Annotated in this window: 44 protein-coding genes and 1 pseudogene (2 of these 45 running past the window's edge); 18 read left to right on the forward strand and 27 right to left on the reverse strand. The window is 41.8% G+C overall.

What is annotated here, in order from left to right:
• The 5 genes in view from csm5 to cas10 are tightly spaced (at most 4 nt apart) and all read right to left on the reverse strand, a layout consistent with a single transcriptional unit that may run on beyond the window.
• Window positions 1–799 carry the 5' portion of a type III-A CRISPR-associated RAMP protein Csm5 gene (gene csm5 / locus ACYRY3_RS35165; RefSeq protein WP_460206313.1) on the reverse strand. The gene continues 500 nt to the left of window position 1, outside the view, so only the first 799 of its 1,299 coding nucleotides appear in the window; it begins with the start codon at window positions 797–799; its stop codon lies beyond the left edge, outside the window.
• A 4-nt stretch (window positions 800–803) separates the two neighbouring features.
• Window positions 804–1,865: a type III-A CRISPR-associated RAMP protein Csm4 gene (gene csm4, locus ACYRY3_RS35170; protein WP_460206315.1), complete on the reverse strand. Its 1,062-nt coding sequence runs from the start codon at window positions 1,863–1,865 to the stop codon at window positions 804–806.
• A gap of 2 nt (window positions 1,866–1,867) precedes the next feature.
• Window positions 1,868–2,926, reverse strand: a complete 1,059-nt coding sequence (csm3, locus tag ACYRY3_RS35175) for a type III-A CRISPR-associated RAMP protein Csm3 (protein WP_460206317.1) — start codon at window positions 2,924–2,926, stop codon at window positions 1,868–1,870.
• Window positions 2,923–3,387: a type III-A CRISPR-associated protein Csm2 gene (gene csm2 / locus ACYRY3_RS35180; RefSeq protein WP_460206318.1), complete on the reverse strand. Its 465-nt coding sequence runs from the start codon at window positions 3,385–3,387 to the stop codon at window positions 2,923–2,925. The genes csm3 and csm2 overlap by 4 nt, the downstream gene beginning before the upstream one ends.
• Complete coding sequence (gene cas10 / locus ACYRY3_RS35185) at window positions 3,356–5,698, reverse strand: type III-A CRISPR-associated protein Cas10/Csm1 (RefSeq protein WP_460206319.1); 2,343 nt, start codon at window positions 5,696–5,698, stop codon at window positions 3,356–3,358. Before cas10 ends, csm2 begins: the two co-directional genes overlap by 32 nt.
• A 649-nt stretch (window positions 5,699–6,347) precedes the next feature.
• On the opposite strand from cas10, the gene ACYRY3_RS35190 reads away from it, so the two are divergent.
• Together ACYRY3_RS35190 and ACYRY3_RS35195 are read left to right on the forward strand one after the other, a co-directional pair.
• A complete protein-coding gene (locus tag ACYRY3_RS35190; protein WP_460206320.1) occupies window positions 6,348–7,172 on the forward strand; it encodes a hypothetical protein in 825 nt (274 codons plus the stop codon).
• 30 nt (window positions 7,173–7,202) lie between these two features.
• Window positions 7,203–8,249 (forward strand): hypothetical protein, encoded by a 1,047-nt coding sequence (locus tag ACYRY3_RS35195; protein ID WP_460206321.1) that lies wholly within the window; start codon window positions 7,203–7,205, stop codon window positions 8,247–8,249.
• A 660-nt stretch (window positions 8,250–8,909) separates the two neighbouring features.
• Here the strand turns inward: ACYRY3_RS35195 and ACYRY3_RS35200 are convergent.
• Together ACYRY3_RS35200 and ACYRY3_RS35205 are read right to left on the reverse strand one after the other, a co-directional pair.
• On the reverse strand, window positions 8,910–9,386 hold the full coding sequence (locus tag ACYRY3_RS35200) for a Panacea domain-containing protein (protein ID WP_460206322.1): 477 nt from the start codon (window positions 9,384–9,386) through the stop codon (window positions 8,910–8,912).
• A 300-nt stretch (window positions 9,387–9,686) separates the two neighbouring features.
• Window positions 9,687–9,941 (reverse strand): type II toxin -antitoxin system TacA 1-like antitoxin, encoded by a 255-nt coding sequence (locus tag ACYRY3_RS35205; RefSeq protein ID WP_460206390.1) that lies wholly within the window; start codon window positions 9,939–9,941, stop codon window positions 9,687–9,689.
• Between the two features lie 320 nt (window positions 9,942–10,261).
• Between ACYRY3_RS35205 and ACYRY3_RS35210 the strand changes: the two genes are divergently transcribed.
• The gene (locus ACYRY3_RS35210; protein ID WP_460206323.1) at window positions 10,262–10,504 is read left to right on the forward strand and encodes a hypothetical protein; all 243 of its coding nucleotides are present in this window, start codon (window positions 10,262–10,264) and stop codon (window positions 10,502–10,504) included.
• A gap of 173 nt (window positions 10,505–10,677) precedes the next feature.
• Here ACYRY3_RS35210 and ACYRY3_RS35215 read toward each other — a convergent pair whose 3' ends face one another.
• The 8 genes from ACYRY3_RS35215 to ACYRY3_RS35250 all read right to left on the reverse strand — a co-directional run bounded on the left by ACYRY3_RS35215 (window position 10,678) and on the right by ACYRY3_RS35250 (window position 17,043).
• Window positions 10,678–11,295 carry a hypothetical protein gene (locus ACYRY3_RS35215; RefSeq protein ID WP_460206324.1) on the reverse strand — a complete coding sequence of 206 codons (618 nt, stop codon included), beginning with the start codon at window positions 11,293–11,295 and terminating at the stop codon, window positions 10,678–10,680.
• Complete coding sequence (locus tag ACYRY3_RS35220) at window positions 11,296–12,363, reverse strand: RAMP superfamily CRISPR-associated protein (protein WP_460206325.1); 1,068 nt, start codon at window positions 12,361–12,363, stop codon at window positions 11,296–11,298. It abuts the gene before it with no gap.
• Between the two features lie 264 nt (window positions 12,364–12,627).
• Window positions 12,628–13,056 (reverse strand): hypothetical protein, encoded by a 429-nt coding sequence (locus tag ACYRY3_RS35225; protein WP_460206326.1) that lies wholly within the window; start codon window positions 13,054–13,056, stop codon window positions 12,628–12,630.
• The gene (locus ACYRY3_RS35230; RefSeq protein ID WP_460206328.1) at window positions 13,053–14,000 is read right to left on the reverse strand and encodes an RAMP superfamily CRISPR-associated protein; all 948 of its coding nucleotides are present in this window, start codon (window positions 13,998–14,000) and stop codon (window positions 13,053–13,055) included. Before ACYRY3_RS35230 ends, ACYRY3_RS35225 begins: the two co-directional genes overlap by 4 nt.
• 279 nt (window positions 14,001–14,279) lie before the next feature.
• Window positions 14,280–15,119 (reverse strand): type III CRISPR-associated RAMP protein Csx7, encoded by an 840-nt coding sequence (gene csx7, locus ACYRY3_RS35235; protein ID WP_460206391.1) that lies wholly within the window; start codon window positions 15,117–15,119, stop codon window positions 14,280–14,282.
• A 110-nt stretch (window positions 15,120–15,229) separates the two neighbouring features.
• Window positions 15,230–16,093 carry a formylglycine-generating enzyme family protein gene (locus ACYRY3_RS35240; RefSeq protein WP_460206329.1) on the reverse strand — a complete coding sequence of 288 codons (864 nt, stop codon included), beginning with the start codon at window positions 16,091–16,093 and terminating at the stop codon, window positions 15,230–15,232.
• A gap of 157 nt (window positions 16,094–16,250) precedes the next feature.
• Window positions 16,251–16,676 (reverse strand): HNH endonuclease, encoded by a 426-nt coding sequence (locus ACYRY3_RS35245; RefSeq protein ID WP_460206330.1) that lies wholly within the window; start codon window positions 16,674–16,676, stop codon window positions 16,251–16,253.
• The gene (locus ACYRY3_RS35250; protein WP_460206331.1) at window positions 16,669–17,043 is read right to left on the reverse strand and encodes an STAS/SEC14 domain-containing protein; all 375 of its coding nucleotides are present in this window, start codon (window positions 17,041–17,043) and stop codon (window positions 16,669–16,671) included. The genes ACYRY3_RS35245 and ACYRY3_RS35250 overlap by 8 nt, the downstream gene beginning before the upstream one ends.
• Before the next feature lie 177 nt (window positions 17,044–17,220).
• Here ACYRY3_RS35250 and ACYRY3_RS35255 point away from each other — a divergent pair, with 177 nt between their 5' ends.
• The 3 genes from ACYRY3_RS35255 (at window position 17,221) to ACYRY3_RS35265 (ending at window position 21,543) form a co-directional block, all read left to right on the forward strand.
• On the forward strand, window positions 17,221–17,964 hold the full coding sequence (locus ACYRY3_RS35255; RefSeq protein WP_460206332.1) for a CHAT domain-containing protein: 744 nt from the start codon (window positions 17,221–17,223) through the stop codon (window positions 17,962–17,964).
• A 9-nt stretch (window positions 17,965–17,973) separates the two neighbouring features.
• Window positions 17,974–20,679, forward strand: a complete 2,706-nt coding sequence (locus ACYRY3_RS35260; protein WP_460206333.1) for an NB-ARC domain-containing protein — start codon at window positions 17,974–17,976, stop codon at window positions 20,677–20,679.
• Window positions 20,680–20,922: 243 nt separating this feature from the next.
• The gene (locus ACYRY3_RS35265; protein WP_460206334.1) at window positions 20,923–21,543 is read left to right on the forward strand and encodes a Uma2 family endonuclease; all 621 of its coding nucleotides are present in this window, start codon (window positions 20,923–20,925) and stop codon (window positions 21,541–21,543) included.
• Window positions 21,544–21,643: 100 nt separating this feature from the next.
• Here the strand turns inward: ACYRY3_RS35265 and ACYRY3_RS35270 are convergent, their stop codons facing one another.
• Both ACYRY3_RS35270 and ACYRY3_RS35275 read right to left on the reverse strand, forming a co-directional pair.
• Window positions 21,644–23,278 carry a mucoidy inhibitor MuiA family protein gene (locus tag ACYRY3_RS35270; RefSeq protein ID WP_460206335.1) on the reverse strand — a complete coding sequence of 545 codons (1,635 nt, stop codon included), beginning with the start codon at window positions 23,276–23,278 and terminating at the stop codon, window positions 21,644–21,646.
• Window positions 23,256–25,628: a mucoidy inhibitor MuiA family protein gene (locus tag ACYRY3_RS35275; protein WP_460206336.1), complete on the reverse strand. Its 2,373-nt coding sequence runs from the start codon at window positions 25,626–25,628 to the stop codon at window positions 23,256–23,258. The genes ACYRY3_RS35270 and ACYRY3_RS35275 overlap by 23 nt, the downstream gene beginning before the upstream one ends.
• A 398-nt stretch (window positions 25,629–26,026) precedes the next feature.
• Here ACYRY3_RS35275 and ACYRY3_RS35280 point away from each other — a divergent pair, with 398 nt between their 5' ends.
• From ACYRY3_RS35280 to ACYRY3_RS35295, 4 genes are all read left to right on the forward strand, one after another.
• Entirely contained in the window at window positions 26,027–28,585 is a 2,559-nt protein-coding gene (locus ACYRY3_RS35280) for a vWA domain-containing protein (RefSeq protein ID WP_460206337.1), read from the forward strand.
• A gap of 383 nt (window positions 28,586–28,968) precedes the next feature.
• Window positions 28,969–32,721, forward strand: coding sequence for a response regulator (locus ACYRY3_RS35285; protein ID WP_460206338.1), 3,753 nt, complete (start codon window positions 28,969–28,971; stop codon window positions 32,719–32,721).
• Window positions 32,722–32,753: 32 nt separating this feature from the next.
• Window positions 32,754–33,983: a murein transglycosylase A gene (gene mltA, locus ACYRY3_RS35290; RefSeq protein ID WP_460206339.1), complete on the forward strand. Its 1,230-nt coding sequence runs from the start codon at window positions 32,754–32,756 to the stop codon at window positions 33,981–33,983.
• A 381-nt stretch (window positions 33,984–34,364) separates the two neighbouring features.
• Complete coding sequence (locus ACYRY3_RS35295; RefSeq protein WP_460206340.1) at window positions 34,365–36,797, forward strand: sensor domain-containing diguanylate cyclase; 2,433 nt, start codon at window positions 34,365–34,367, stop codon at window positions 36,795–36,797.
• Between the two features lie 123 nt (window positions 36,798–36,920).
• Here the strand turns inward: ACYRY3_RS35295 and ACYRY3_RS35300 are convergent, their stop codons facing one another.
• The 4 genes from ACYRY3_RS35300 to ACYRY3_RS35315 all read right to left on the reverse strand — a co-directional run bounded on the left by ACYRY3_RS35300 (window position 36,921) and on the right by ACYRY3_RS35315 (window position 42,559).
• Window positions 36,921–38,063 (reverse strand): SpoIID/LytB domain-containing protein, encoded by a 1,143-nt coding sequence (locus ACYRY3_RS35300; protein ID WP_460206341.1) that lies wholly within the window; start codon window positions 38,061–38,063, stop codon window positions 36,921–36,923.
• Between the two features lie 123 nt (window positions 38,064–38,186).
• The gene (locus ACYRY3_RS35305; protein WP_460206342.1) at window positions 38,187–39,053 is read right to left on the reverse strand and encodes a DUF928 domain-containing protein; all 867 of its coding nucleotides are present in this window, start codon (window positions 39,051–39,053) and stop codon (window positions 38,187–38,189) included.
• Window positions 39,054–39,182: 129 nt separating this feature from the next.
• On the reverse strand, window positions 39,183–41,498 hold the full coding sequence (locus tag ACYRY3_RS35310) for a CHASE2 domain-containing protein (protein ID WP_460206343.1): 2,316 nt from the start codon (window positions 41,496–41,498) through the stop codon (window positions 39,183–39,185).
• Window positions 41,499–41,596: 98 nt separating this feature from the next.
• Window positions 41,597–42,559: a DUF1822 family protein gene (locus ACYRY3_RS35315; RefSeq protein WP_460206344.1), complete on the reverse strand. Its 963-nt coding sequence runs from the start codon at window positions 42,557–42,559 to the stop codon at window positions 41,597–41,599.
• Between the two features lie 137 nt (window positions 42,560–42,696).
• Between ACYRY3_RS35315 and ACYRY3_RS35320 the strand changes: the two genes are divergently transcribed.
• The 5 genes from ACYRY3_RS35320 (at window position 42,697) to ACYRY3_RS35340 (ending at window position 47,480) form a co-directional block, all read left to right on the forward strand.
• Window positions 42,697–43,974: an ankyrin repeat domain-containing protein gene (locus tag ACYRY3_RS35320; protein WP_460206345.1), complete on the forward strand. Its 1,278-nt coding sequence runs from the start codon at window positions 42,697–42,699 to the stop codon at window positions 43,972–43,974.
• Window positions 43,975–44,025: 51 nt separating this feature from the next.
• Window positions 44,026–44,370, forward strand: a complete 345-nt coding sequence (locus ACYRY3_RS35325; protein WP_460206346.1) for a hypothetical protein — start codon at window positions 44,026–44,028, stop codon at window positions 44,368–44,370.
• Window positions 44,367–44,792, forward strand: a complete 426-nt coding sequence (locus ACYRY3_RS35330; RefSeq protein ID WP_460206347.1) for an HNH endonuclease — start codon at window positions 44,367–44,369, stop codon at window positions 44,790–44,792. Before ACYRY3_RS35325 ends, ACYRY3_RS35330 begins: the two co-directional genes overlap by 4 nt.
• 217 nt (window positions 44,793–45,009) lie before the next feature.
• A complete protein-coding gene (locus ACYRY3_RS35335) occupies window positions 45,010–45,606 on the forward strand; it encodes a hypothetical protein (protein ID WP_460206348.1) in 597 nt (198 codons plus the stop codon).
• Window positions 45,607–46,061: 455 nt separating this feature from the next.
• On the forward strand, window positions 46,062–47,480 hold the full coding sequence (locus ACYRY3_RS35340; protein WP_460206349.1) for a S1C family serine protease: 1,419 nt from the start codon (window positions 46,062–46,064) through the stop codon (window positions 47,478–47,480).
• Window positions 47,481–47,729: 249 nt separating this feature from the next.
• Here ACYRY3_RS35340 and ACYRY3_RS35345 read toward each other — a convergent pair whose 3' ends face one another.
• Window positions 47,730–48,308: a Uma2 family endonuclease gene (locus ACYRY3_RS35345; protein WP_460206350.1), complete on the reverse strand. Its 579-nt coding sequence runs from the start codon at window positions 48,306–48,308 to the stop codon at window positions 47,730–47,732.
• Window positions 48,309–48,553: 245 nt separating this feature from the next.
• On the opposite strand from ACYRY3_RS35345, the gene cobJ reads away from it, so the two are divergent.
• On the forward strand, window positions 48,554–50,416 hold the full coding sequence (gene cobJ, locus ACYRY3_RS35350) for a precorrin-3B C(17)-methyltransferase (protein ID WP_460206351.1): 1,863 nt from the start codon (window positions 48,554–48,556) through the stop codon (window positions 50,414–50,416).
• Here the strand turns inward: cobJ and ACYRY3_RS35355 are convergent.
• Window positions 50,409–50,609 carry a hypothetical protein gene (locus ACYRY3_RS35355; protein ID WP_460206352.1) on the reverse strand — a complete coding sequence of 67 codons (201 nt, stop codon included), beginning with the start codon at window positions 50,607–50,609 and terminating at the stop codon, window positions 50,409–50,411. The genes cobJ and ACYRY3_RS35355 overlap by 8 nt on opposite strands.
• A gap of 341 nt (window positions 50,610–50,950) precedes the next feature.
• Between ACYRY3_RS35355 and ACYRY3_RS35360 the strand changes: the two are divergent.
• Window positions 50,951–51,205: pseudogene (locus ACYRY3_RS35360) on the forward strand (Uma2 family endonuclease); the annotation flags it as partial.
• Between the two features lie 33 nt (window positions 51,206–51,238).
• On the opposite strand, the gene ACYRY3_RS35365 reads toward ACYRY3_RS35360, so the two are convergent.
• Window positions 51,239–51,592 carry a phage holin family protein gene (locus tag ACYRY3_RS35365; protein WP_460206353.1) on the reverse strand — a complete coding sequence of 118 codons (354 nt, stop codon included), beginning with the start codon at window positions 51,590–51,592 and terminating at the stop codon, window positions 51,239–51,241.
• Between the two features lie 428 nt (window positions 51,593–52,020).
• On the opposite strand from ACYRY3_RS35365, the gene ACYRY3_RS35370 reads away from it, so the two are divergent.
• Entirely contained in the window at window positions 52,021–52,860 is an 840-nt protein-coding gene (locus ACYRY3_RS35370) for a metallophosphoesterase (protein WP_460206354.1), read from the forward strand.
• A 531-nt stretch (window positions 52,861–53,391) separates the two neighbouring features.
• Here the strand turns inward: ACYRY3_RS35370 and ACYRY3_RS35375 are convergent.
• From ACYRY3_RS35375 to ACYRY3_RS35385, 3 genes are all read right to left on the reverse strand, one after another.
• Entirely contained in the window at window positions 53,392–55,413 is a 2,022-nt protein-coding gene (locus tag ACYRY3_RS35375; protein ID WP_460206355.1) for a WD40 repeat domain-containing protein, read from the reverse strand.
• 167 nt (window positions 55,414–55,580) lie between these two features.
• A complete protein-coding gene (locus ACYRY3_RS35380; RefSeq protein WP_460206356.1) occupies window positions 55,581–56,210 on the reverse strand; it encodes a J domain-containing protein in 630 nt (209 codons plus the stop codon).
• Between the two features lie 72 nt (window positions 56,211–56,282).
• On the reverse strand, window positions 56,283–57,671 hold the 3' portion of the coding sequence (locus ACYRY3_RS35385) for a WD40 domain-containing protein (RefSeq protein ID WP_460206357.1). 48 nt of this gene lie beyond the right edge of the window; the window shows 1,389 of its 1,437 coding nt (coding positions 49–1,437); the start codon falls outside the window, past its right edge — the gene reads right to left on this strand; it ends in the stop codon at window positions 56,283–56,285.

The raw sequence follows: 57,671 nt of genomic DNA on the forward strand, positions 1-57,671 counted from the left end.
TGGCTAAGTTATCTGGAAATTTGCTGGAAACTATCACCTCAGGGACAACAGGAAAATTGATAGGTATTTTCCCTTTCTTAGTTGCGATCTGTGATTCCACAAGCCCTTCAGAGTCTGTAACTTTTAGACAGCGCAAAAAATCTGTATTCTGACTTTTTCCTGAAAAAGTTCTATTTTGATAACTGAGATTAAAGTCAGAAAAGAAACTGTCCATGAACAAATTATCATCAACAAATTTTTGTCGATATTTATCACTCAGTTCTCCGAGCTTTTGTCTTAAAGTTTTCTCTATTTCACTGACCCGCTTTGTTGGGGGGACTCCATAACGGTCTGGGTATTTGAAAAAATGATAAGCTATGGCAGTTCTAATGGCTCCTTTAATGGAAGAACCAGGAATGAATAATTGTCCCATGCCATTGCGAATCATTGGACGCAAATCGCTAATTGTCTCATCTGTGAGTTTTTGAGAAATCGCGCCCTTAGGAAAAATAGCGTCCCCTTGTGCATCGGTAACGTTCCACCATTCTGCACCAAAGGCATCTTGTAACAGTTTGCTAATATATCGACGCTCTTCAATTGCTTGAATGTAGTCATTAAGAAATTTTCCTCCCCTTTGTTGCAATGCTTTTGCCAATGCTTCTTGATTGGGGAGATAAACTTTTTTAGCTGTCTGCACGTATTCAAAGGGACTCAATTTAGATACGGCTGACCCAATATGTAAAATGGGACTGGTCAACTGTATCTTTATTGATTCATAAACTTCAGGTTTCTTGAGAGCAGATTCAGGAGAAACCACCATACCTTTATTCTTCCTGTACTTTAATGGGCAGACTTAGACTAATACCACTGCGGTAGATGGAATGTGTACTAAAGCCTTGTGGGGTGACATCCACAAGCTTTCCTTGGGGAGTTCCCAAGAAAACTGAACCTTCAGCAAACATCCGCACAAATTTACGGCGCTTTTGGCGACCGGAGAAGGGAGAAGCAATCCAACCACCCCGTTCTTGAATTTCATAGCTGCTGTTGTTTGCGATTAATTGTTGTAGGTTGGAGCCTTCATCCCAAAATAGACTCATTAAGCAGTGATAACCGGGTTTGTCGGAGAAATCAACGACTTCTTGCCAAGTTTTAGGTAATGCCTTCCAATCTACTTCAAATCTCCCCGCACCGCTGGAACGTTCTCCGCCCAATCCTTCTTCTCCCAGGAATTTTAAAGCCGCATGAAGGTCGTTTTCTAACTGGGGATTATTTTGGGAAAAGTAGAGCAAGAAGTACAGCCCAGAATGGCTATTTCCTGTCTCGAATTGTACGAAGCCGGTGTGATAAAAGTTGGTTGCTCTGGTAACCCGGTCTACTGCAACTTTAGGTTGATGACCTATTTTGTAGGTCTGTTTGTAGTCAAATGTTCCAAGGTTTCGCAGCTGTCCCTGGGATTTTCCTTCGGTTTCGGCAATTAACTCTTTGCGATCGCTCGTTGTAAATCCCCCTCCCTGATACCATCGCTTCCACACTTCCAGAGGCAAGTACTGAAGCTTTTTGTAGGTTTTGAAAAATGCTAAGTCATCGCCTTGAGGGTAGTTGGTGGGAAATTTGAGGGGACGGGGAAGATAATAGATTTTGTTCTCCCCTTTTTCCCTATAGATGAAAGTGGAACTCATTCGCACAGGGGGAGATGGGTTAAGAAATTGCCGCAACAATTCCTCAACCCCATCCTTACCAAACAATCTAGCGTAGGCACTGACCCAGGCACTAAATAATGTGTCCGATCGCACCCGTTCGCTGGTTTCTTCAATACCAATTCCCAATTCTCCAAAATGGGCTGGGGATTGTCCAAAGTTGAGTTTGACTAATTTCCAGGTACTCATGGTCAATTTCCAGGTTGTAACCGCCGTTGGATATCGTCGCGCAAACGTCCGAAGTTATCTAGGAGTGCTTGGGTGTTGGGGACGGGTTCAATAGGTTGTAAATTCGAGGTTCCTGGGGGTGTGCTGGTAATCTGACGGTATTGATTTAAGTCCCGATAGGAAAACTCGAAGTTCTGAAATCTCACTTTGCCGTAGCCTCTAGAACCATGCCCGCCTAGGGCATCATCTTCTAGAATGGCAAGGGCGATAAAAATATTTTGCAAGTCTTCTATGGCTTGAGTTTCATCTTCTACTGTGTAAACCAATTCAAACTGGAATTGTGTACCCGCAGGCACACGTTCTACTTGTCGAGGGTTTGCTGCCGCTGTTACTCTGTCAATACCATTCTCAAACTTCCACTCAGTCATGTATAAACCAGTATCAACTCTTTCCAGCAATTTAATTGACTGCTCGGTTAAATGACAATCTCTCACTATTAAACGAGCTGGTGCGTTTCGTCCTTTAACCTTTATATGTTGCTCTCGGATTTCTCTGGGTTCAATTTCTTCAGTTTGTGTCCCAAAGCGTGCCAATCTATGTTCGTCACTATTAGGTCTTATAACTATTCGTTGTTCGACATTAGGTACTCGCTCTAATCTTTCACGATTAACTACATCGCTTTTTATCCAGCAATTGACACCAGTTGAACCAAAAATTCTTGAAAGTTGACAGTCTCTAGCACCATCAAAACGAAGCAAAATAGGTGAATTATCTACTTTTATTTCTGTATATCCCTCCACCAAATCATCACTTTCATAACGAAAAGTACCACTACCACCTGGCCGATTTAACGGTTTATTCAATAAACGTTCTAGGATTGAGCGCATCTTACCTTTTATAGATGAACCTGGTAGATAAGGATGGCGAGTCAAAGGGTTACGAATAACAGGTTTATCGAGTCCACCAATATCTAACCTTTCACCGCCGCCTCCGATATGAATACCAGTTTTAACGAGAATTGTACTGCTAACTTGAAGCTTACCCAATAATGGTTTTTGTTCAAAATTTGTGAATTCAGTCATTGGTCTTTTCCTCCTGCTGCTTTATGATAGGCAATTACTGCTTCAACCAGTTGAACAAATCGCTCAAAATCATCTGTAGTTTTAACTTTTTTAATTGCAGCGTCTAAAACTTTTTTGAAAGGAGCAACTGATCCTAAATCTTTATTATCTTTTTGTTGTCTAGCTGCTGCATAAGCCAACTTAGGACGGAGGAAAATCAATTCGTTTTTGATGGAATCAAAATTCTTATTTTCGTCTTTAGCTAGGATAGCTTTGAGGCGATTAATAGCATCTAGGAACTTGCGTATTTGATTTGTTTTGAGTTGTTGGCGTACAAGCTCCTTACCAAGCTTTTCAGTATCTTCTACTAACTCACAAATTTTATATTTCTTTAATCCTGGCTCTAGGTTAGTAATCTTTTCAAACATTACTGTAACTATATCTTCTTCATTATCTGGTTGGTTTTGTTTGTGTTGTATCATATTTTTTTGTGCGATTAAGTAATTCAATCCAAGTAGCAACAGATCGAAAATAGGGTGCGTTACACGGATTCATTAACGATCTACGAATTGGCAAAAAATTGCTATTATTGCTGACATTTTCTGGCAGCTTTGCCAGAGTGTATGCTATCTTAGGCAGATGCAGATAATAGCGAATATCTTTGTGTTGATTTTCATACTGTTGTTTTCGTTTATCTTCTATTTCCTTAATTAGTTGGTCTTGCACTTGAGCAGTATCCAAAAGATTACGAATAAAACTGCGAGCATAATTTACTTCTATGTGTTGCTCGTTCAGTTTTTTTACTAAAGGCAGAATACCAAATAAGTCAAGCTCTATATTGGAATCTAAATACCTTTTTGTCTCTTCATCTAACACTGCAATATTTGACACCTTAATGTTTTCGGCTCCCAACCATTCATCCCACTTAAAAACTTGATTAAATAAGCCTAGGCTGTCTTTGCCGTTTCCTTTAGCAGCGCCTTCAGCATCTCCTGATTCCTCAGCCGCTTGATACAGGGGAAATTTAGGATCTGCTATGCTGATTCCACCTGATAGAGTAATGTCTGGATTGTACCCTGTATAAGCACGGAAGCATTGGTAGACATCAAAGGCAAATTCTACAACTTCATTCCAAGCACCACTGATAAATAAATCATCACCACCTGCATAAATGAACAAGAGATTTTGTCGAGGTTCTAGAGTCAAGGTTTTAATTTTTTCATTCTGCTTTGGTAAGTTTTCCAAGCGGTTTTCTGCCAAACTATTAAGGTACACCTTGAAGAAATAACTCATCTTTCGGGAAAGACCAGATATTCTTGGTAAAGTTTTCTCCTTCAATCCCTGAGCAAAGATTCGCCCTAGCCTATCTACATCCATCCGAAGATAACCAACTCTAGCAATACCTTTAGCTTTTCTAGCTATCTCCTCAGCCCGCATGATACTACCTGGTTCGTCTTCACTTTCCCGAGCATAGTTACCTAATAACAAGGGAACAGGTTTACGAAAATGGCGAAATTGATAATGTTCTACCGTCCAGTCATTTACTAACAGAACTGTATCAGAGTCGAGAACTATTGGTTTCCAGGTGGAAAAGAGATGGTAATCAACATTTACAGCTGGACGTTGTGCAGTAGCAGGAAGTTTAAACGACAGCGTATGTGGCTTACGTTCTGTATTTTCCCTTTGCGATCGCACAATTGCCTCCACCCGCAACAACTGTCTTCCCAAGTCAAACATCCTGCAGCAAGTTTCACACGCATCTACAGAATCTGGGTCTTTATTGTTGAGTGGTTTCAATATTTCTACATCATCTCTATGACAAACACGACACGGTTCATGACTCTCACGCGGTTTGATAACATTGTTAATTTGTTTAGCAAATTTACGAAATTTGAGCTGAGATAGTTTTTGCGTTACATCTGACCAATGCTTAGCAAATTTTACAGTTGCAATTTCTTCAATGGGAAAGGTTAAACAATCGGCAGAGAGAAAGACTTTTCCTTGAAACTCTCCTAAAAGCCATTCATTAAACTGCTGGCATACTTGCTCGACAGTCTGGTTTACACCCTCAGCTGCTAAAAGATAAAACTTACCACCGCCAGTATAAATGACGCTAGTGCGTGGAAGCTTTAATGCTTCAAGCAGTTGCTGCACGACTTCTTCTGTGACTAATTCCAAATAGAAACTACGTGCGCGGAGAGATTTGAGCGCACCATTAGAAGAGATAGTGTAGATAAAATTTTGAATACCTGATAAGTCACCTGCTACTAAACTTAGTTTCTTGTTACCCTGATTGTTAGTAATGGCAGCAGCGATAGCAGCAGTGGATTTCGCCATGTCTACAAAAGAAACATCAGATTTGTAAAAGCTTATAAAAGAGCCAAATTTTTCCAGAATTAAAGTTAGTAAAGAGAGGTTTTTCCAGTCGTCACTCTCCAGCTGAGTCAATGCTTCTTGGAGTTTTTGCTTCAGTTTGCTGAAGTCATTAGTTACTGGCTTTTCCGCTCTTGGATAGGGAATGGATGGATGACGATCTGCAATTTCTGTTGGTTGCAAATAATACCGTTGATTTTGACCTTGGGATAGTTTTACTAAGTCAAACAACAGTTGTAGCGGTTTCGGGTTGCGATCTCCAGACCAAGAAAAGAATGTCTTCGCTTGCCTGACAGCTTCCTTCTCTTTTGAGGTTGAAAACTTTTCGGCTAACTCAGGAGCAGCCCACTTTACTAGTACGGTAACGGCTTGTTGGATAACTTGCAAGGCAGCATCATATGCATCATTTGAGTGAGCCATGAAATATCGATACTCTATTGGTTTAAGGATTTGAGACTACGTTGTGCATAATTATTACACATGGCTGGAAGAGGGCTTTTCCAAGCCAAGATTACCTGGTTACCTTCTTCCCTGCCTTTTTCCAGAAAGCTAATAAAGCTATCATTAACGTGAATAGTGTAATCACGCCCTTATCAACTTGAGTAGAGGTTTGGGAACACATCCCATTTATCGGCACATACACTATTCACTATCTATATAAGATTGTCACTTGTAATCATTTTATACATCAGCAATAATACTGGTAATTACTACATTGACTATTGCCACAATCTAACTATGGAGCTTGCACCACCGTCTCCCAAGGGAAAATCATAGGCTAAAAAGCTTATCCCGATCGTAGGTAGGTCTATGCCGCACTTCCCCTCCTACTCGAAGGTGCAAGATGTCAGACATAGATATTATGATTGTTATGATTGTTTCGGTGTTGGACAAGGACGGTGTGAAAAGCTCACACCAATGCAACAAAAGCGCATAGTACAAAGAGTAACTCATACTCCAATTAAGCAACGCCATTGTTTTTTAAGGGGGAAAATTTTCTTAATCCATTAATATTACCTTCTTAGGTTTACCATCTTTCTACAGTTGTATAATTTCTAAAAAGTATCTTATGGAATGGCTGCCCTCAATTGATTTATCTCACCTATGGGATCTAGTGATTGCCCAAACTCCTACTCCTACCCCAACGTCTTCACCTATACCAACACCTGCAAGAAATCTTAATGATATTGAACTACTGAAAAGCCAGTTAGAATTTCTCAAAGCTACGAATGCCCAATTAGGTGAAAGTTTCAACAGATTTATTGGGGCAATGCAATTTACCTTAGTCGTATTTGCCTTTTTGGGTGGATTTTTAGCTTACGTATTTGGAAAAAATTTAGAGGATGCCAAAAAGGTGGCAAGTCAAGTTATTCGCCAGGAGATTGATAACCATATTGCCGATTTGGTGAAATCAGAAGTTGCAAGTGTCAAGCGTAGTTTAGAAAGAGAACGGGTTATTAACTCAACAGTTATAGATTATTATCTGCCCAGTCAAGATTCAGAACCAAATGATTGCAAATTGTTGCGACAAAGGGGTTTTCAAAAAGTGAGATTTTGGAATCAAAGAAAACAACCCAAAAAACCTATTGGCGATGTTATTGTACTAGATTTAATAAATTCTAACATCCTTTCAGGACAAGAATTTACTAGGCTTACAAAAGATGAGGCAACCAACAAACGTGAGGAGACCGTTAAAGCACAAATTGATTTGGTATTAAACTGGATGGAAAAGACTACTGTTCTTGTTATTTATGTTAAGGGTCGATTTATAGAAATTGATAATTTAGCAACTCGTGTTGATTATTACTATGTTTCTGCAAATGCACCAGTAAGTTTAATGGGAATTATTGCAGATTCTGCTTACGTCGCCTATGCTGAAAAAAATGAGGGATAGTTTTACTTAAAGGAATAGTAAGTATTTAATATGTTTCGAGCTTTGCAAACTTCTGTCATAATATTTTTCTATCTTATTGTATTGGAGGTAAAACCTGTTTATTCGGAAAATTTAAAATTGCAACTAACTCAAACGTCACTAACAGGTACTCCTCAAATCATGAAAGCAATAGAAAGTAAAAATCTTCTGAGTCAAGAAGATTTTGAAGCACGTATTCGACAAGAGATTTCTAATGAAGTGTCTAAGCTGAATGATAAAATTAATACAGAATGTAATAAAGAATTTGCTTGGAAAGAACATTCCATACAACATTTTAATACCATTAAACATATTTTTGATGAAACTCGAAACTCAATAGAGACAATAGTCAAATATTCTTTATTAATCATATCTGTAGTGTTAGCAATTTTCGCTATTCTCATTGGAAAAGAATATAAAGATTTCAAACAAATACAGGAAGATTTTAAAAAAACGAATGAAGATGTTAAAATTAAAATTGATGAATTAAATAAACAATCTCAAGAATTACGATCTTTAAAAGAGCAAGCTCAAAAAATTCAAGAAGATGTGGAAAAAGAATTAGAGAAAACCATTAGGCTAAAAGAAGATTTTCAAAAAAAAGATAAAGAAGTATACGAAATATTAGAACTAAGAAAGTCTATTAAAGAAACAAAAATTGTCTGGGCTTTTGAATCTGAAGAGACAAGTGATGATAGGATAGCTATAAAAGAATTAAAAGATAATGGTTTCAAAAATATATATGAATGGAAAGTTTATGATGAAGTAGAAATTCCCAGCCAACAGGAATGTGATTTTATGATATACTCATATATTAACTCAGCTAATTCATTGGAAAAATTGAAGAAAGTAATTGCATTTTTGAACTCAACGGGAAGAAAAATCCCATTAATTGTTTATACATATAATAATGGAAGAAGATTAACTATGCCTGATGAGGAAGTTGATATATTAAACACCTATAGAAATTACTCTCTTTCAACAACGCCTGGGAACTTCAAATCTCTATTTAACGGTTTAATTATAGGGAAAGGAGGGATTGTACTGCCTACGGATTAAAAGTGTTATTTCTAAGTGAATGGCTCAACGGGCCCTTTATCGCGCAAGCGATAAATGAAAATCGGGTGAATTGCCGGAAAATCTGAGGGACAGACAATCGGCAGCCAAGGTCAAGATGGCGGATAAGGATAAATATTCTCTTATCCAAGGGTTTGACAAGGTTCAGAGACTAGGAGCCGAGCGAAAGCAGTAATGCTCCCATGAGTGCCCGACATCTCCAGATATAGAGATGATGAGATAGTCCGTACTACCGTTATAATCCCATAACTATGAAACGGTAGAAGCAAAGGATAAAGAGCCTTTGCGATAACAAAGTACACATTAAGATTGTGGCTAAGCTCTTCACGCGAAATAGCAATCATGCTTATGTGCTCACATAGCCTAGTAAAAATTTTCCCTCTCTCCTATCTAGTTATTATTGGCGGTGCTACTTATTTCAATGGCTTTTTAGCGGGACGTTCCTACGGTTTTGGATTTTCTGATACCTGCGTCCGTTCTGGTCTGAGTTAATGGGCGTCAGTTACGATCTTTTCCCCCAAAGGTAAGAAAAAACTGCCTACTTGATACAGTTATCTTTCGAGGTTTTGACCGTATCAATTATTAAACCTTCTAGAGTTGAGTTTGACTGCTGAACACGTTTTTCAGATAGTTTTCCGAATATTAGTCTTCTTCGGCAAGAGCTTTGTAATACTCCCTCATTGATTCTTTAGAAATAACCTCATTACAAGAAGCATCTGGTGGTAGAGACTTTCTTGCTATCAACCAAGGGTCTTCTTGATGAGTCATAAGCTCTAATTCATAAGCATCACAAACAAAATAAACCTCAGCTACTTCATTCAGAAAATTTCTGATGCTTTCACTAAGTTCAGGTTGTTGTACTTCCTGAAATATAGGTCGCCAACTAAATTTTTTATATTCTCCATAAAGTTTGGGAATGACGGGACCATGAACCCATGCCTCAAAGTCTTCTTCAAACAAAGGTTCATTATAAAGGGCTAAATGCCAAGCTTGAGCGTAATAAACCAGCTTTTGCAGTTTCAGGTTACTAATATACGATCCAGTCGAGTTTGCAAGATGGATAAAGAATTGTGCTATATCAAAACAAGTAAGCATATCTTCTCTCCCCTTTTTTTTCAATTACTATATGCTCCAGTGAATTTACTAACATATAGAGCGTAAATAAGTATTTTACCCGTGTCTATCTATGGAGATTTCTACTATGAGTAACACAAACCAAGACATTATACCGCAATCAGAATTCACACATTTTAGTAAAGAACGCGTATTGCTTCAAATAGTTATTAAGCTGGATATCTCCTTTGTCTGCTCCGCAGTTAAATAATATTCTTTTTAAACTGCTACGAGTATGTCCAGTACAATTTAAGGGACTAACGATCCAAGACCCAATTTTGTTATGAATTCTACAAGTTAACAATTTTACTTAAAAATAGACAATAAAGCGTCGGATGGTTCTGGAGGATTGTTCATAATCTCTAGAAAACGCATAGAATCTCTTTCAGATAGAACTAGAGTATTATTCTTATATTGTGTTGCTGAATTATCAACCAGTTCAGAAATCTCCTTATTAATGAGATTTTCACGATTTTTTAATTCTTCCTTAGTTAGAACAGAATTAATTGACTTTTCTAACTTTAAAAAAGCAGATTGATAATTTTCAAAATATTGTTTAATCTTTTGAAAAGAATTAGACGAAAAGTCAGCATTTTTTTGACTTGATGTCTTCTAATTTTTCGACTATATTGGGTCTAGTCCTAAATTTTTCCTAGTCGTTCTGTGAATTTATGGTACGGGCATTTTTTATTACCTTGCCTTATCCGTACTCAGGCGCAACTGAACCTCGAAAAGTAAATAGCGTCTAAGTTTCCCAGACATAGGGTTAGTTACCACCTTCTCCCCGTAAGGGGACGGAAACCGCTTGTCTTGACGTTCGCGCTCTTTCAATCCGTAACCTGTCAGTTACCACCTTCTCCCCGTAAGGGGACGGAAACTGTATGTCTTCAACAATGGCTACAGCCTTACAAGTTTGTGTTTTTGTCGTCAGTGCTGACATTTTCCCCGCAAGGGGACGGAAACGCATAGGTGGAATTTTCGTCAAAATTTGGCAAATGCTTGTGAAGTCAGTGATGACCATTTCCCCGCGAGGGGACGAAAAATTTGCCTACTTGATAAAGTTATCTTTAGAGGCTTTGACTGTATCAATTACTAAAGTTTCTAGAGTTGAGTTTGACTGCTGAACACGTTTTTCAGATTGGCAGCAGCCTGCTAGGGGAAGGTGAAGGACAAGGGACTAAGTAGGTTGGCGGAAAGAAAAGCAGCTTTGTTAAGGAATATCAGCATGGCTATAATCCTTACAAATGACGAATGACTTTTGACAAAGGACGACCTTAAAGGTCTAAGTTGAATGGATTTAATCCATTAACAGTAGCTTCTTCGGTCTACCATCGTCTCGAACTTCTACAATTTTGACTTTTACCACTTGCCCTACAGACAAAGAATTTACTTTTTTATGCTCTTTTTGTGTTAAAGATATTGCATTGGAAAGCTTGTATGTTACCTCCACATTTTTTTTATTAGCGATCGCTGCTTCTACAATATCACCCAGTTTAAATTCTTGAGATGGGACTTTTGTTATTGTGTTGGGCTTTGCTGCCTCTGTCTCTAATTTAACAAAATCCGTTGACCCTCCCGATTTGTAATACCGCATGATTCGCGCTACCCAGCCTAATATTTGCAACATGGCTGGGACATCGTTTTGGTACTTCAATAAATGTTGCTTGCAGGCTTTCTCAATACTTTGATAAAAGTCAAATGTTCTACCACTATGCCCTATAGATTTGCCATTTTTTACTAAAATACTTAGATATTGAAAAAAGTTCTTACCTCCATTCTCTACATGACCGTAAGCCCTGAGATAGGCGATGATTTTGCCAACTTCATTCACATCTGTCTGCTCGTTTGATAGCATTTGCGCGATCGCATAAACAGTTTTCCATTGGTCTTCTGTGAGAGTTTCTGTTGCTAGCATTTAATACATTCCTTCAGGTGGTTCTCTATCGGTGGGAAATTGCAAGACTTCTCTTAATTGTTGCATTTGTTGCGATCGCACGAGGGTTTTGTGTGCTGAGGCAATTGCTTGTTTGAGAAAATCCTGCAATTTATTACCCGTCAAACTTTGCAATTCTTGTTCGTAGTTGCAATAGCGTTTTTTCCAATCTTGCTGGTTTTGCAGTAACTCTAACTCTTGAATATTTTCCACCACCATAGTCCCCATGCCAATGGGCTTACCCCCTCCCACCTTTAAGGCAATGGTATTATTAGGTTTATCTTGCCCCAACACAATCAATAAAGTTCCCAACTCAGCTAAAGTCAAATTCATAAAACGTAACTGAGTCGTAAAAATAAACTCGCTTCCCGCCTGCTGTACTGCGATTCCTTTTTGTGAACCTTTGTCAACAGCTTTGATGGTATGGTAATAAAACTTCCTTCCCGCGACTTTACCGTTTCTTAAGTAGTAAGCTGCACGTTTGGGGCGAGGCGCGTACAAAGAGGGTATAAATCCTACACTTGATTTCCTTTCCGTCGTCACAGCATCGGGAAAGCGAACCAATCCCTGCCAACCCATTGCACCAAATACCTGACAAGCAGGACACAGATTATTTTTGTTTCGACATTCACCATATCCGTCAGGAATTTTTGTTCTGTCTACTGTGGTTTTGCACAAGCAACTCGTCGTGATTGCTTCATAAATGGAACGCACCACTCCTTTTAAAGAACTCCCAGGAATCAGCAGTCCTTGGTTTCGCAAGACAGAGGTTTTGATTAAAGGAATATTGCGGGTTTGATTGGATATATCGCTGCCCATTGCCACTACCCCAGAGGCGACAAAGGCTGTGGTTTTGACTGTTAATCGTAGGGGAATTTTACCACTGATGCGATCGCTTCTAAATTGTTTTTGCCCAGCAGGTTCAGCGCGTTGAGGTGCGACATCTGGCAGAGAAACCAATTCATAAGGTTTAGAGACAGAATCGTTAACTGGTAAGGGTCTGTTGGGTGTTGGCTTGCGCGGGCTTGGGATAGGTTTATCAATAGTCATAATTATTTAAGTTGGTAAGGGTTGTCATTTGTTATTTGTCATTTGTCATTGGTTAGGGTTTTCAGGGTATTTATATTTTGTAAACAGTTCTGTTTATTCCCCTGACTTTTCACGGTATCTGGAAAACCCCTCTCCAACCTCTCCCCTACAAGGAGAGAGGCTTTGATTTCTCTCCCTTCCCTTGTAGGGAAGGGGGCTGGGGGGGTTAGCTGCGCTTTTTAGCTTTTCCACATGACGTGAAAAGTCAGGTTTATTTCCGTCCATTTATTTACTCACAGTGAGAGCTACAAAACGTACAGTTGCTGTATCCTTATCCATAAAGTAGCGTTGGGCAATTTTGATATCTTGATGAGAAAAACCTTTGGGAAATCTCGTTTCGGTTTCCGGATAGAAATGGGCATCACGGTCAACAATTTGCCAACTTTTCCCAATAGGCTTAAATCCCAGTTTTGCATCAGTTTCAACTTGACTCAGAAGCAACACTTCATAGCCTAAACCTCGTTGTTGCCAACGCAATTCCATTTTGCTGTTAAACATTTGCCCTTCGGGGCTGAATTCATTTAACTCAGAGGAAATCCCGCTCACTTTATCCACCCAACGCAGAAAGTAGTAACTTGGTTCGGATGGTTTTTCCAACAGTTGTTTGAGTTCCTCTTGGGAAGAGATTTGCTTAACTCCTACAAAAGGTTTCATGCTGCTTTTACCTCCAACAATTTGCACCAAGATTTCACAGTTCTTCTGAACAAATCCCGTACTTGTTCCTCACCCTCCCAACGCATTTCTACACCAAAACCTAACTCCATTGGTTGAGCAGCTACTGGTGTTTCTTGGGTATCATTTTCAGGAAAACCGTAGTCTTTGCCTTCCTCTTGTGAGAGAAAAACACCAGCCCCCAATAATTGCTGTCGATCCCATTTTTGTTTGGTTCCAATTTGGACGATTTGTTGATTTTCTAGAATGCAACCGGGATATTGCACAACCGCTGATTTCAACTTGGCTGCAACCAATCCCATACCGCGAGACTTAGCAAAACCCAAACCAAACCAACCGTCATTTAAATCCCGCAGCACTAAACCAATTAAACCGAGTTGTGCTAAGGAAAAGTTTTTGAGATGAATTTTGGTGTTAAATTCTCCTTCGGTACACACTTGATAGTTAAATGGTCCTACCGCAACAGAACCAAAGACTCTATCAATAGCCACACCGTTACGTTCTTCAATTTTTAATGCTGTGGATTTGTCGGGGTAAGCATCTTCTACTCTCACCCGGCTGGCTATGTATGTATTGCCAAACATTTGGTCGGTGAAGGAAGAAAGATGGTAAATTTCAGGTGGAGTGCGATCGCTTAGGTATTTATAATCATCATTTAAAGGGTCATTTGCCCAAACTTCCTTGGGATTGTTGGGACGGGTTGTTTTTCCCACTGTTCTGACAATTCTCTCAGCATGGGCGCGGATAGCACCTTTGAGGGAACTTCCGGGTAAATAGATAGAACGTCCTCCTGCATGATAGGTTTCCACAAATTCCATATCTGGTTTTGTCGGGTCAGCACCCTCTTTACCGGATTTAATTAATATCGGGCCGTCGGGATGTATACTGAGGGCGATGGTGCAATGGTTGACGAATCGTTTGTGCATGGTTTTTGGTTGGTGGGGTGTGTTTTGTAGATGAGTAATGGATTTGAATGCGCTTTACGATAGCAGTCCTAATTTGAGTTGTAAAAATTATGAACCGCGAAGACGCAAAGGGCGCAAAGAAAAGAGAGGAGAGAGGATTTTACACGTGATTTAGGATTGCTGTGAGTGTAGGGGAAACGGAGAGAAGAGTTATGTGGTGTTTGGGTAAGGGCTTATACTACGTTTGTCGTTGTGATGCATGCGCTAAAGCGCTACTACGAACCCATTAATTTTTGCGGTTTAAGAAGTAATCTTCGGGCTGGACAGTTCGTCTGTGAGATGATCGATTAACGCCTGCGTCCATTTTTGTTTGTAAGGTTTGGCGTCTTCATAGGCTGTTTTGTCATCTTTGACGAGTTTTTGCAGGTAGTTGAGTAACTGTTGTGGGTTGTCTTCCGTGTCAAACCACTGCATTGCTTCAATGTCTAGTTTCACCACTCCCAAACCGCGAGACCGTCCACCACCCAAAGGAATTTGTTCGGTTTCAAATTGGTGGATACCAACCATTAACAAACCCAGTTCCCAGTTTTCGGCATTTTCTACCACAGCGCGAAACTCAAAAGATGTTCCGGCTGGTACAACTTGGTAATCATACAGTTTGCCTTCCGCTGCGGTTTCCGTGTCTCTGTCAATCGCAACTCCATCCCGTTCTTGATATTGTCCAAACCAACCCTCTTGTATGACCGTTAAATCTCGCACTTGGAATTTACTTGCTACCCAAGGGGAACCAAATAACCGGGAGACTAAATCGGTCTTTTTGAGAATGGCTTCTGTGAGAGCAATATCATTTTTATAGTCTTCTTTCAGCTTTTTCATGTCATTGGATGTGATGGACCATTCCGATTCAATCGCTGGGTTAGCTGCGAATTTCTCATCAATGCCTCGTAAAAAACTTTCCAAACGGGACCGTAATGCCCCTTTGAAACTCGACCCCGGAATGAATGGTCTTCCCAATGCATCTTTGATAACGGGTAAGTCTGACCCTATGGGTTCTGTTGAACGACCCGCACTTATCCGCAGTGCTGTAATGGTGGTGAGTGTTCCTGTTATTTCTAAGCGATTTTTAAATGTGTCAAACATAGTTGGGTCATTGGTCATTGGTCATTGGTCATTTGTCATTTGTCAGGCTCGAACCGTTTGTGTTGTTCTCTCAGCACCGACGCTTCAGGGCTACTACAAAGCCCCTGCCTTTAGGCACGGGGTTCGCTTACAACTCGAAACCCAATATTGTTGCCCTTGTCCTCGGGTTCAAGATGGAAGCGAAATGCGGCACGACAAAACCACGGGGTAAAGTCCCAAGAACCACCACGCAGTATCACTCTACTATTATCACTTGATTTTAACCAAGCGCTACCATTTGTGGGGGCTCCTTCATAGTTTTCGTACCAGTGGTCGGCACACCATTCCCAGAGTAACCCGTGCATATCGTACAACCCAAAGGCATTAGCAACCCCAAAACTCCCCACAGGTGTTGTTTCTCCACGATATTTTCCTTTAGGGCTATCACCATACGTATTAACACCGTTATAATTCACTAAATCGGTAGTAATTGTTTCACCAAAGTGGAACGGAGTCGTTGTACCACCACGGCAAGCATATTCCCACTCTGCCTCACTGGGAAGACGGTAGGTACGTCCGGTGTATTTTGATAGTCTGTCACAAAATTCCACAGCTTCATACCATGATATTGTTTCTACCGGGCGATCGCTCTCTTTAAATCTAGATGGCTCGGGGTCGAGTTCGCAATTCACTTGTGGAAGAGTAGCGACAACTCGCCATTGTTCTTGGGTAATAAGATACTTACCCATGAAAAAGGATGGAACAGTGACTTGATGCTGGGGTCGTTCGCAGTCATCACTTGCTTCTTCAGTTTCAGGCGCACCCATGATGAACGTACCGCCGGGGATAGCGACCATCTCTAGGGTAACACCATTACCAAGGTCTTCCGTCAAGTATTGAGTTTGACGCTGTTCTTGGTTAATAATTTCTCCTTTGCCATTAACGGTAACGACATCAAAGGAAAAATAAGCGACTTGCTTCGACCTTGACTCCATTATCAATCTCTAGGTTAAGTTACTTTGCATGGGCTGGAGCACAACCAAAAACCATCATAATTTAACTGAGGGACTTCCAAGAAATCAATTCATCTCCTAGTGTGCGGCATAGTCCTACCTAGGATCGGGATAAGCTTTTTGGGCTTGCACCAACTGACTAGTCAGGTGGGTGTTCATCCATAATGGCAAGGACTCGACGCATATTCATCACACCCTCACGGTTGGTTTGGAGTAGAGCAACCGTTGCCCGTCCAATTGGTGTAATACCGAGCATTTGAGTTGTATCTTCGTTCCAAATGAAATGTTGGTTCCATTCCATTCGCCGAGGATGAAAAAGAGGAGCAAGCTGTCCTGTGGCTGGGTCGGGTGCTTCGGTTTTGTTGTACTTGTAGTTGTTGCAAGTTTGGCAGGATAGAGCAAGATTTTCTGCAATCGTTTGACCACCCCGACTAACGGGTTGAATGTGGTCAATAACTAGTGGATCGATTGCGTACTTCGCTTGACTGCGGCAATATTCACACAAACCGCCGGCGCGGTCAAAGACCTGTTGCTTTAGTGCTACAGGAATATATTCACTAGACATAAGTAACAGGTTGAATGCCTAGTTTTTCCATGAGTTCTGACAGGGAGACTTGACGAAGTTGAGCGAGGTTGGCGAGGGCTTCGAGGCGCTGGGCACCGAATTGTTCGATAGTATTGCTAAGTTGGATCAGGGTGTTGTATTCAGCGTCCGTGAGAGTTTCGGCTTCTTTTTTTGCGCGAAGCGTTTGATACTGAGCGCGGAGTTCTGGGTCGATACCTTGGTTAATTTTATGGAGCAGTTGAGCTTCTTCTAATGGAAGGACGTTTGCTTTGCGGTGAGCGCGAAGGATGACGACCTGCTGGAGGAGCCGATCCAAATCTGAAGAGTCCAGTTGATTAGCTGCCTGGATGAGTTCTTCGAGGCTCATAGGGGCATCCTTTGGATATTACGGAATTTTTTCCATTATAAACAAAGATACTTTCGCCCTGGTGTTGAGTAGGCATCCCCGTATTAGCCTTTAATAAAGTTTTGTAAAAAAATAGAAAATCCTGCATAAATCTGTGTATCTACACGGAAAAGTAGATAAAGTTTTTAGAAGCCAAGAATGAAAAAAATCCTTATCCTATCAGCAAATCCAAAGAACACAAACAAGCTCCGTCTAGATGAGGAGGTGCGCGAAATACAAGCGGGGCTGGAACGTGCCAAAACTATAGAACAGTTTGAACTCATTACCAGGTGGGCAGTCCGTATTGAGGATTTGTATCGGGCATTGTTAGATTACCAGCCACAGATTGTCCATTTTTCCGGACATGGGGTAGGGAGTGATGGCTTAGCTTTAGAAAATAACTCCGGGCTGGTGCAATTGGTAAGCACGCAATCTCTAGCAGGATTATTTGAATTGTTTAAGGAAACAATTGAGTGTGTCTTCTTGAATGCCTGCTATTCCGAAACCCAAGCTGACGCGATTCACCAACATATAAATTATGTAGTTGGTATGACTCAGACCATTGGCGATCGCTCAGCAATTGATTTTGCTAAAGGGTTTTATGATGCGCTGGGAGCAGGGAAATCCTATGAGTTTGCTTACAAATTTGGCTGTAGTGCGATCGCACTACAGGGAATTTCGGAGTGGGAAACCCCAGTATTTAAAAGCAGGGAAAGCGTAGCCCCTGTAAGCAGTGAAACAGCAAATTCTCACCAAGAATCTAATTTAGGTAATACAAACGTTCCATCAAGACAGGAAAATCAGCAAACACCAGCTTTACCAAATATTAACCAACAAGCTGGAGATAACGCGATTCAATTTGGACATATCGGACAAGCTGGAAATTTGAACTTTCATCGGTAGAACAAGATTATGACGGGTACTATTTCGCAGTCAGCTGGAAACAATGCCATCCAGTTTGGATATGTTGGACAGATAGAATCCTTGTCTGTTGACAATAGAAGTCAGCAAGCAACTGGCAATGGCATCCTTCAAGTTCAAATTGGCTCTCTTACAGGAAGCACCGTCAACTTCTCCCGTTTGGAACAGCAACAATCTCCACAACTTCGTTCTCTTCCTGTCCTTTTAGTTCCCCGTTCTTTTCCCTTATTGTTAGGTCGTCGGGAAGAAGTTAAAGTGGCAGTGAATGCTCTGCCCTATGACCAACCAGTAGAGTTCTATGGTTTCCCAGGGATAGGAAAGACAGTGTTACTGAGACATCTAGCTCATCATCCCTCAATAACTCCTGCTTTCTCCGATGGGATTGTTTACCATCACTCTACTCGTTACCAGCCAGTTTCCGATTTGCTGCAAATTCTTTACAACGCTTTTTATGAAAGTAGCGTTCCTTTTAAACCAACAGATATTCAAATACGTCATGCTCTTCAAGAAAAAAGGGTTCTCATTATATTAGAAGTTGCAAAACTCAATCGAGAAGAAGTAGAAAATCTACTTAACAGCTTACCTAACTGTACTTTTCTTTTCACTTCAAAAGAACGCCAATTGTGGGGGGAAGGACATTCTGTAGGACTACAGGGACTGCACTTAAATGATGCGGTGTCTCTTGTAGCAAGAGAACTTGGACGCAGTCTCAGCCCGGAAGAACGCCTTGTTGCTGAAAAGCTATGCACTGCTTTACAGGGGAATCCATTGCGAATCCTGCAAACAGTCGCACTTGTGAGAGAAGACAATATTTCACTAGCACTAGTGCAAGAGCGAATACAATCCACCACCTCAACTCTAGGCTGGGTTGAACAACGCCTAGCTTCATTGCAAAAACCACAGAAGTTAATTGTAACGGTATTGGCTGCTTTGGGTGGTGTCGCCTTGGGATTAGAATTGCTGGCAGGTTTAACTGAAATCCCACAAGTTAAGCTTGTGCTAGAAACGTTAATACGGCGCAACTTATTGCAAGTTGATGGTTCGCGTTACAGCCTAAGTAGCAACTTAATTGAGTACACACAACAACAGTGGAACCTAACACCTTTTTTGGAGAAGGCTGCAACGTACTTTACAACTTGGGTTCAACAACAAACAACCCCACAACGTTTATTGGAAGAATGCGATGCCATTCTCCAAGTTCTGGAGTGGGCTGTCGAAATTGGTCGGTGGACTGATGTGCTTTGCCTGGGAAGAGGGATAGAAGCTACACTTGCCTTGAGTGGGCAATGGGGTACGTGGCAAATGGTGCTGCAATATCTGCTTCAGGCGGCGCGTGTTATGGGAGACCAAGCAGTTGAAGCTTTTGCCTTACATCAATTAGGAACTCGTTCTCTCTGTCTTAATGAAGTTACACAAGCACAAGATTATTTAACACAGGCGCTTCGTATTAGAGAATCTCTTAATGACCAAGTTGGAGCAGAAGCCACTCGCCACAATCTAAAATTTCTTTTGGAACCACCTTCACCACCTCAGTCTGAACAACATGAATTAGATGGTAGTTCATCAAGTTCGGGTGGTTCACTGCTGTTTAAAGGTGGCATTGCTGTTTTGCTTTTAGCACTGGGGGGATTGCTGTTCCTCATTTTCTGGTTCTTCCCAAAGCCGCAACCCTCAGACCCCACTCCAACGGTAACTCCTAGCGCAACTCCAACTCAAACTCCTACCCCAACCATAACTCCTAGCGCAACTCCAACTCAAACTTCCACCCCAACAATCACTCCTAGCGCAACTCCAACTCAAACTTCCACCCCAACAATCACTCCTAGCGCAACTCCAACTCAAACTCCCACCCCAACAATCACTCCTAGCGCAACTCCAACTCAAACTCCTACCCCAACCATAACTCCTAGCGAAACTCCAACTCAAACTCCCACACCAACAATCACTCCTAGCGAAACTCCAACTCAAACTCCCACCCCAACGGTAACTCCTACCCTCGAATCCATATCTCTCAATCAAAGCAGTGTCATTAGGGGTACAACTGTAACGGGAAGAGTCATTCTTAGCTCTCCTGCGCCAGAAGGTGGTGTTACAGTCAATCTCAATAGCCGCAATCCATCTCTTGCCAAAGTTTCACCATCATCGCTGAAAGTGGAAGCAGGGAACAAAGAAGCTCTATTTGAAATCTTTACGTCTGTTGATGGCAGTGACTCCCCAAATGCTTCCATTGTTAACATTGCAGCTACCTATGAAGGAGTAACTAGAATAACATCGCTGACAATTGAATCCGAAAACCTTCCAAAACCAGAAATCACCTCTATAAAGCTAGAACAAAAACGCATACCCTGGGGTAAAACAGTGCAGGGAGTAGTCACTCTTGATAGCCCAGCACCAGATGATGGCGTCGTTATTATTCTTACCACTAATGAGCCATCTCTTGTTACAGTTTCACCGTCATCGCTGAAAGTGGAAGCGGGAACAACAACAGCTCCTTTTGAGGTCTTAACTTCTACTAACGATCGCACTTTCCTAAAAGTCAAAATTGTCGAAATTGCAGCATCTTTGGAAGGGGGAGAGTCTCGCCAAACGGAAAAACTGTCTATTTATTATAACAGTGATACCTCCCCTCAACTTCGCTCTCTATATATTGAGAATCATAATAAAGTAAAAATTGATACTTCACGTTGGAGTCAATGAACGACAACTGTGTGGGGAGTGACATTAATACAACTGTCACATTTGTCATGGCGAGTAGAATGTGGGTAAATGTCGATAAAGTACATCCAAAAATGCCAACAGCAAAACCGAGAATAACTATATGTACTCCGAGTCATCAAACAAGCCATAGGGCTTGAGAGAACCTCAACAGCACAGCAACAGATGGGCGAGGAAAATGACGTAAACAAATGACCACATTGAATTTTCAATCATGGAGGACAAATGACCCGAGCCTTAACCAAACGAGTAAGTTTCGATGAATTTATCGCTTGGTATCCAGAGAACCCGCAACGACGCTATGAACTACATGATGGAGTAATCGTTGAAATTCCACCACCGACAGGAGACCATGAACAAGTTATTGGATTTTTAGTCGGAGAAATAGTTGCGGAATATAAACGTTTAAAACTTCCTTACTTCATCCCTAAGACAGCATTTGTTAAACCAAGTGGGAGCGAATCAGCTTACTCACCAGATGTGCTGCTACTAAACAGCCCTAATTTAGTCAATGAACCTCTCTGGAAAAAGGAGTCAACTGTATCGGACGCAGCATCAGTCCCCTTAGTGATTGAAGTGATAAGTACCAACTGGCGCGATGATTATCACAAAAAGCTCGCTGACTATGAGGAAATGGGTATTCCTGAGTACTGGATTGTGGATTACGCCGCGCTAGGCGGGCGTAAGTTTATTGGTAATCCAAAACAACCGACTATCTCCGTGTACCAGTTGATTGAAGATGAGTATCAAGTTAGTCAGTTTAGAGAAAGCGATCGCATTATCTCACCGACTTTTCCTGAATTAAATTTGACTGCTGACGAGATTTTTCGGGTAGCGAGCCTCTAGGAAATTTGTAGATGTTGGGTTTCGTTCCTCAAACGCCACTTGCTTCATTGGGGGGAACCCCCACAACGCAGTGGCTCCCCAACCTACGGGGTTTGGAAATTTAAAGCCCTTGGACTTCTGGCGCGGCTGATATTCTACAAACAAGAGTGGCAGACATTTGTGAGTAAGGTTCAAGCAAAAATTCCCAGGTACAAAAACCGTTTTCATCGGGTTGGACACCGTTTGTGGTTTTGTCTGCAATCACCTCAACCTTGACTTGCTCTAATTCTGAGACGGGAATGCGTTCAATTGTTTTTATGACTTTTGCCTCTGCTCCTATATTAGAAAGAAATAATGTCCTTATTTCTGTTAGCTTATTCCACTTGGTCAGATGGTCCTGTTCTTGTTTCTCTTTTGTGGTGCGTTGTACCCGCATAGCTGCATCTGGACCCCATCCTAGGGCAAACTTTTCACCAGGAGCGATAAACCCTACCGATGTCTTACCCACAAACTCTGTAGAACGCACTAAATCTACAGGTCCTGCAAGAATAGGGAAATTTGCCGTGTTAGCTTGCTCGCTTTTCAGAACAACTTGACAGGCGACTTCTGGCATCAAAATATACTGTACCAAAGCATCGGAGGAGAAAGACAAAATTGGCACGCGGTAGGGGCGACCATCAGAGGGAATTGTAGCTTTTGTGCGAGCGCGGAGATTGCGAACTTCCCCACCATCATCAACACCAGGTATATCAACAGTCGTAGGGGTTGCTGGGGAAGTGGTCGTAGTCCCTGTTCCCAAACCTGTTGTCTGAATCGTTTGATTCCTGGCTTCAATCACGATGCGCTGAGATTTTTCCTGTACTTTTAACTCGTCATCTGTAAGTAGAGGTGGCTCGGTTCCCAGAGAAGCCCTGGCTGTGGAAAATACTAAGTCAACATTGTGCCAATCTTCACCAGTGTTTTGCCACACACAGCCATCCATCCGAAAGGAGACGCTGGATTGTTCTTCTAGTAGCAAATGGGCTTGATGCCAAGGACGCCACATAGCATTGGGCACTACGTAGTCAAAAGCAATTTCGTATTCACCAGCTTGAGCGATCGCTAAATCTGCCTCAATATAAGCAGAATACACCAGATCGGGGCGAGACAGAGCATTTGCTCTAGCAATTAAATCATCAATCTGCTGGCTCAAATGCTGCTGAGTATGGTAGTTACTCAAAATTTCTTCACGAAGTTCCCGTAACTGCTTAAACAGGGTAGATAACTGTTCGCGCCAAGATTTGGGATCGATTTGCCCCCACACGGCATCCACAGGTAATTCCTGCAAGCTTTTTGTTAGAATCGTATTGACCCGTTGATAACAAGACTCCAAATGTTGGCGGTCTTCGCAAGTATTGTTAAAAAATTGGACAAGGGTTCTGAATTCTGCGTGCAAAGCTTGAACCTCAGCAGGTCGTTCTGCTTCTTTAACAAGCATTTTGCGACGGACACGCACATCATCAATACGTGCGTCTGGATACTCGCGACAATACTCCGCACGGAGAGATTTATCTGAAAGTACTGGAGCAACTTGCTCAACTCTAATTCTCCACACTCCCTGGCTCAAGTGAACTTTACCCATTCGCCGCACCTGTGCCCGGTCTTCCAATAGAGTGACTGAAGATACAGGTGCATCTAGTGTTAATTTCTGTACTTGCATACTTAGCAACCCAACATACAGGTTAATATTTTGATTATCCTTCTCGCCTATTTCCACCAATCAATTCGCTATCAACAAACGTCTTGATAGTGTACTCAACCGATAAATTTGCTTGCTCTCGTGCTGGAACTTCAACCAGCCAACGGTAGCCGCCCTGTATGGGTGCAGAACGTTCTTGTTGTTTGTACTTCTCCCAAGGAGGAGTAACCCGTTCAACTTGAACCTCAACCTTAGCACCTTCAGCAGGAATGGGAAGGCGTTCTCGCACTTCTATTTTTGCGGTTCTCGACATCAAGTTGGTAATATCGATTTTGATGCGATGGCGCAGTTCGTTGAAAGCAACTATTGTTTCGCCCGATCGCACTTCCTGATAAGATGTATTCCGAGCCACCTTAATGCTTTGTTCAACCCCAAGCCCCAGTTCCATGTGTCCCTGAGGTGGAACGGTAGCAATATTAGTAGATAAAATATACTCACCGTCTACATAAACATCCGCAGAACCAGCTAGTAAAGGTGCTACCAAGGGATTGCGAAGTTGGGCAATTCGGAAGACATTAGTATCTTCACGGGGAACAACTATATAGCGTAAATCTACATCTGTTGTTTTGCCAGTCAGTGCCACAGAATGAAATTGTCCGTCTGAGGGGACATCCACCCGTCCATCAGCGCAGTAGGCATAATCAAAGGAGCCAGCCACGGTTCGCACGTTAATACCACCAGGAGGAAGTGTTACCTGCAGGCAGCTTAGGGCATCATTCACTGCTTGTTGTACGACTTCCAAGACATCGAAATTCACCACAACCTGCTGGCGTTTGAGGCTTTCTAAATAAACTTCCTCTTGTTGTTCAATCGATAATTTACCGCGCTTTGCACGGTTATTTGCTGCGCCCAGTCGCATCATATTGTATGCCAGGAGTGAATCAAAAGCTCCTCTTTTACTTTGAGTGGTTCCGGTGCTTCGCCCCATGCTGCGAGTTACAGGTTCTGGTGATGGCGCTGGCATACTTCGCGTAACCATATAACGCACAGCAGCAATTTCTTCATTTTTCTCGGACGGTAGGGTAATGCCCAAACGTTGTTGTAAGGCGTTAATCAACTCTCGGGCAGACTTTTGGCTCAAATATTGGATTTGTTGTAAATCTTCTTGTGTAAAGTTCAACAAATCTGCAACAGTGTTAATTTGAGCGCGTTTCAAAGCTTTACAGGCTGCCGTACTGAGTTGCAATTCTTCAATAGAAATAGAGATCGTGGCATCTTGAGGCGGTTCGTCTGCGTCATATGCACTGTATCCAGGACCGGAAGCAGCAAAGACCGGCTCAACTTCTTCCAGACTTTGTAACTGTCTGTTTGAAGAGTGAAGAACTCTCAGGGGTGGAACATGCACTGATGAGAAGTCAGTTGCGATACCGGCTTTAGCCGTTAGCTTCGCTATCGCACTTTCTCTTATGCTGCCAAGTAGAGCCGCCTCCTGTTGTCGGTCATAGTCCTCAAAAAGTAGCTCTACACCAATTGGGGGTCTGCGCCATCCCGATTTTTTACTTACGGGTTGGGCTTTACCAAGTCGTAAGGACGGTAATTCTGGTAGCGCACACCAAGCCAATGGTTCAGCAGTGGAAAGTTCCAAACGTACCCCTGACCAATCTTCACCCGTGCGCTGACTAATAAGCGATCGCACCGCAATAGAAGCCCTAGACTCCGCACTATTTAAACGGCATACATAAGTCGGTGTCCAACGTGCTCCAGGAACAAAATACTCTACAACTAACTGCCCCACCCCATCATTAGGGGCTTCACCTTCATAACTCAAGCTAACAATTGCTGTTTTGCGAAGCTCATTTGGTCTGGCATCCTTTGCACTGGAAGCCAGACGCTGCTTTTGTTCCAAGTCTGTCAAATTTTCTCGAGCCAATCGCAGTTTTTCCGTATTTTCTCGCATTTCCTGAATGCGGAGGCGAATTTGCTCGTCACTGAAATTTGCTAGGGCGAGGCGGGCGCTTGTTGGGGAAGGCGGTGGGGCTTTACCTGGCTCTTCTTTAGGTCGGTTTGGTACGTGTAACTCATCTAATACCTCAATTTCATTCTCAATGAGAGTGATGAGGTCTTCTAACTGTCGGACTTGAGCAGTTGCACTACGTATTTCTTCATCCAGAGGCGGAGTGGGTATCTCTGGAGGTGGTGGAACAGCTAAACCAATGCGAACATCAGTAGCGAGGGGCGCTGTTCCCCGTTCTACTTCCACTTTTACCCTGACACTGGTATCGTCAATAGCCAGAGGTAGCCCAGCGATTTCTACCTGTTCTGGCAATTCTCCTGGTGTCAGAGCTAACTCTGCAATCCGGGTGACTGTTGCTCCAGCAGAGTAGACCTTCACAGTTTCAATTCTAGATTTTAGTTGCGTTACTGTCATAATGAGAACAATGACTGCTGGTAATTCACTTGGTTATAACACGGGAAAAAGAAACTCGGTTTTTCTCGAAGAATTTCTTGACTTGACACTATGGTACATTAGTACTATTATAGTACTAATACCAGGCGTACTTTGTACGTATAACCGCAGGCTTTTGCCTGATGGCGGTTGGTTCATGACGTGAGCTAAGTACACTTTCCGTAAAAGTAACTATCTCTACAAATCTCTGCGTTTACCGTGCCACTTTCAGCATTGAACTGGCATAACTTTTCATACAGGTTTATTTAGGTGTTTATCCTCAAATTGTAAGGTTTGTCAAAAACTTTCATTATCAAGGGTGACGCTTAAAAAAACGTGAATTAAGATGATTCGTGACTATTCTCAGGGTAGGAGTAAATATGGCTAAAAAAACACCAAAGAATAACAGTGCTAAAGTTCAAAATAACAAATTTACACCCGATCGTAATACCAGAACTAAATTCACTCTTTACAATTTTGCAGGCAAGGAAAAAGCTTATTATCTAGTAGATAAAGTCCATTTAGAAAGAAAGCCTGGTGATATTCCAGAACAATCTGTAGCCCATAGCATCATTATTATCGATCGCTCTGGTTCAATGTGTGGTGACATTCAGGCATTAAAAGACACTTTGATTAAACTTCTAACTCTTGATGAATACATCAATTTCCAGCTAGTTATCACCTTAATATCTTACTCCTCTAAAGGAGATGTCACTTGCCACTTCCAGCGAGTTCCCATTCAGGAAGTGATGAAACAAAATTCTCCCTATTTAGAAGCGATTAGAAAAATTCGGGCTACTTGTGCAACCTGCATCTCTCAATCAATGGAGATGGCAAAATCAATGATAAAAGAGGGAGAATTGACCGCTATAACTCTCCACAGCGATGGCTATGCTAACGATACCAGTCCTAGCGCAGAGGCAAAAGCTTTGGAGAAGATATGCGAAGAACTCAAAGGCAAAGATGTTTTTGTGAACACCATTGCTTATTCCTACTCGTCTGACTTCAAGCTTCTTTCCAAAATTGCCAATATTGTTTCAGGTGTTTGCATCAAAGCTGGGGATGTCAAAGAAGTTTATAACGCCATTTACAGCACTTCCAAATTATTAGGAGGTTCAGTGGCTCCAGCGATAGAAGAACCGTTAGCAGCCGATTACAGTTATCAAATTTTATTCTCTAGAAGTGCTAAAAAAGTTAACGGTACGACGAGAACTTTAAAAATCTGTGGATTGAAGCCAGATGATGAAGTTATTATCTATAAATACAAGCAAATCACCAAAGAAAGTTACGAACAATTAGATGTTCCTGTCGCACAGAATGATGAATCAGTATACGCATTTGCAAAAGCCAATTTAGCAGAAGGAAATTTGAATACTGCTAAGTATGCGATCGCGAGTACCTTTAACGCCACTTTAACCGAAAGACACGCTAAAGCGCTAACAAACGAGCAAGTTGCAGATTTTACACAAGATATTGATATTGCGCTGTTCTATCCCAACATTTTGGGCGAGCATGAAATTTTAGATAAGGTGAAGGTGAATGAAAGAACTTCCGTACTAGAACTCATCAAAATTCTTGAAGAATATCGTAACAGCATCATTATTAACTTCAAGCACTTACAGGAAACCTATCAAAGAAAGGGAATCAAAAGAGTTAGAGGTTCCAGGGATGAAAATGGCAACCTTGTCAAGCCTTGGTTAACAACTGAATACATAGATAAAACTGATTATATTGGCATGGGGTCGTTTGAGATTAACCACAACACCGCCACAGTCAATATGCTTGTCACTCGCAAAGTCAGGCTGGTTAAATCAGAGGACAAAACTCCCATTATTGAAGTTGCAGGATTGTTGGTTAATGACCTAGCGACTTTTAATAATTACACCATTGTCAGTGATGGCGACCTCAATGTGAAATCATTGCGAGTGAAAATCAGTAGCAAGAAAGCTTTTGAAGCGCTGAAAGAACAAGGCGTGCTGGAAAAAGACGGCTGTCCTGCAAAAGACTTTGACTTCCATGATGAGTACACTATTCAGCTAGACAATTTACCTTTAGTACCTTTTGAGGGACATTACACCAGTGTCGATGGTTTATTCAACCAATTAGCTGAAATCAAAGTTCTTACCAGTATTATTGCTGCTCACCTGAAAGAAGAATCAGATGTCTTTCTACCAGAACAGTTGGAAGAACTGAAAAAGCATTATCTCTCTAAGAGTCTGTACATTAACTTCCCAACAACCAACGAATATACTGACATCAATGAAGCCCTAGCAACTGGCACTATTGATTCTAGAGTCAGCTATAAAATCGATATTGGAACCAAAGATATTCTCAATCTCAGCAAACTGCATTCTGCAAATAAGTTTCTTGACAGAATGTATCAAGTGTATGACAAAGAGACTGGCGAGATTTTCCAAAAGCCTACTTTTGAACTCGCTTTTAATGAAAATACTGCCTACAGCCACAAGCAACTGTCATCCCGTACAAAAATTACAAAAGTGGATGAGTTCATGAAACCCATTTTCGATAATTTTTTAGGATTAGAGAAAAATGGTGTAGTGACAGCTATCCTAGCAAGAGTCGGCGCTGATAATTTGGTGCGAGTTTTGCAAGATAAGTGGGAAGGAAAACCAGTTAGCAAAGAGGAGATGGTGACAGCTTTAACAGCAGCCAATAAAAAATTAGAAGCATATGTAGAAAGAATCTACCGCGACAAAATTTGTCCTTTGGTATTCTACATTGGTTCTACAGGTCTTTTGCCAGATGAGATGCATGCCCGTGCATCCACTGCAGATGAACTTGCGGCAAAATATCCCAACTTGCAGTTCTCGAAAGATGAGCAAGAAGGGACATTTTTTGAGGTAGGAGACACCATTCTCACTGTCTATGCTAAGACAGAGTATTATACCAAGAAAATTGCTGTTGGTGTAGAAGAATAGAGCAAGGATGAAGGATAAAGGATAAAGGATGAAACAATTTTTTTTCATTCTTTATCCAACAAGCTGTGGGTAAAAACCTGGAGCTGTATCTAAGTAATATAAAATTTTGTAAAGCTGGTTCTTTACGCAGTCTCGATTTTCTTGTCTTGTATTTATTATGGTCAGAGAGGGAGAGGCTGCAATTTGTATGTTTATTTAACTTTTATAGACCAGTGAGGTTGCAAGGCAAGCAAGAACAGGGTAAATTATGGGCATACTACTGAAAAGTTGATGACTGCCAACTTGTATTGATGGTGTTATTTTAATCATAAATTGTTATAGGATCTAGATTGAGTCTTTAGTAGGTACATTGAGATGAGGAGCATAAATTAAGAAAGAAAAACATGAATTTATTACATAAGCTTTTAAAAAAAATAGGTCGTCCTCTCCACTCAGTCTCTGCATCTGCTGCAGCACTGTTATTACTAATGGTAGCAGCCTATATCGGTAACTATTTTAGCCTGCCTTTCTTTTTTGGGTTGGATTTTTTATTTGGCAGTATAGCTGTTTGGATTGTCATGTCTCTGTATGGAGTCTTTTGGGGAATAATAACAGCTTTTATCGCCAGCACCTACACCTATATTTTATGGGGGCATCCCTATGCGATCGCTATCTTCACGTGCGAAGCTTTATTTGTCGGATTACTCTTGCCCCGCAAGCAACAAAACACACTCTTACTAGATGTAATTTATTGGTTATTTATCGGTATTCCTTTAATATGGATATTTTATTATGGTATTATGCATCTGCCACTGATACCTACACTGTTGATTGTATTAAAACAGTCAGTAAATGGGATTTTTAATGCACTTTTTGGCAGTTTAATTATTACTTATATACCAATTCCCAAATTGGGAAATCAACCTCAAACAAAAACGACTTTATCTCTCCAACAAACTTTATTAAATTTATTGATAGCTTTCGTTTTTTTACCCGCGCTATTACTGACAGCGTTGAATGGCAGATATGCTTTTGAAAATATTCAAAACCAAATCATTTCTGATTTACAGATATCATCGAGAGAAATTAGTACCGCAGTCACTTCCTGGCAAAAACAAAATTTACTTAAGTTACGGGAAATAGCCGATCTAGCTAGTGACATGAGTCAAGACGACCAGAACATATCTATTTTCCTCTCCAAAAGTATTGAAAACACGCAGAAAAAGTTTCCATTTTTTCAAAAAATATATGTTTTTAATAGTGAAGGTAAAATAACTTATGCATATCCAGAAAAAGATGATGATAGGTTAATTGACAAGACTATTAGTGATGACATTAAGTTTCAGCAACTTAAAAATACTCAAGATAGTATACTTTTATTTCCATCGAATAAAATAAATTCAATAGATAAATCTTCTACGGTTGTTTTAGGTACACCTATTTTTAAAAATAATAATTTTATAGGTGGTATTTTTGGAGAAATTCAATTACAAGCTTACAGTCATATTATTAATGAATATAACAAAGAAGATCTTTATATAACTATAGTAGATGCTAAAAATAAAGTCATTGCATCTACATATTCTAGCACGGAAATACTCAAACTTATTAATAGCGAGTGGGGCAAAAAAATACGTCAGATAGATGCCATAACTGCTCAATGGTTACCTATTGCTCCTGGTACACCAATCATAGGGCGGTGGCAACAATCTTTTTACATACACCGAGTACCAATTGGCGAAATACCCCAATGGAATTTAATAGTTGGAATTCCCATCAAGAAACAGGTTCAAAGCCTGCAAAATATTTACATTAACAATCTAGCTATTGTGCTACTAATAGCTGTAGTAGCTTTAATTGTTGCTGTTGTTACCAGTTACAAATTAGTTGAGCCAACATTAAAGCTGGCACAAGTAACAACTGATTTACCAGAAAAGCTATTAAGTCAAGCAAAGGTAAGTTGGCCTGAGAGTAAAGTCACAGAAATTCATTCCTTAACTCGCAACTTCCAAACAATGGTAGTTGCTCTTAACCAAATGTTTCAAGAAATTAAAACTGCTAAGGAAACTTTGGAGCATCGGGTTGAGGAGCGGACAGAAGAATTATCAAGAATTAATCAAGAACTGGAATCTGAGATTATCCATCGACAAAAAGTAGAAGCTATTCTCCGCGAAAGAGAAGAACGTTATGACTTAGCAATTTCAGGTACGAATGATGGGATTTGGGACTGGAATCTACTCACCAATGAAGTGTATTACTCGCCAACTTGGATGAGAATACTTGGATATGAAGACGAACCCCTACCTCATGTTGTATCTTCTTGGCTAGAACGCGTACATCCAGATGACTTAGAAAGTGCAAGGGCAGCTATTAATCAACATTTAGCTGGTGATACAGAACGTTACGAATACACCTGTAGGCTACATCACAAAAATGGTCATTACATATGGATATTGGCTAAAGGTAGATGTATTTGCGATGACCAAGGTAAGCCTTATCGCTTTGTTGGTACAATTGCCGATATGACAGAGGAAAAATTAGCAGAAGAACAACTGAAAGCTGCTAAAGAAGAAGCTGAAACTGCCAACTCTACCAAAAGCCAGTTTTTAGCAACTATGAGCCACGAAATTCGCACGCCAATGAATGCAGTTATTGGCATGACGGGGCTGCTACTCGACACCGAACTCACGCCACAGCAGCGAGAGTTTGTCGAAATTGTCCGCAATAGTGGCGAGAACCTATTGACACTCATTAATGAAATTCTCGATTTTTCTAAAGTTGAATCTGGGAAACTGGAGATAGAGAAACAACCTTTTCATCTCCGCACTTGTATTGAGGAATCGTTAGATTTACTAGCTCCTAAAGCGACAGAAAAAAGCATTGAATTGGCGTATCTGATGCATCCATCAACACCGGAAATAGTGGTGGGAGATATGACGCGCCTCCGTCAGATTTTAGTGAATTTGCTGAGTAATGCTGTCAAGTTCACGCCAGCGGGGGAAGCGATCGTCTCAGTAACAGCAAGAACTCGGGCTCAACAAAATGTCCAAACACCTATTTGCGAAATTGAATTTGCGGTAAGAGATACGGGTATTGGCATTCCCAAAGACAAGCAAGATCGGTTATTTAAACCCTTTAGCCAAGTGGATGCTTCTACTACCCGCCAATATGGCGGTACTGGATTGGGACTAGCAATCTGTCATCGACTCACTGAATTAATGGGCGGTAAGATGTGGCTGGAAAGTGACACAGGTAAGGGTTCTACTTTCAGCTTCACTATCCTCGCGGAGGCTATTGCTCATTCACCCTTAATGGATAACCCTATTTATCAGCACTTTCTTGCAAACAAACGTCTGTTAGTCGTAGATGATAACGTTACAAATCGCACATTAATCAGCTTACAAGCCCAATCTTTTGGGGCAATCGTCCAAGCTGTTGGGTCGGGAACAGAAGCGTTAACTTACCTGCAACAGGGAGATCGTTTCGATACAGTCATCCTCGATATGCAGATGCCATCTATGGATGGCTTAACCCTAGCCGCAGAAATCCGCAAGCTGCCAAACTCTCAGCATTTACCTCTAATTCTCCTGACTTCAATTGGGCAAATAGAACGGGAACGACAACTTTTAGACCTTAATTTTGCTGGTTTTTTGACTAAACCAATCAAGCGATCGCAACTTGGAAATGTCTTAATTAGCGCCCTAAGCAAACAGGTTGTTCCTGCTAATAGTTCTGGTTTAACATCTTCGCCTTTTGATACCAAACTAGCTGAACGTCTGCCCTTGAGAATTCTTTTAGCTGAGGACAATATAGTTAACCAGAAAGTTGCCCTGAGTATTCTCAAAAAATTGGGATATCGGGCTGATGTTGCTGCTAATGGTTTGGAAGTATTAACCGCTTTGCAGCGTCAAACTTATGATGTCATATTAATGGATGTACAGATGCCAGAAATGGACGGGTTAACTGCCACTCGCCACATTTGCCAGGAATGGTCAGCATCGGCGCGTCCTTGGATTATTGCCATGACTGCTAATGCCATGCAAGGTGACAAAGAAGCTTGTCTGGAAGCAGGTATGAATGACTACGTTAGCAAACCCATTCAAATAGAGGCTCTCAAACAAGCTTTAAGTAAATGTCAGCCCAAATCTCACCTCTGATATCTTGCATCTAACAGAATCAATAATGAATTATGAAAAAAACGCTTGCTCTACTTTCTTTGAGTCTGGGTATCGCCCTCATTCATCCTGTCTGGTCAGTTATTGCTCAAATCCCTACCGTAACGCCATTACCAATTCCTAACACCTCAACCGAACCCGTACCTCCACTACTTGAAGCAACAGACATGGGAACGTGTAAATCTCCGTCCCGATGCTTGGGTTGGGATGAGCAAATTTGGGGTGGACGGGGTAAACAGGGCGATAAACAAGCTTTACTTGCTTCTATCGATAACAGCTTGCGTTATTTACAAACTGATAAGGCAGTTTTGGCTTATCAAAATTATCCCATTCAAGAAATTACCCTAGATCGCGTGCGTCGTAGCTTGACACGTTTTCGTCAGTTAGTTATCAACTCTAACTCCCCAGCGCAATTGCAAGCAGCTGTTCGTCGGGAGTTCGTCTTTTACAAATCAGTTGGTAATGATGCTAAGGGTACTGTTAAATTTACGGCATACTATGAACCGGTTTATACGGCAAGTCGCGATCGCACACCAGTTTATAAGTATCCTCTTTATCGACTTCCACCAGATTTTGAACAATGGGCTAAACCTCATCCCAAACGTATTGAGTTAGAGGGGAAAGATGGTTTGTTGGGAGATAAAAGCCAGTTACGCGGTTTGGAGTTATTTTGGTTTCGCAATCGTCTGGATGCATATCTAATTCACATCCAAGGTTCTGCCCAACTCAAACTGACTGATGGCAAAACAACCTCTGTTGGCTTTGCCGGTGGAACAGATTACCCTTGGACTAGTATCGGCAGAGAACTCGTGAAAAATGGGAAGCTAAAGCGCGAAAACGCTACCATGCCCGGTATAATTGCGTACTTTAACCGAAATCCCAAGGATTTAAATGAGTATCTGCCTCGGTGGGAACGCTTTGTCTTTTTTAAGGAAACCAATGGAGAACCTGCTTCTGGCAGTCTGGGTGTACCCGTAACACCAGAACGTAGCATTGCTACAGATAAATCTCTCATGCCGCCTGGAGCACTAGCACTCATTTCTGCCTCATTTCCTTATCCCAAAAAAGGAGGAGGGTTGGAATTCCGTCAAGTGAATCGCTTTGTGCTTGACCAAGACACAGGCAGTGCCATCAAAGGTCCGGGACGGGTTGATTATTTTGTCGGGACTGGCTCTTTAGCGGGCACTCGGGCTGGTATCACAGCCAGCAATGGAAATATGTATTATTTGCTGATAAAAGAATAATGTCAGAGCCGAAATCTAATGTATGGTGGGCAGTGCCCTCCATACAAATTGAGGTTTGCAGTATTCAGTTATTCGCTCCTACCTTAAGCAATTTTCCTGAAAATATGAAAGCTTAGCAAATTATTAAACTATAACTTTTCAATATTGTTACTAATGTATATTTTTTCTTTATTTTAGATTATTAGGTACTTAACCAATTGTCAAGAAAATAAAACCAAAAGAGAGTAATTATATAATAAGTTTCTTTTGATAGCACCAGGGCAACTTGGTGTCAAATTCTTTATTCAAAATAACGGGTGTGACCATTTATCCACCTCTGTTTAAGTGTCTAGTGTGATTAGAGTAAACTTGAACTTTCACAAATTGCTTTTTTAAAGTGAGGTGCTTATTCTGCATCAAATAACATTCTTTTTAACAACTGCAGTATTTATTCACCACGAGAGTTTCTATCTGTGGAAGCCCGAACTGCCAGGGTTTTACCTGACTTCCAATGTGCTGCTGGCTCTATCTTACTACGCTATTGCAGTGGCACTGGTCTATTTTTTTGGCAAGCGGCAAGACTTACCTGATTCGGTATTATTGTTATTTAAAATTTTACTAGTTGCCGGTGGTACAAAACACCTGATAGAAGTTTGGTCACTTTGGCATACAAACTATTGGTTGTCAGCAGGGCTCACAGTAATGACTGGATTTGTAGCCCTGTACACCGCTCTTAAATTGCCTTGGGTTATTTCTCAAGCCCTTGGTGCTCGCAAACACCGTGAACTGGCACTGCAAGCCTCTGAAGCCAAACTCAGCGATATCCTTAACAGTGCAAGAGCAACAATCTGTTGTTTTCGAGTATTTCCCAATAGGAATTGGGAGTATGAATACTGCTCTGCTGGTTCTGAGGAAATCCTCGGCTATACTGTGGAGGAACTCATGGCAGACAAATCTCTTTGGATGTCAACAATACAAACAGAAGATTGGGAAAACGAGACCGTATCATTGTATGAAGATATTTTCGCCGAACGCACCTTCGACGTAGAATATCGATTTCGCCATAAAGATGGTTCTGTGCGATGGGTTTTGAGTAAGTGTTGTTCCAGGCGGGACACGGGAGGAGATTCCTGGATTGTGACCTGTGTATGCACGGATATCACTTCACTTAAGCAAGCAGAAATAACTTTGCGACAAAAAGCAGAACGAGAACGCCTGATTTCACAATTGACCCAACGCATTCGCCAATCTTTAAGCATAGAGGAGGTTTTGAATACAGCAGTTACTGAAGTGCGGCAATTGCTGCAAGCAGACCGAGCCTTAGTTTATCAGGTGATGACGGATGGTACGGGCACTGTTATTAGTGAAGCGGTGGCTGAGGGTATTCCGATAATTACTGGAGAGCCATTGCCTGAAGAAATCTTTCCTAAAGAAAATTATCAACTTTATTATGAGGGGCGTATCCGAATTGTCACGGATATTGAACGAGATGAAATGGCTCCGTGCCTTGCAGAAACCCTCAAACAACTGGGTGTTAAGTCTAAAATCGTGATTCCCATTCTAGGGCAGGATAGTCTTTGGGGGTTGTTAATCGCTCATCAATGTCAAACACCTCGACAGTGGTACTCGTGGGAAGCAGATTTGCTGACTCAGTTGGCAGGTCAATTAGCGATCGCCATCCATCAAGCTGACCTTTACCGCCAGATACAAACAGAACTTTTGGAGCGTCAACAGGCAGAGTTAGCTCTCAGACGTGCCTTGGAAAGAGAACAGCAAGCAATATACCGGGAGAGATTGATGGGGGTTATTGCTCAAAACATTCGTCAGTTTCTCAATTTAGACTCTATCTTGACTACTACCGTAGAGGAAGTACGCCAGTTTCTCCAGGTTGACAGAGTTGTTATTTACCAATTTGACTGTGACTGGTATGGAACAGTGATAGCCGAATCAACATCAGATCCATCTTTTTCGATTCTCGGTCAGGAAATTCAAGACCCATGTTTTCAAAGAAGTATCTCCCATTCCTACTCTCAAGGACGCATTCATGCAGTTAATGACATTTTAAAAGCCAATTTACCACCATGTTACGTTGAATTGCTCGCGCGGTTGCAAGTGAGAGCGGTGCTGGTTGTTCCCATTCTTATTCGTCAGAACCTTTGGGGGTTATTAATTGCTCACCATTGCTCTGTTCCATATCATTGGCAACAGGCAACTTGGCATCTCTTGCGGCAGTTAAGCACCCAATTAGCGATCGCAATCCAACAATCCGAACTCTATCAGCAGTTGGAAGGAGCAAATCGCGAGCTCCAGCGTCTTGCAACTTTAGATGGCTTAACTCAGATTGCGAATCGCCGCCGCTTTGACGAGGATATTGAGCGTGAATGGCAACGTTCAAAACGAGAACAGTCCCCCTTGAGTTTGCTCATCTGCGATATGGATAACTTTAAGCTTTACAACGATTACTACGGTCATCAAGCAGGAGATAACTGTTTGCAACAATTTGCTCAAGCTCTAAGTAAAGTTGTCAAACGCCCTGCGGATTTGGTAGCTCGATATGGAGGAGAAGAGTTTACAGTGCTCCTACCTAACACCGATATTACAGGAGCAATACGGATTGCAGAGAAAATTCAGGAGGCAGTTACCCAACTTCAAATTCCTCACGTTCAATCTTCTGTCAGTCAATTTATCACTGTCAGCATTGGTGTCGCCAGCTTAATTCCCACTCAAGAGTTATTACCCGAACACCTGATTGCTATGGCTGACCGAGCTTTGTACGAAGCCAAAGCGCAGGGACGAAATAGTTTCAGTGTTGTTTATAATGACACCATTTTATGATTCCCACAGCAATCCTTAATGATTTATAAACATTCTCTGTTTTCTCATCCTCTGCGTCCTTGGTGTCTATGCGCTAGCATACACGCTAAGCGCAAAGTACACGCTCCGCGTTGAAGAAGCCCCTTACTTAACTTGAATTGGTGCGAGAGCAACACCTCGGTAATAGTAATTCAAAATTTGCAGGTGGTTGTATCCCCGCAAAGCCAAATTGTATGCTCCCCACTGGCTCATTCCCAAAGCATGACCGTAACCAAGCCCTGTGAGAGTGAAACTTCCATTCCCGTTGCTGACGGTAAAACGAGTGCTTCTCAGCTTGAGCGCTGTACGTACATCTTCACCCCTAAGAACTTTCTCTCCTTTGTCACCAACAATTTTTAAGGCTTTGACACTACCAAAAGGTGAGGTACTCTGGGGAACCATTTGCTTGACATTGCCAACTTCAGGAATCTGGGCGCTAATTTCTGCTGGCGAAAAGGTTCTAACCCAATTGCATTCCCTAACATTGCGATCGAAGTCAGGTACAGCGCGTAAATATGGTACGCTGTTTCCCCATACATCTTCTACGTTTTCCGTGTGTCCGCCAGAACAAGCATGAAAGACTGAGAGAATAATTCTATTTTTATAAGTAAGAACCTTTCCTGCTGTCGCATCAACCGCGGCGTAAGTACTGGCAGATTCTTTTTTGACACCTTCGTAAATTTGCCAGCGATCGGGAGTATCTCCTAAATCGTAAACTGGATTGTTGCGCTGTCTTTCCCGTTCGTAAAGTGCATAAGTGCGGGCAGCGATCGCCTGTGCTTTCAGCGCTTCCATCGGCCATCTGGCATCCATCTCGCCACCAAGAACGCTGTAAAGATATTCTTCCATATCTACCCAGTTGACCGCTGTTAAGCCCTTTTGTGTAGGAATTATCAGAGTCCTGCCTCGATACCAGTTATCTCCTATATAGACATACCCTTTAGCTGTGGGCTCTATCCAAAATAAGCTAGATTGCCACTTATCCAGCGCAACTCCACCCCCAATAGGTTGGGCATAATATGAATTCAGTCGTGGCAATTGCCCTAGGGTACGACCACTACTATCTTTGACAATTGCAGTGGTAGAACTACCGACTTTGACTTGATTAACATCCCTCTCAATGGCTATACGCAGAATAACCGATGCTTGAGCTGGGGCAACCATAGCTATCCATATAAGGATACCAAGCCACCAATGACGTACTTTAATCTGGGAAAATAAAAAACTTGGGAACCGTTGGAATTTCATGGTCACAATACAATTTACTCGTGTACGTTGGACGCCCGATAAGTGCTGTAGTTTCCCCTGGCTGGGATTCAACTCCATCAAATATAAATGAACAGTCCAGCTCTAGCAACGGTTTAACTGTACTTATTTATCTCTATTAAGTGTTGACTGTTCGCCAATTAGCGGTTGCGCCACAATGTTACTCAAGCCAACACTAGTGAGCAATTCCTTCCAATCCTCCTCAAGTGCTGCATCCTTGGGATTTTTTTGACGCAGTTGAGCCAGTGTTGTCAGTGCCTCATGCCATATTCCATTATTGGCATATATCGCAATCTGCTCTCTTGGCTGTGCTTGTTGCAGTTGTTGGGAAATTGCTAGGCTCAAGTTAACGCGTTGTACCACACCCTCAACAAAAACAGGAGTTTGCTGCTGTTGGCGATCGCAGTAGACATTGAAAAACCACCGATATTGTTTGCTTAGTGCCAGTGGAGGAAGAGGAATGCCAATCACTCCTGGCTTATTTGGAAGGGAAATAGCTGTTTTGTATACCGGATTTGACTCCTCATCAAGCAATTCAAAATCAGCCGGATAGCTAGAACCCTTATTATAAGGTGTGTAGAACCATAGGATAGGACGTTCCACTGCCGTTAATCCCCAAACATTAGTCACAGTGGGTTTTGATTCAGTGGAAGGGACTAGGGCAGTGAGTTGCAATTCTACATCTTGTGAGCACTCAGATCGTCTAGCCCCACCATAACGACGACCTCCCGGCGGTTCTCCTGGAGGAAGTGGGGGCAAAACAAGACGCAAAGGTGGTTTGCGAGTTCTTGAGATGACTAAGGGTTTGGATTGTGGCGAGGTGGAATTGGGGTGTTGTATTGTAGTTGGTTGAGTAGACTGTGCTTTCACCAAAGTTGAAGTCACTGGCAAACTGATGCAGCCAAAGGCAACTGCCAAAATCAGTTTTATCAGTTGTGGAATTAAATTTATCAAATTAATGTCATTTGTCATTTGTCGTTTGTTATTGGTTGTGTGTCATTTGTCATTTGTCATTTGTCATTTGTTATTGGTTGTGTGTCGTTTGTTATTCATTTTGCACTAAGGACTAAGGACTAATGACTAATGACTAATGACTCCTACTTATTTTTGAACAGACGTAGCAACAACAGTGACTACCAAAGCAAAAGCCGATGGCACAAATGGCATCCAATACCCTTGGAATAACATGCCAAAACAAAGTATGTAAAGCGAGCCAGAAGCAATACCGATAAAGAGTGCCAATTTTGGAACTGAACGTAACCGCCAAGCGAACATTCCTCCCACCACAGACCAACCCCAAATCCAAACGACTTCCGCAAGCGGTGATAAAACGCGCAGCTGCGATCGCAATTCCAAAACAGCGCTCAGGATTTGGCTGACCATATGTGCCTGTACTAAGACCCCAGGCATTTCCTCGTCTAACTTCCCGTAAGGTGTACCCCAGTAATCTGGAAAGTCTCCTTTAGCTGTAACCCCAATCAGAACAATTTTGTCCTTAACTGCACCAGGTTGAATAGGAGTAGATAGAATTTGTGTCAGCGTTACCTGTTCGGCAATCTTTCTTGAGGAACGGTAATTAAGCAAAATTTGACCGCCATTGGAATCAATACTTTGGTAGCCTCCGGTACGAGGTTGTAGACTGGGAAAAACAGTGTTGCCAAGTTGTAAATTTCCATTAGAGGTGAACTTTGGTTGAATGCCATGAGCCAGCAAATAGCGGAATGCTAATTGCATACTCAATGCAAAGGAAGCGGGACACAAAGATACAGCCTCTGGATTCATGTACAGGAGATGTCGGCGCACCACGCGATCTGAATCGGAAAGAAAGTCACTAAATCCCAAGCGTTGTTCTGAAATTTCCGGTGGCGGTGCAATTCCGTGTACAGATGTGACCGCATCACTACCTTTGCAAACCCCTATTAAATTCTCTGTTTGCTCGAGATTTTGTATTAAATCCGGATGTTGAGCTGGAAAATCCCTATAGATATCTAAGCCAATTACACGGGGTTGATACTGCTTGAGTTTCTCCAATAGTTTGTTAAGAGACTCATCAGAAATGGATTTTCCTTCCAAACGCTCGCCCCTGCGTCGTTGAGCCGCAATATCATCATCGTCAATCGTCACCACCAACAAGCGATTATCCGCCCCCTCATTGAATATCAGGGGACGTGCTGCCATCATTTGGTCAAAGGCTTGAAGCTCGTGTGCTTGCAATAGCCCTAGAAACCTGAGCCCGCAAACTAGAGCAGTCACCACTACCGAAGATAAAAATGCTACAGCAACTCTTGGGGAAGGTGGGGTTGGAAGATGAAATGGTTCTGGGGCTAATAATTCCTCCTTACCTGTAATCTGGTGCCAAGTTACTGGCGCTTCCGCTAAATTTTGGCAAATCACTGGTAACCACGTTGCACAGGGAAATTTATCTTCTAGACCTTGTAATTGTTCTCGAGAATCCCGTACTGCCAAGTAAAATAGTTCCCCACTGGCAAATCCTTTTAAAAAATATTTTAAGAATTCCTGTGCCACTAAGTCTGGAACAGGCTCGCGCATTACAATAATCTGGGGAATTTGCAAATCAGTTAAATCTCGTGCTAGTCCCAACCCATCACAGGAGTTAAAAATTGCTAGTTGTAAACCACGTTCCACAGCTTTTCTCAAAGCATATCTTAACTCGCTGATGGTGAGGCTATCGGTTTTATTCAGGTATATACGTCCCGTACTGTCTTTACCTTGACTGGAACTATGTCCTGCAAAGAACAGAATATCCCAACTCTGCCCCCATAGTTGGTCGGTCAATTCCTTACGCTGGGGTTCTACCAAAAAAGTTACGTTTGCATCAGGTAGCTGTTCTAATAAGGTACGGTCAGCCTCAGTATCAATTCCCTGACTATTGCCAACAATTGCTAAAATATTAACTTTTTCATTACGTGTTTTCTTGGTTTCCACTCGCTCGTAAGTTGGTGAAGCTATGGCAACTTCAGCCCTGGAGTAACGTTCTAGAATATCCCAGAGATGCCAGGGCAAACGCTTGAGTTGATAATCTTCTGTTTGTAAAATAACACGTATTTCGTCCGTAGGTAGCAATTTTTCCAGCCATTTCTCCCGGATAGGGCGAAACTCCTCTGCACGCAACCAAGTATTAAACCGCGCTCGCAAAATATGTGCTGTGCGATCGCAATCTTGGGTCACAGATACATTTGTCACCTGTGCTTTGTCAGCAGACAAGCGATAACGAATGCCCAATTGTCGGTAGCTAGCTTGCCAGTGACTGTAGTACAGGGGCATTTCCCCAGCGGCTGGTAGCTTACCCGTGATTTCAGTCGAGGGACGTTCACCTTCTTCACCAATTTGGAGAGTGACGGAAAACCCATTTTCAAAGCTACCGTCTGCGAATTTTAATACAACTAATTTACCCATAACCTTAAGAAAACAGGAGTAGGGGAAAGTAACGGGAGGGAGAGAATAACTAGCAACTCCTAACTCTTAACCACTAACTATTAACTATTGACCATTAACTAAATCACAAAGTGTTCTATGACGCTAGCATCATTCAACCCTAACTTAACGCTGAATTGTTCTCCTGATTCACCTCTAAACTGTAATTGAATGTAATTATCTGCGCTTCTGGCTTGAGCTTCCAAAAAAACTTCTCCAGACGCATCAAGTACCGTCAATTGCAATCCAGGAAGCAGGTAACTGTTGTTACCAGTAGGATGCAACTGGAGACGAATACTAGCTTGTTGGTATTCTTCCGGTCTAATTTCCACAATTAACATGACGGGTTGATTGGCAATTTGGATTCCCAAATCGATCAACTTTCCACGTTGGGCAACTGATTCGATTTCTTCAATGTGCTCAAGAGTTTCACTACTACGAAAAGCATAAGCTGGTCTAATCTCTGGCTGATTCCACAAAGATTCGAGTGTTTGCCAACCTGCATCAAAGACACCAGTTAACCATTGGCTGAGATTTACCAAAGTGGTGGCTGGGGTTTGCCGCAGTTGTCCCAAATGTTCTATCAAGTCTTCTAAAGGTTGTAGTTGAGTTAAAGGTAATTCCTCAGTTGTTGCTTTGCGGACAAACCCCAGTAACTTTGCTTCTTGAGAAGATTCATCTACTTGAACAACGACATATCCCACTCGTTCTTCCCAAGTTTCTGGAGGAATGTAACATGTTTGCTTGGAAATAGGAACGGAACGGCACTCCAAACGACCGATTCCCGGTACTTCTAAGTCGGCAATATCAGCGCAAAGGCGTACCACCGGATTCCAGCTGTCACTGGCTTTTAAGTTAGTGGAAATTCCCATAATTTCCAAGTACTCATGCACCACCCATACTGAAAGCGTATTGAGCCGGACTTGCTCGGCTTTTTCAGGGCTGGGCTGTTCCATAGCAAACTTTTGGGCTGTTCTGCGGGCTGCCAGCGTAATAGGTAAAGTTAATGCAAAATCGTCTAGCTCATAGGTGGTGCGCGTCATAGTTTAATCCCCAGTGATTGATGCTGAATACTTATCGCTCCAAAGTGCTCAATTTATGCAAGGGTTCTTTGTTATTAGTCATTTGTCATTTGTCATTGACTAATGACTAATGACCAATGACTAATGACCAATGACTAATGACTAATAACGATACCTTGCTGTTAGCCGCAAAAAATGGCGATATTAAACGGGTGCAAGCATTGCTCAACACAAACGCTGTGGTAGATGTGGGCGATCGCGATGGCACAACGCCGTTAATGTTTGCTGCTAGTTTGGGCTATACCGAAATCGTGCGCTTGCTTGTGGCCGCTGGGGCAAATATCAACCTACAAAGAAAGCGCTACGGATTGACACCCTTGATGCTGGCAGCTAGCGCCAAGCAGCTTGATATCGTGAAGCTTTTAGTAGCTAGAGGTGCCGATGTCAACGCGACTAATGAAGATGGCAGCACTGCCCTGATGGTAGCAGCACTCAAAGGTCATGTTGAGATAGTGCATACCTTACTTAGTGCTGGGGCTGAGGTGAATGTCAGAGATAACGATGACGACACGGCTTTTAACTTAGCAATGAAGCAGGGACACGCTGACGTTGTACAAGCCTTACTACAAAACGGTGTAGATGTCAATGCTAAAGATGAAGAAGGCGAGACTGCCTTGATGGTGGCAGCAGATTTGGGTCGTTTGCAAGTTGTTCAAACACTCTTGATGGCAGGAGCTGATGTCAAGGCTCAAAACAACGATGGCGGTACTGCTTTGTCAGCCGCAGCCGCAGCAGGACACAGTGCGATCGCACAAGCCATACTCGCTCACAAACCCGACGTTAATGCCCAAGACAAAGATGGTGAAACCGCCCTGCACCTTGCTGTCGTGGAAGGTTATATCGATGTTGTAGAAGTATTACTCCGTCACGGTGCAAATGTGGGTATCAGAAATAACCTAGGTGATACACCATTGCTAATAGCAGCATTGCAGGGGTACAGCCCAATTGTTGAGTTACTACTTCAACAGGGAGCAGATAGCAATGAGAAAAATTTGGGTGAGTTACCACTGACACTAGCAGCAACCCAAGGACATACGGAAACAGTCAAAGTTTTGCTCGCTCATGGTGCCAATGCCAATATCAAGGCAGATGATGGCAAAACAGCCCTGATAAAAGCAGCAGAACGAGAGCGCATTGGTGTCATAGAGCAGCTTGTAGATAGAGGGGCAGATGTCAACTTGCCAGACTCAGCCAAAGCCACAGCTTTAATGTGGGCAGCATCACGGGGTAGCGATCGCGCCGTGCAATTGTTACTGCAAGCAGGAGCAGATGTGAATGCAAAAAATCAGGGTGGTTACACAGCTTTGATGTTAGCGGAGTTTAACGGATATCACAGTGTTGTACGAATTTTAAAAGCTGTAGGAGCGCAGGAATAATTTAGTTGCTGATAAGTTACTATAAAATCAAAAATATCCCAATAGTAACCCATGCCTGAATCAGTCCAATACATTACTAATGAACAGGGAGAACGAGTTGGTGTACTGTTAGATTTGAGAACATACCAAGAGTTGATAAACGTATCAACTGCTGATGCTGAAATATTAATTGGCTTGAGTTTGGATGAACTGCAAGCTTTAGCAGAAAGTACATTGTCTTTAAAAGCCCAAGTTCAATTAGACTATTTACTAGCGCGGAATGCAGAAAATAAACTATCAGTTGATGAAACAGCTACTTTAGACCATCTGTTAGCACAGGTCGATCAACTGAACATTCTCAAAACTAGGGCTAAGTACACCTTAAAGCACTTTGAGAAAGCATCGGGAGTGGTGTGAGCGTTTACATTCCTATTGAATTACAAAGACGCATTCGGCACCATTTTGTCAATTGTTGTGCTTATTGCCTTAGTGCTGAATCCCTAACAGTTACTACATTTGAGTTCGAGCATATCATTCCTCGGTCTGCAGGTGGAGAAACTAGCTTTAACAATCTCTGCTTGGCTTGTCCATCCTGCAATCGTTACAAAGCATCACGCCAAACAGCCACTGACCCAATAACTCAACAGGAAGTTCCTTTGTTTCATCCACAGGAGCAATTATGGAGAGACCATTTTGCTTGGAATGAGGATGGAACAGAAATAATTGGACTCACATCTGTAGGTCGAGCAACAATTTCTGCTTTGAAAATGAATCGTTCGCAATTAATTCGTGTACGTCGGATGTGGATGAAGATGGGAGAACATCCACCAACAATTTGAGTAAGTGTATCCTCTTATGTAGGGGCGTATTGCAATATACCCCTACTGCTGTAGGTAGCAGTAGCGTTACTGAGCTTTTTACTGAGCATTAAATGAACTTTTCGCTGAGCCAAATCCTGAACCAAAACAGTGTCTTTTTTTGGGAGATCCAATCTTGTTAGTCTAAGCTCAACAGGAAAGACAGACCTAACAGAGAAAAGGAGAGACACTACAGTCTATGAAAATCCCAAAAACTCTTGGTGTTACTTTATTGGTAGCGATCGCAGGAACGCAGAACCCAGCAGCAGCATTGGTTAATGACCAAGCAATTCAACCCAGGATAGCATTGCTTTCCCCCCAGCCGTCAACAACTCAGCAATCTAATCTAGTTTCTATCAATAATACTTATTGGGGACCGCAACGAGACTTTGAAATTTGGATGCCAGGGCAGGTAAAAACTAATGAACGCAACCAATTGACATCATGGAGTGCGGAAAGTCAGATCGCATACGTCGTTGTCCACAAAGATATGCCTTCAGAGGTTTTCTATTTATCTACTTTAGGAATCCGGCACTTACTGCAAACTTCAATGCGAGAAAACATTGCCAAAACAGGCAAAGTAGTTAGAAGCACTAATCTTGTGATTAACGGATATCCCGGTTTGGAGTTGCTGGCACAAAACTCTGATGGAACTTTGGGACAATATCAAGCATTTCTAGTTAAGGGACGTATGTATCTTATGGGAGCGGTGACACAGAACGAATTAACTACAGAGGCTGTTAATTTCTTTAATTCTTTCCGTGTTTATCCGGAAAATATTCTTTTTGCTCGTTGATTTTTATTAACGTTTTACAAAGAATCTTTTTGTTTGCAATTATTATAAAATCAAAAGCTTTAGAGCTAATTAATTGATATAGTTTTACACGTCTATATTGCCGTTCATCAATTTAAACAGAACTGTCAAAACCTATTTTAGCCTATCTGGAAGCCACTCCAAACGTCGGAGTTAGAGGGTATGTAGAACGTCAAAAATGGCTCATTGCTTTTGCTCGTACTCATAGATATTCGAGGAAAGTTTTTGTCGTTACACAATGGAAATTTCCATCGCTGCTTGTTGCAAAATACTCTTTGAGCCGAAGTAGTTTAGGTTATCCATTGTTGTTTGCAAATAGCATAAAATGAAAGCTTTTCCCATATCTATATAAATACAATGTGCATATCATTAAGCGAGATTAATTTAGATTTTCTTATCTTCATTATCTAGCTATTTATCAATAGGAGTAAAGTCCAATGGTACGACATCTACTAAGCAAAAGTTCTTTACGACTCGTTCGTGGAACATTATCGCTTCTAGTAATTCCAGGTGCGATCGCCACTACAATTATCAGCGAATTTGCTTTCACCTCCAATTACCTTGGAGATAACGCTGCTTATGCTCAGAAAGCCGATGGTTCTGCTCAAGAAGTTTATGAAAAAGCAAGTTCCGCAATTGTCTATGTAGAAACAGATAAAGGTACTGGTAGCGGTGTCATTGTAGACTCTAGCGGTTTAACTGTCACTAATGCTCATTTAGTTGCAGGTGTTAAAAGTATCACTGTGGAACTGCAAAATGGCAAAAAATATCAAGCCGATGTGGTTTTTCAGGGAAGTAGTGAATGTCTTGATTTAGCCTTGCTGCAAATTCGCGGTCAAAATCGCTTACCAAAATTAAATTTTGCTTCCTTGAGCGCAGTTCGCAAGGGACAACAAGTGTTTGCTATCGGTTATCCTCGCGGAATTAAGCCCTCCTCTATTACCCAAGGAATTGTTAGTAACATATACACAGAATTAGGTTTTATTCAAACAGATGCTAATCTCAATCCTGGTAACTCTGGAGGCGCTTTGTTAAACAGTCAGGGAGAACTTTTGGGTATAAATACCAAAAAAATAGATGCAGACACTAATGGTATGAATCTTGCAATCTCTAGCGAAAAGGTTCAAACTTTTATTCTGGCTTACAAGCAAGGACTATCTCCCTCTATAGGTCAATTATTAATTCCAGTTGCTCAGCAAAACAACAGTCTACTGGCGCAAAAACTAGCTTTTAATGGTGTGGAAAATAAAGACAAAATTCAAGTAGGAGGCAATCTTGTTTGTGCAGATCGAAGCCGCGCCAATATCTACACATTTGAAGGTAAAGCAGATGAACCAATTATGATTGAAATGTTTAGTCAGGAGATTGGTTCTTACTTGGCACTTCTTGCACCAAATGGTGAAATGATTGCTAATGGTGGTAGTGAAGGTCGCAATAAAATTGCTAGAATTTCGACTAATTTGCCGCAAACAGGAACTTACACCCTGATTGCTAATTCTTTGAATCCTCAAGAAATAGGAACCTATTATTTACGAGCAACAAACCCACTTTTAGTACAACAAGATAAATTAGACAGAAACACACCTGCTTGCTTAAAAGATGGTTCTCCTTGCCGCACCTATATGTTTTCTGGGAAGGAAAATCAGAATATTACCATTCAGTTAGAGCGTTTTGAGTTCGATCCCTACTTATTCATTGTTGATAGCGATGGTAATATTATTAATGAAGGTAAGGTAGAACGCCAAGCAAGTGTTAGTATGAAATTGCCTCGTAATGATAATTATAAACTGGTTGTCAGTACCGCAAATTCCCAGGATAGAGGGCAATTTTTCCTGTTAGTTTACAGTGGTGAGTAAGTTGCTTCCGCAAATGTCTTTTTACGGAAATAAAAGTTGTTTGTCTATATCAAATTAATTAGTATAACAACCCAGTTCCTTCAAGATCTGGGTTTCTCCAATGGTATATCAGATACTTTAAGCCGGGATACAATCATCGCTATTAAAAATGAAACTATCTATCATTACCGCTACATACAATCGACCCGAACCATTGAATCGTGTCATCCAGCACCACTTCCGTTGGACTGACCGAGACAGCATTTACCTCTAACACTTGCGATTCAGAATTTGTTCAGTTGTGAGGTGAAGTTCTGTAAATCGGGATTGGATTAATACATTTCCAGTGTACTCCTCCGCCTCATAAAAACCATCAACCAACTTGTAAACTATTATTTTACGTTTCTCTGGATCGATAGCCCAATACTCAGGAACTGCTCTAGCCGCATACTCAGAACGTTTGAAGCGATAATCGCGATCCTCATTAGTTTTACCAGGAGACACGACTTCAATAATTAACTCTGGTGGGGGCATTTCTAGCCCGATTGTACCTCTGTTTGTTTGTCCCAAAATTGCTGCTAGTTCCTCTGACAGAATCATCAGATCGGGTAGCCGTGTTTGTACTTGCGCTCCTGATACTGCAATTTCTGTATCTTTATGGCAGATTTGCTCCTCTAGTAGGAACTTAGCAAACTGGAGTGCTAAAAAGAATGAAATTCTGGAGTTTAGAGGGCTTTCGGGAGGCATTTCAACTAGCTCTCCACCCACAAATTCATACTTCTTGTCTGTATCATCGTTGTAGCGTAGATACTCCTCAAAGGTTTTAGGTATCTTGGTGGTTTGAGTCATAGTAATCGTGTATAGCTACCCTAGCTTTATCAGCAAGCACTTCCAACAAACATATAAATTATATAGATGATAGTATGAGTTTGAGTGCCAATATCTCAATTGCCGAAACAAAACCGCTAAAAGCCACTTACACAGAACAGGCGAGGATACCCGTCCCACAAGATAGTTAATTTATTTCTTGAACAATCCCAACTTGTTGTTTAATAGAAAACGCTCAATTGCTTGAGACACGAAGGTAAAACGCCTTGCTATTAGCTGAATTTTCCCCGATCGCTGCGATCTCTACCACCCCTACAGGTGTCAAAAAATTACAAACCCTATCTCAAACCGATTCTGTCAAAATCTGGGTTCCAGAATCTTTATCCCATATACAAGGTACTCAAGTTTACACAGATTCTCTGAAAGAACACATAGCAAACCTGTGGCAAACACACCGTGCTTTTGTCTTTTGTTTGGCAACTGGTGCGGTAGTGCGATTAATTGCCCCTTTGTTACAGCATAAATCCACCGATCCCGCAGTGGTGGCGATTGATGAAGCCGGACGTTTTGTGATTAGTCTGTGTGGTGGGCACCAGGGTGGTGGGGATAAGCTAGCACAGTTAATAGCCTTACAACTGAATGCAACACCAGTGTTGTCTGGTGCTTCTACCAGTTTGGGGTTACAAGCAGTAGATATGTTAGGTGTGCCCTTTGGTTGGAATCGAGGCGAAGGTGACTGGACGGGTGTCAGTGCAGCTGTTGCACGAGGGGAAAGGATACAAGTCATTCAAGAAGCAGGTACTACTATTTGGCAAACAACTTTCAGCACTCAGCAGTCGCCTTTCATTTTTGAAGAAGACCCTTCAGCCACAGCAAGAATTTGGATTACACCCAAACTCCCCGTCTCTTCCTCTCCCCCCCTCCCTCAAATCCACTGGCACCCACGGGTTCTATGGGTGGGAATTGGTTGTGAGAGAGGAACTTCACGACAGTTGATAGAAACGGCAATCCAACAAGTTTTTCGAGAAAACCAACTGGCAGAAAGTGCGATCGCAGGTATTGCGACAATAGACATTAAATCTGATGAAGTTGGTTTGGTAGAACTTTGCCAAGAACGGAATTTGCCTTTAAAAACTTTTTCCTCTGATGTCCTCAGCACAGTTTCTGTCCCCAACCCATCCAAAGTTGTGGAAAAAGAAGTAGGAACCCCCAGTGTTGCAGAAGCCGCTGCTTTATGTGCCGCCCAACGTCCAACTCTACTCATTCCCAAACAAATCTTCAAACCCTCCCTCACTCCCTCCCTCCCTCCCTCACCCCCTCCCCAAGGGGCAGTGACAATAGCTGTTGCTCAAGCAGAAAAAGAATACATCGGTCGTATCGGGCAGCTGTTACTTATTGGTACGGGTCCGGGAAAACTCGAGCAAATGACACCTGCCGCACAAACTGCAGTCAGCAGTGCCGATGCAGTCATTGGTTACAGTTTGTACGTGGACTTAATAGACTCTATTCTTCGACCAGAGCAAATTATTGAAGCTTTACCAATCACAAAGGAACGCCAACGCGCCCAACGGGCAATTGAGTTAGCTAATTGGGGATTGAAAGTAGCAGTTATATCTTCTGGAGATAGTGGTATATACGGAATGGCTGGGTTAGTTTTGGAAGAGTTGCAAACCCAAGGTTGGGATGGCAAAACTCCCAGTATTCATATATTTCCTGGAATTAGTGCAATGCAAGCTGCTGCATCGCGGGTTGGAACACCTTTAATGCACGATTTTTGTGCTATTAGCTTGAGCGATTTACTAACACCTTGGGAGACAATCGAAAAGCGTTTAGAAGCAGCCGCATCTGCTGATTTTGTCACCGCTATATATAATCCTCGCTCCCAAACACGCATTCAACAACTGGTGACAGCTAGAGATATTTTTCTCAAGTATCGCGATCGCAGTACACCAGTTGCTGTGGTGCGCTCTGCGTACCGTCAAGACGAGCAAATTACTCTAACAACTTTGGATAAATTACTTGAGACTTCTGTTGATATGTTAACAACGGTGTTGATTGGTAATTCCAATACGCGTTTCCATGCTAATTGGATGGTGACACCAAGGGGATATCTGGGATTTTCTAGCTAATAGCTAGAAGTTGGTGTAGCGATAAGGCGCGAGGTGGATTCTGAATAAATTGTTTCAGATTCTCAACATAGGCGATCTCCCTGCCACCAGACATTGTCCGAATGAGTTGGTTCTTATCCCCTATAGCTGCCTGGTGAATTTGGGAAGTTGAAGGTAGCGATTGAGGCAAGTTAGATTCAGGGAAATTCGACATAAACTACCGAATACTTTAAATCACAAATTCACAATTTCATACATCTTTGCCGTATTTTACTGGATATGCTTAATGCCATTTCTTGTCAACCGTTTATTCGCAGCTGTAAAATGTAACATATGTTTTGATAATGGCAGAAAGCTAGATTCCAAAAGTTTTTTCAGCCCAAGCACATGGGCAAACTCACTGGATGCAATCTTCTAAGTTCTGAGAGAAAAAACTTCAGCAGGCGATGCGGGATGCAGAACTGAGACGGTGATTAGTCGTAATCTCTATAACTACGTCTAAAACTACAGTTCATAATTATTACACACCTAAACACATTGAATTCAATTCATTCAGCGCTAGTCGTTGAGGTTGTGTCCCCTGGCAAAATCAATGAAGACCGGGACTACCGCTATAAACGTTCCGAGTATGCAGCCAGAGGAATTTTGGAATATTGGATTATCGATCCCCAAAAATCTCAGATCGTTGTGCTTACTCTGGTTGATGGTTTCTATGAAGAAACAACTTTCAGAGGTTCTACCATGATTCAATCTCAGGTATTTTCGGGATTGGAGGTATCCGCAGAGCAAGTGTTAAAAGCTGGACAGTAACACTTAAAGAAGTCAAAGAGCCAAAAAAAACTCCTACTCAACAGTTCTAAGTAAGTAGTTAATCACGCTAGAAACAATTGCTAGTACAATTGAACCCAACAGAGCAGGCACAAAACCGTTGATAATAAAACCATAACCAGGAGTCAGAGCGCTTGCTAGCCAAAGGGTTAAAGCGTTTAGAACAAAGGTAAATAACCCGAAGGTGAGTAAGGTAATGGGAAAAGTGAGTATACCCAATACGGGTCGAACGATCGCATTCACTAAACCGATAACAACTGCTGCAACAAGCGCTGCAATAAAATTTTTAATCTCAAACCCAGGAACAATATTGGAAGTTATTATCAATGCCGCTGCAGTTCCCAACCAAGTTAATAAAAAGTGTTTCATACTTTTTTTCCGTGTTTCTGTTTACAATACTCCTGTGAGGTCAGGATTTTTTATAAGGTGCTTTTGGAAGAATACCTTATTTATGATGATGGAATTGACATTCTACAGGCACTCATCCCTTTCCGTGTAAAGTTATTGATTTTTGTAGGGTGGACTATGGGGCACAATCAAATGGTGGGCAGTGCCCACCCTACGTTCTGGGGGTTTGGGAGTAGTAGGTGGAGAATGGTTCAGTCATAGGTGTTGTCAGGATTGGAAATGACAGCAGAGTAGCTTAAAAGGTGGACAGTAGCATTTACCTGTCAGTGCAAGGAAAATAAAAGTAAATATTTTCATAAATTTTTAAATAAGTCATCTGTAGTAACAGACTGATATGGATAATGATTTGTTAAGCTGAAAGCGCTGGTAGGAGGAGCAATGTCAGCATAATGCACTGGTTGTTATCTGGTCGTTTGAGAGTAGAAGAGTTGCAGGTTACGATAGTAGATTTGCCAGCTTCATTACACGGTACCAAGCTGGTACACCTATCAGACCTGCACTATGATGGTTTGCGATTGTCAGAGGAAATGTTGGCAGAGGCGATCGCAATCAGTAACCAAGCTGAACCTGATTTAGTGGTACTTACAGGTGATTACGTAACTGACGATCCATCGCCAATTCAGCAATTGGTACTACGACTCAAACATCTGCAAAGCCGCGCTGGGATTTACGCTGTACTTGGCAACCACGACATATATTACAAGCGTTCAAAAGCCACAGTGACGGATGCGCTCAAGAGCATAGGAATTACAGTTCTTTGGAATGACATCGCCTATCCATTTGGAGAAGAACTACCGTTGGTGGGGTTAGCGGATTATTGGTCTCAGGAATTTAACCCCCAACCAGTTATAGAGCGCTTGGATGCTACCAAACCCTGTATTGTACTAAGCCACAATCCTGATTCAGCTGAGATTTTGCAAAAATGGCGAGTTGATTTGCAACTATCCGGTCATACTCACGGTGGTCAAATTGTGCTTCCGGTCGTTGGACCTGTAGTAGTTTACTATAAGAAGTTTGTTCGCAAAGTGTCCAAAAAACTCCGGCGATTGGTACCCTTTTTGCGAGGAGACTGCACCAAGGTGGTAAAACATTGGGAATGGGCTCAAGGATTTCACAAGGTAGGAACAAATCAGCTTTACGTCAATCGTGGTTTGGGAACTTATCCACCAGGACGTTTATTTTGTCCACCAGAAGTCACCATTATTACCTTAGTTAGCAACAATAGCTAATGGTTTTTCGACTCCTGACTCTTAACCAATTCAACGACTAACCGCCAAAAGCTACGTGGATGAGTGCTAGCAGCTTCTGGCGGTTTATGGGTAATCTAAACGATTGATAAAAAAAGTAGAAAGTCAGCGGAAAGTAACTCAACTAAAGGTGGACAAACTTTGCAATCAACCTCATTCGGAACTTTGTGCTCTTTTATTCGAGCTAGGCAGGCATTCGTGCTGTGCGTTCAAAAACCTCCAAAATAACTCAATCATTTAAACATATAGGCGAAAACACATTTACCGAACACAAAACCGATTGGTGATTGCGGATGTACTTGAGCGGGAGGCACAAGCTCTAAAGTACGCTTTTGTTTAAATCTCTAACTTGTTTGTGCCATATGTTTAAATTAGCATTTCCTTTTTGAAGACGGTAAGGTATTTTACTAATTTTTATAGCCTTTAACTTTTCTTAACATTTTCTTAAAATTACTATAACTAATAGTTTTAAACCCAGCCAAGCCATGCTTTTCTACCACCAACTACCAACCACTAACACGCTATAAGCTTAATAGTCCTATCACCATTGCCACCAGCCGCTAGGGTTTTGCCATCTGGGCTAAAGGCAACACAATAAACAGCATCTTCATTGACCGTAAAAGTACGGAGTTCTGTACCTGTATCTACTTGCCAAAGCTTAACCGTCCTGTCTCGACTACCACTAGCCAGTGTTTTGCCATCCGGACTAAAGGCAACAGAACAAACATCATCTGCGTGTCCTGTAAGAGTGTGAATTTCTTGACCGTTTGGTAGTTGCCAAATTCTGATGGTCTTGTCGCTACTGCCACTGGCAATCTGCTTACCATTAGGGCTGAATGCAACAGAAATCATTCCTCCAAAGGAATCAGAATTTCCCTTAAGAGTTAAAAATTTATTATCAGATAAATACCAAACTTTGATAGTTTTATCATTTCCAGCACCTCCAGTTGCTAAAATGCTGCCATTCGGACTAAAAGCAACGCATAAAACTTCGTCTGAATGTCCTTGAATTGTATGTATTTCTTTATATGTATCTGTAGACCAAAGTTTAATAGTTCTATCTTTACTACCACTTGCTATAGTCTTTCCATCAGGGCTGAAAGCAACTGAATAAACTTTTTCTTTATGCCCTGTGAAAGTGTAAATTTCTTCCCCTGTTACCACATTCCACAATCTCACATTTGTGTCATCACTTCCACTCGCTAACATCTTGCCATCTGAACTAAATGCAACTGAATTCACTCTAGAAGGTTCTTCTCGTCCCTGGAAGATGCGGGCTTCCCTATTAGCGAGATCCCAAATTCTTATCGTTTTGTCGTGACTTCCGCTTGCCAATTTTTGTCCATCTGGACTAAATGCTACAGACATCACTCTATCTGTATGCCCTTGAAGAATGCTTTGCAATAGTATCTCCTCTACAATCGACTGTGATGGAGATGCTGTCATATTTGGTATAGATGGTATGATTTCCTGAACTACCGGTAGATTTGGGGTGTTCTCTACAGAAATTGGTGTTGGGGTTTGAGGTTTTTGCTGTTTTGTGATTATTGGTACGATTGGTTTCACATTTACTTCACTTGATTGAGGCGTAACACTTTTTGGTTGTATTTCTGCTACCACAGTTTGAGATTGAGATTGTGTTTTTGTTAGGGATTGGGTTAAAGCTTGGACATCAGTTTGAAGTTGAGCAATTGTATTTTTGAATTCCTCTATCTGCTTTCGAGTGTTTGTACTTAGCTGTTGCGTAAAGACATCCAGTTGAGTTAACCTCTCCTCCCAACGCTGCAAAACCTGTATTTGTTGCTGGGTGGTTTGATTTAATTGTTGTGTAAATGCATCAAGTTGAGTTAAACGTTGGTTGACGGGTTCCAGTTGTTTTTGAGTATTCGCATTCAGTTGCTGTGCAGAATTATCGAGTGCAGTTAAGCGTTGGGCGCAACGCTGTAATTCCTGAGTTTGTTGTTGAGCGGTGCGATCGATTTGTTGTGTTAAGATATCAAGCTGGGACAAGCGCTGACTCAATGGATTTATTTGGTTCTGAGTATTTGCACTTAGCTGTTGTACGAGATTCTCAAGCTGAGTCAGGCGCTGTCGGAAAACCTTCGTGTCTTCTGTTGGCTGAGACTTTTGTAACGCCTCGAACTGTTGCTGAATGTTTGTCATTAACTCTTGAAAAGTTGTGTCAAATTCTGCAAGACGTTGTGTAACAGCGTCTACTCTTTGCTGTTGGTTGTTCCGCAGTTCTTCGAGCTGTTCTCCAGTTGTTGTACTCAGTTTTTGCATGAAAGCATCAAAATTGGCAAGGCGCTGTCGGAGTGGATCGAGGAGTAAGTCTTGTTTTGCCATCACCTGTTGTTGTTGCCCTTGATTCAAGTACTTTAACCTTTCGCGATTAGCAACGTTCAAGCAGATTGTGATTGTCAAAGGAGCTGCTGCATAAATCATCTGTTGGGTCAGTGTTGTTGCGATTAATCCCAATGCAGAGAAAGATATTGAGGCGTATTCGCTAACTTCTAGCCAGTGGAGTTTGGTCATAATAGGTTGACTGCTGTGGTTGGTGCAATGAGAAAACAGCTGGATCTTGCAACGCGATTTTTAGAACCTATCCCCATCTTCTTCCAAGAAACACAGACAAACTGTGCTTGGAATTTCCCATTTTCCATGGGATATGAGTCAGGCTCAATATCGGCTGCGTTAACGACCTATCTGTATCGCCGATCCAACCCAAGTAAACACTTTATCCACTGAAAAAACCTGCCTATCAGGGATTTTGGCTTGGATTTCCGTTTTGAGCGGGTGGAACGCCGGGATGAAGCGGATGCAGAGTAACCATCTTTGATTGTCAACTGTCCTTCTAATTCTGCAGCTTTATCTAAATCGGAAGTGGCTCTGTGCTCGTATCCCAATATGGAGCAAATATACCCACGGTATTTGTATGCTTCTATGTAGTTGGGATTGAGGCGAATTGCGTGAGTAAAGTCCGCGATCGCCAAATCGTATCTTCCTAATTTTGCGTTCTCGACACCCTCGTTATAGAAGGTTTCGGCATTGGAGCGATTTGTATAAACTTTTGCTTGTTTTGTTTGATGAGGCTGATTTGTTTGATAAGGTTGCTCTTGATAAATGGGCTGATAAGATTTAAGGGTATTATAAGCTTCATTAATAAGTTTTAATTTATCTTCTGCTTCCTGCTTTTGCTGCAAACTCACAAACCGGTCTGGATGCCAAATTTTGACCAGCTTGCGGTAAGCTTGCTTTACCTCCGCTTGCGACGCACCGGGTTTTAGTCCTAAAACAGAGTAAGCCTCATCTATGTTAATGCGAGCGCTCATACGGGGAAATAGGATGCACTGTAAATCTATGTTAATTATTCCCAGACAACTTTGCTTGTTTCTGAAAAATATCTAACTTTGCCAAATCTTGATAGTTGTATCTCGACTCCCACTAATCAGAGTCTTACCATCCGGACTGAAAGCAACGGCATTCACCCAGTCAGAATGATGCCCCACAGTGTACAGTTGTTTTCCTGTTTGAACTTGCCAAAGTCTCACTGTTGTATCTGCGCTACTACTGGCAATTTGTTGACAATCAGGGCTAATGGCAACAGACAAAACGTAGCGATCGTGCCCTGCCAAAGAATTAATGAGCTTTCCTGTATTGAGATCCCACAGCTTAATAGTTTGGTCATAACTACCACTGGCTAAAATTTTGCCATCGCCACTGATGGCAACACAAGTCACCCTTCCTGAATGCTTATTGAGAGTATGCAGCAGTTTCCTACTTTTGAGATGCCATACCTTGATGCTATTGTCACCGCTACCACTGGCTAAAATTTCCCCATCTGGGCTAATCGCGAGAGAACTGATTAAGTAAGAATGACCTTTGAGAACGTGCAGCAGTTGACCCATGCCAATATGTGAAATCTTAATAGTCGTGTCTCTACTGCCACTATAGACAGTTTGACCATCAAGACTTAAAGCAACGGAAAAAACCGGAGTTGAATGAACTTTGAGGGTGCTAAGTAATTTACCTGTAGCAACTTCCCAAATCATGACACTACAGTCATCGCTGCCACTGACTAAAGTTTGACTGTCAGGACTAAACGCAAGACATCTTATCCATTTTAGATGACCGATAAGCGTGTGTAATAATTTTCCTGTTTTCAAGTGCCAAATTTTAATACTGTTATCACTACTTCCACTAGCAAAAGTTTGCCCATCCGGGCTAATTGCAAGGGCCAAAATCCAATTGGCGTGATTCAGGGTATAAAGGCATTTCCAGGGTGAGACGGATTTCGATGCTTGAGTTGATTGTGAAGTGGGTGTGGCAGACTTTTGGGTTGGTGATGCAGGTGCAGCCTCTTGTTTTCTTGCTTCTCGTTCCAGTTTTGCAGCATTTCTGAAATCTGAAGCTGCTCTATTTTCCCATCCCATTTTTGAGCAGGCAAGCCCTCGATATTTGTATGCTTCAAAGTAATTAGGATTCAGGCGGATGGCTTGTGTAAAATACTCGATTGCTTCAACGTAATTCTTCCGTTGAGCTTGCTCCATTCCCCATTTGTAAAAAGTTTCAGCATCACATCGAGTGGAATAAGTTTTTGTTTGTGGTTTTGAAGTTTTACAGCTTGAAGAAGATGGATTTATAAACTTTAATAATTCGTAAGCTTGGTTAATTTTTTTGATTTTTTCCTCAGCCTCTTGCTTTTGATTTTTCTGGGAAAAACTATCTGGATGCCAAGTTTTTGCTAACTTGCGGTAAGCTTGCTTAACATCCTCCTGTGACGCACCAGGTTT

Source organism: Scytonema sp. NUACC21 (assembly GCF_054684315.1).

What these genes read in the sequence shown, in the direction of transcription:
- csm4 (WP_460206315.1), bottom strand. Translation starts at nt 1,865, where the DNA reads ATGAGTACCTGGAAATTAGTCAAACTCAACTTTGGACAATCCCCAGCC.
- csm3 (WP_460206317.1), bottom strand. Translation starts at nt 2,926, where the DNA reads ATGACTGAATTCACAAATTTTGAACAAAAACCATTATTGGGTAAGCTT.
- csm2 (WP_460206318.1), bottom strand. Translation starts at nt 3,387, where the DNA reads ATGATACAACACAAACAAAACCAACCAGATAATGAAGAAGATATAGTT.
- cas10 (WP_460206319.1), bottom strand. Translation starts at nt 5,698, where the DNA reads ATGGCTCACTCAAATGATGCATATGATGCTGCCTTGCAAGTTATCCAA.
- ACYRY3_RS35190 (WP_460206320.1), top strand. Translation starts at nt 6,348, where the DNA reads ATGGAATGGCTGCCCTCAATTGATTTATCTCACCTATGGGATCTAGTG.
- ACYRY3_RS35195 (WP_460206321.1), top strand. Translation starts at nt 7,203, where the DNA reads ATGTTTCGAGCTTTGCAAACTTCTGTCATAATATTTTTCTATCTTATT.
- ACYRY3_RS35210 (WP_460206323.1), top strand. Translation starts at nt 10,262, where the DNA reads ATGTCTTCAACAATGGCTACAGCCTTACAAGTTTGTGTTTTTGTCGTC.
- ACYRY3_RS35215 (WP_460206324.1), bottom strand. Translation starts at nt 11,295, where the DNA reads ATGCTAGCAACAGAAACTCTCACAGAAGACCAATGGAAAACTGTTTAT.
- ACYRY3_RS35220 (WP_460206325.1), bottom strand. Translation starts at nt 12,363, where the DNA reads ATGACTATTGATAAACCTATCCCAAGCCCGCGCAAGCCAACACCCAAC.
- ACYRY3_RS35225 (WP_460206326.1), bottom strand. Translation starts at nt 13,056, where the DNA reads ATGAAACCTTTTGTAGGAGTTAAGCAAATCTCTTCCCAAGAGGAACTC.
- ACYRY3_RS35230 (WP_460206328.1), bottom strand. Translation starts at nt 14,000, where the DNA reads ATGCACAAACGATTCGTCAACCATTGCACCATCGCCCTCAGTATACAT.
- csx7 (WP_460206391.1), bottom strand. Translation starts at nt 15,119, where the DNA reads ATGTTTGACACATTTAAAAATCGCTTAGAAATAACAGGAACACTCACC.
- ACYRY3_RS35240 (WP_460206329.1), bottom strand. Translation starts at nt 16,093, where the DNA reads ATGGAGTCAAGGTCGAAGCAAGTCGCTTATTTTTCCTTTGATGTCGTT.
- ACYRY3_RS35245 (WP_460206330.1), bottom strand. Translation starts at nt 16,676, where the DNA reads ATGTCTAGTGAATATATTCCTGTAGCACTAAAGCAACAGGTCTTTGAC.
- ACYRY3_RS35250 (WP_460206331.1), bottom strand. Translation starts at nt 17,043, where the DNA reads ATGAGCCTCGAAGAACTCATCCAGGCAGCTAATCAACTGGACTCTTCA.
- ACYRY3_RS35255 (WP_460206332.1), top strand. Translation starts at nt 17,221, where the DNA reads ATGAAAAAAATCCTTATCCTATCAGCAAATCCAAAGAACACAAACAAG.
- ACYRY3_RS35260 (WP_460206333.1), top strand. Translation starts at nt 17,974, where the DNA reads ATGACGGGTACTATTTCGCAGTCAGCTGGAAACAATGCCATCCAGTTT.
- ACYRY3_RS35265 (WP_460206334.1), top strand. Translation starts at nt 20,923, where the DNA reads ATGACCCGAGCCTTAACCAAACGAGTAAGTTTCGATGAATTTATCGCT.
- ACYRY3_RS35275 (WP_460206336.1), bottom strand. Translation starts at nt 25,628, where the DNA reads ATGACAGTAACGCAACTAAAATCTAGAATTGAAACTGTGAAGGTCTAC.
- ACYRY3_RS35280 (WP_460206337.1), top strand. Translation starts at nt 26,027, where the DNA reads ATGGCTAAAAAAACACCAAAGAATAACAGTGCTAAAGTTCAAAATAAC.
- ACYRY3_RS35285 (WP_460206338.1), top strand. Translation starts at nt 28,969, where the DNA reads ATGAATTTATTACATAAGCTTTTAAAAAAAATAGGTCGTCCTCTCCAC.
- mltA (WP_460206339.1), top strand. Translation starts at nt 32,754, where the DNA reads ATGAAAAAAACGCTTGCTCTACTTTCTTTGAGTCTGGGTATCGCCCTC.
- ACYRY3_RS35300 (WP_460206341.1), bottom strand. Translation starts at nt 38,063, where the DNA reads ATGAAATTCCAACGGTTCCCAAGTTTTTTATTTTCCCAGATTAAAGTA.
- ACYRY3_RS35305 (WP_460206342.1), bottom strand. Translation starts at nt 39,053, where the DNA reads ATGACAAATGACATTAATTTGATAAATTTAATTCCACAACTGATAAAA.
- ACYRY3_RS35310 (WP_460206343.1), bottom strand. Translation starts at nt 41,498, where the DNA reads ATGGGTAAATTAGTTGTATTAAAATTCGCAGACGGTAGCTTTGAAAAT.
- ACYRY3_RS35315 (WP_460206344.1), bottom strand. Translation starts at nt 42,559, where the DNA reads ATGACGCGCACCACCTATGAGCTAGACGATTTTGCATTAACTTTACCT.
- ACYRY3_RS35320 (WP_460206345.1), top strand. Translation starts at nt 42,697, where the DNA reads ATGACTAATAACGATACCTTGCTGTTAGCCGCAAAAAATGGCGATATT.
- ACYRY3_RS35325 (WP_460206346.1), top strand. Translation starts at nt 44,026, where the DNA reads ATGCCTGAATCAGTCCAATACATTACTAATGAACAGGGAGAACGAGTT.
- ACYRY3_RS35335 (WP_460206348.1), top strand. Translation starts at nt 45,010, where the DNA reads ATGAAAATCCCAAAAACTCTTGGTGTTACTTTATTGGTAGCGATCGCA.
- ACYRY3_RS35340 (WP_460206349.1), top strand. Translation starts at nt 46,062, where the DNA reads ATGGTACGACATCTACTAAGCAAAAGTTCTTTACGACTCGTTCGTGGA.
- ACYRY3_RS35345 (WP_460206350.1), bottom strand. Translation starts at nt 48,308, where the DNA reads ATGACTCAAACCACCAAGATACCTAAAACCTTTGAGGAGTATCTACGC.
- ACYRY3_RS35355 (WP_460206352.1), bottom strand. Translation starts at nt 50,609, where the DNA reads ATGTCGAATTTCCCTGAATCTAACTTGCCTCAATCGCTACCTTCAACT.
- ACYRY3_RS35365 (WP_460206353.1), bottom strand. Translation starts at nt 51,592, where the DNA reads ATGAAACACTTTTTATTAACTTGGTTGGGAACTGCAGCGGCATTGATA.
- ACYRY3_RS35370 (WP_460206354.1), top strand. Translation starts at nt 52,021, where the DNA reads ATGCACTGGTTGTTATCTGGTCGTTTGAGAGTAGAAGAGTTGCAGGTT.
- ACYRY3_RS35375 (WP_460206355.1), bottom strand. Translation starts at nt 55,413, where the DNA reads ATGACCAAACTCCACTGGCTAGAAGTTAGCGAATACGCCTCAATATCT.
- ACYRY3_RS35380 (WP_460206356.1), bottom strand. Translation starts at nt 56,210, where the DNA reads ATGAGCGCTCGCATTAACATAGATGAGGCTTACTCTGTTTTAGGACTA.